The sequence below is a fragment of the Pirellulales bacterium genome (genome assembly GCA_019694455.1).
In the GTDB taxonomy this organism is placed as follows: Bacteria; Planctomycetota; Planctomycetia; order Pirellulales; family JAEUIK01; genus JAIBBY01.
In genome coordinates this window covers 1-57,671 of sequence record JAIBBY010000030.1, presented here as the reverse complement: position 1 = coordinate 57,671, position 57,671 = coordinate 1, and the positions used below count along the sequence as shown (strand labels likewise).

Here is a 57,671-nt window from a genome sequence, read left to right as displayed (position 1 = left end):
GTCGTCGTCTCCCGGCGGAATGGCGAACGACAGCGTGCCGCAAATGCCGCCGTGCATCTTGCGCTTCACCGCTTTCGCGTCGACGAACTTGACGCCAATGCAACTGCGGTCTTCGCGCGGCGTGCCGTTGGGCGTGTAGTGCATTTGAAAGCGCAACTTCGAGCCGGCGGGCACGAACATCGCCGTTCCCTCGGGGCAGATGTCGGCCTGGTTGCCGGGGGCGTAGCCACCTAGGCCGCTGCCGTTGCGAAAGTTGCTGTCCTGGCCATCCTTGACGACGAACACGATGATGTGATGCACCACGGCGCGGTCGCCGGGCCGGCACTCCGACGCGCTGACCCACTTGTCTTCGGTCCAGCCCGGATCGACGGTGAAGTACGTGTACTCGACCACCCCTTCGGCCGGCACCGGATAGGCCTCGTCGGCCATGTAGATCACCTGGTCGGGCTTGCCGATCTGCCAACCTTCGACAAACTGCCGCGGCTCGGGCAGATCGCTGGCGTCTCCTTGCGGACAGCCATTGGCCACCCAGGTGTTGATGGCCTGCTTCTCGTCGTCGGTCAGGCGCGCGTCGTTCGAGAAATTGCCGTGCGCCGGGTTGGCGAACCAGGGGGGCATGCGGCCGTCGCTGGTCACTTCTTGAATCATGTCGGCCCAGCCAACCACCTCGTCAAACGAGGTAAGCGCGAAGGGAGCCACTTCGCCCGGTCGGTGACACTCGACGCAACGCTTTTGCAGGATGCGGGCGATTTGATTGGAGTAGGTGACATCGCCATGCGGAGTCGCCTTTTTCACGCGGCCAATCAGGCAGCCATCGGCCTTGGTGATCGGCTGCGACACTTCTTTGCCCGCCAACAGCTCGCTGACCGCTTCGGCCAGGTCGCGCCGCGCCAGTCGCGGCCGGGCGTAGCCGGCGCCGGTTTGAAAGCCATATTGATCGTCGATCCGGCCCCAATAGCGCACCACGCGATCGCGGTCGAGCACAAACACCTCCGGCGTGCGCTGCGCGCCGAGGCGATCGGCCAATTCGTTGTTGAGATCTTTGATGACCGGAAACTGCAGTTTGTAACTGCGAGCGAACTGACCGATTTCGGAAACAGAATCTTGCGTGTTGGAGCAAACGGCGACGAAGGCGGCGCCCTGCGAGCCAAACTCGGCGCTCATCTCCTGCAACCGCGGGGCGTAGATTCTGGCCAGCGGACATTCGGTGCCCATAAACGCCAGCACCAGCACGGGGCTCTTTTCGAACTCGGCCAGCGTGCGCTGATTGCCGTGCCAATCGGGCAGGGAGAAGGAGTCGAGCTTTTTGCCAAGCGGCGATTCATCGGCGGCCTGGGCCACGGCCACGAACAGGCAAAACGCGAGCAAAGCTGACGAGCGGCAAACGATTTTCACAAAAGCACCTATCGCATCCTGGGAGCTTGTTGAGGGAGTCGCTGCGTGGCTGCTCCCGATTATAGTCGTTTTTGTTTGTGCGCTAATAGTATTCGGCATTTTGCCGCTCATTATTCGCACGCGAAGCGTCTCCCACAATTGCCGGTCTGGATCGGCATCGGGACAAGTCCGCCGGTAGTACTCATCGGCGTATTTTTGGGGAGTGAAGCGCTCTAGGTCGATTACGGCCGCTCGGTCTAGAATCTGGCCGAAATCGTGCTGGGCAAGCTCGCCAGTTTCGGCAATTTGACAGGAGGTCGAGGCGCCACTCATGGAAGAATATTCCACACGCAGCCGGTTCCGACGCAGAAGGCGCAACCACGCCCCCCCCTATCGGGCGATCGAAGACGATGGCTACGAAATGCCGCGCCGGCGCCGCGGACGCGGAATGATTCCATTGGCGATCCTGGGGCTGGGCATTTGGTTCGCGCCGTGGATCGCAGCCAAGACGCCGCTGGCCGACTGGGCTGTGCAAAACGCCTTGGCCGATGTGCGCGGCCGTGCCCGCATTCAAAGCGTTTCGCTCGGTTGGCTGTCGCCGATCGTGGCCGAAGGGGTGGAACTGCGCGACCGGCAGGACGAGACGCTCATCAAGATTCCGCGCGTCACCATCAACAAGCGCCTGTACGCGTGGCTCACCAATCGCAGCGATCTGGGGGCGATCCGACTGGAAGACCCGCAATTCCAGGTGGCGTTTGACAAAGACACGACCAATCTCGAACAGGCCTTTGCCGCCTGGCTCAAGTCCGATCCCAACGAGCCCGCCAAGCCGCTGCTCGAAGCGATCCGCGCGGCGGGCGTTCATTCGTTCGATGTGGAGATTGTCGACGGCACGGCGACGCTCGTCGACACCCTGACCAAGCGCACCTGCCGGCTCGATTCGCTCGCCGCGTCGGCGCGCATGACCTCGCCCGACGACGGACTGCGGGCCCGCATGAAAGGGGTGGCGCAGCAAGACAGCAGCGTCTCGGGCTTTGAGGGGGGGCTGGAGATATTGCCGAGCGAAGGGGAGCCTGGCGCGGGAGTCAACCGCGCATCGCTCAAGAGCGAGGCGTTTCCGCTCTGGGTGGCGGCGGCCGCGATGCGGCGCGTTGATCCCGGCTTGCAACTGGATGGACACCTGGTGTCGGACGTTCACGCCGAATGGCGCACGGGCAAGCAGGGTGTGACTACGGCCACCCTCAAGGCCGATGTTGCCGCTAAGGATCTGTTCGCCGCGTCGGATTGGATCCAAGGGGACCAGCTTCGCCTAGCCGAGGCGCGAATGCCGGTGGAGCTCACCTGGAAAGATCAACAGCTTCAGGTCAGTCAGGCGCGGTTCGACTCCGAACTGGGACAACTGGCGTTCAACGGCACGGTCGATCTATCGCAAGGCTGGGCTCATGCGCTGCGCGCCAAACCGTATCAGCTTACCGGGCGCGTCGATCTGACGCGGGTGGCCGCCATGTTGCCGCGCACGGTGCGCGTGCGCGAGAACACGCAGATCACCTCGGGGGAGGTGGACATCAATATTCAGGCGCGGCAGCAGCGCGCCGGACTCGGCTGGCAGGGACGCATCGAAACCACGCGCCTGGAGGCGCAGTCGGGCGACCAGCGTCTGAGTTGGAACAAGCCGGTGCTGATCAGCTTCGACGCGCGGGAAACGGCCGAAGGCATCGTGGTCGATCGGATTTATGGCGAGGCCGATTTTCTGGAACTGCAAGGCGAAGCGCGCGCGGCCGATGGACACCTGACGGCGTCGTTCGATCTCGATCGGCTGGCGCGTGAGCTGAGCCGCTTTGTCGATTTGGGCACGCTCGAACTGGGGGGCAGCGGCTCGGCCTACCTCGCCTGGCAGCGCAAAGAGGGGGGCCGCCTGGAGGCCACCGGCGAACTGGAGGCGCGCGACTTTCGCCTGTCGCGCCCCGGCGCGCGGCCGTGGGTTGATCCGGAACTTTCGGTGAGCGCCGACCTGGTGGCCTACACCGACGGCGTGAAACTCGAACGCATCGACAAGGCCGAGGCGGTGGTCACCGCCGGCGGCGACGTGCTCAAGGCCCGGCTGCAACAGCCAGTGGTCGAGTTCGAGAAAGGGGGCATTGTGCCGATCTCGCTGGCGCTGCGCGGAGAACTGGCGCGCTGGGCGCCGCGGGCAGAGCCGTTTGTCGGCTCGTACCCCGAGTATCAGCTTTCGGGCGACTGCGACCTGAACGCCGATATTGTCTATTCGAGCTCGTTCGCGCAGGTCGAGCCGATCCAGATGCGGGCGACGAATTTTCAATTGCTGGGTCCGACGGTCAACATCTCGGAACCGACGGTCGACATGACCGCCAGCGCCAAGTGGGACTCCGCCGAGAGTCGGCTGGAAGTGGCCAACGCGCATTGGTCGTCGCCGGCGCTGGTGGCCGACGCGCAGAATGTGCTCGTCATCGCCGATCCGCAGCGTCCTTGGGAAATGCGGGGAGCGCTGCGTTACTCTGGCGACGCCGCCAAGTTGTGGCGCTGGCTGGGCGACGCCAGCGCGCCCAGCGCCTGGCAACTCGCCGGACGCGTGCAGGGCCAAGCTGATGTGCGTCAAACGGGGGACATGACCCTGGCCACCATCGACAGCCGCATCGACCAGTTCACGGCCGTCTGGGGAGAACATCGCTGGCAGGAGCCGCAGTTGCGGCTGGTCAGTCATGTGGAGCACGACGGCGGCCGCCAGGCGATCAAGCTGACCGACTTCAATCTTGTTTCGCAAGCGCTCTCCTGCTCGGCGGCGGGCGACATCCGCGACCTGTCGGGCGAGCGCGAGTTGCGTTTGAACGGCCGCGTGCGCTACGACCTGTCGAAGCTACAACCAGTTTGGCAACAGTTCACCGGCGATGGCCTGCGCTTGACAGGATCCGACGAACGCGAGTTCTCGCTGCGCGGCCCGTTGGGAGCGCTCGCCAGCGCGGCGGCCACGCCCAACGCGCAAGGATTGGTGCCGGTGCGTCGACAACCGGCCACGCCCGAGGGCAACTGGCTCGCGCGTTTGGAAGGACGGGCGGAGCTGGGCTGGCGGCAGGGAGACTTGTATGGCTTTGCCTTGGGCGCCGGCGATCTGCGGGCCGCGCTGTCGCGCGGGTTTGTGTCGTTTGATCCCATCGAGGTTGTGGCCTCGCAGGGTCGGCTGCGCGTGGCGCCGTCGATCCGGCTGAGCCCCGACCCGATGGAGTTGACCGTGGCGCCGGGCCGGGTGGCCGAACAAGTGATGATTACCCCGGAGATGTGCGATCGCGCGCTCAAGTTCATCGCGCCGGTGCTAGCCGGCGTGACCGAGGCGCAAGGCAAATTTTCGGTCGACGTCGAGGGTTGTCACTTGCCGCTGGCCGATCCCAAGTCGGGCGACCTGGGGGGCAAGATGACGGTGCATTCGGTCGAGGTGGGGCCGGGCCCCTTGGTGCAAGAATTGGCGGTGCTGTTGAATCGCGCGTCGCCGGCGCGGCTGTCGCGCGAGTCGGTGGTCGAGTTCCGCATGGTGAAGGGACGTGTGTATCACCGCGGCTTGCAACTGGTCTTCCCCGACTTCACGCTGCGCACCTATGGCTCGGTGGGCCTGGACGAAACAGTGGCGATCATGGCCGAGTTGCCGGTGCCGCCAAAATGGATTGGCAAGAACCCGCTGGGCGACGCGCTCAAGAACCAGACCATCCAACTGCCGATCGGCGGCACGCTGCGCGCGCCCAAGATCGACCAGCAAGCGATGCAGCAGACGAGCGCGCAGTTTTTGCGCAACACGGCCACCAACGCCATTCAGCAGCAACTGTTCAAAGAAGTGGATCGCCTGCTCGGTCAGCCGCGCTAGCCTGGCTGGCGCTCGGTCGGTCTCACGCTTTGCCGGCCGATGCTGTGGTACACAAAGCCATCCTCGGCCATTTGCTCTGGCTCGTACAGGTTGCGGCCGTCGAAGATCACCGGCGCGCGCATGCGGGCGCGCATGGCGTCGAAGTCGGGATTTCGGAACTCCTCCCACTCGGTCATGATCACCAGCGCGTCGGCGCCGTCGAGCGCGTCGTACGGTTGATCGGCGTAGCGCAGTCGGTCGCCATGCTCGGCGCGCACGTTGTTCATGGCCTCGGGGTCGTGGACGCTCACCGTGGCGCCGGCGGCCAGCAGCCGCTCAATCAGTTCCAGCGCCGGCGCCTCGCGAATGTCGTCGGTGCGGGGTTTGAACGACAGGCCCCAGACGGCGATCGACTTGCCGCGCGCGCTGCCGCCAAAGTGGTTTTCGATCTTCGGCAAGAGCACGCTCTTTTGCCGAATGTTCACGGCGTCAACCGACTTCAAGATGTCTGGCTCGACGCCGCAGGCGCGGGCCGTGGCCATCAGCGCGCGGACATCCTTGGGAAAGCAACTGCCGCCGTAGCCCACGCCCGGAAACAAGAACGCGAAGCCGATGCGCTGATCGTGGCCGATGCCGCGGCGCACTTCGTTGATGTCGGCGTGCGTGCGCTCGCAGAGGTTGGCCACCTCGTTGATGAAACTGATCTTGGTCGCCAACAGCGCGTTGGCCACGTATTTGGTCATCTCGGCGCTCTCGGGCGACATGACCAGAAAGGGGCGCTCGGTGCGCAGAAAGGGGCGGTACAACTCGTGCAGCACCTCGGCGTCGGCCTCGCTGCGCACGCCAACCACCACGCGATCGGGCTTTTTGAAGTCCTCGAGCGCGGCGCCTTCTTTCAAGAACTCGGGGTTGCTCGCCACGCGGCAATCGCGGCCGGCGCGCTGGAGCAGTCGCTGGTGCACCTGCGTGTTGGTGCCGACCGGCACGGTGCTCTTGACGATCAAGATTGCGTCGTCGCGCAGATGGGGGGCCAAGGCGTCGACCACCGCCCACAGGCTGGAGAGGTCGGCCGAGCCGTCGTCGGCCTGCGGCGTGCCAACCGCCAGAAACACCAGATCGGCAGGGCGGACCGCGGCGGCCAGATCGGTGGTGAAGAGCAACCGTTTGGCCCGCGCGTTGCGCCCCACGAGCTCGGCCAGTCCCGGCTCGTAGATGGGTATCTCGCCGCGGCGCAGGCGCTCGACCTTGGCGCTATCGATATCGACGCAGACGACATCGTTGCCGCTGTCGGCCAGGCAAGTGCCCGTCACCAGTCCCACGTATCCGGTACCCACCACGGCGATTTTCAAATCTCTCTCCTTGTTGCGGTCATTGTGGCGGCGCGCTGGCGCCAGTCGTTCCAAGTGTCGGCCACCGTCTGACGCCAGTCGATGACGGGCGTCCAACCGGTCGCGACGCGAAGCCGCGCCACATCGGCCACCGGGTCTTGCCGGGCGTCGTCGTAGCGCTGCTCGAACGGCCGCGCGGGATCGGCTAGGCGTCGCAGTTCTGCGAACACCTCGCCGCTGGCGATGGTCCGGCCCGAGCCGACATTGTAAACCATGCCCGCCACGCCGTGTGCTGCCAGCAGTCGATACGCCCGGACCACGTCGCGCACGTCCGACAGGTCGAGCCCGGCGTGCAGCCGTTGCACGCGGACTGGGCCACTCTCCAGCGCGAACTGGGCCGCCCACTCGGCCAACATCAGCCGCGCGCTTTGGCGCGGCCCCGCATGCTGAAACGCGCGGGCGATGATGACCGGCAGACCTTGCTCGCCGGCCGCCAGCGCCAGACTTTCGGCGGCGAGCTTGGTGATGCCGTAACCGCGCGTGGGGCGCGGCGCGGAGTTTTCGGCCACTGTCGGCGACTCGGCCGATATCGGGCCATAGACCTGACTGCTGCTGACCAACACCAGCCGGGGGGGCCGCGCCAGGCCCAGACATAGCGCGATGACGTGCCGCGTCCCTTCGACGTTGACGCGCCAGGCTTCGGCGGTGGGCTCCGCGTCGCCGCAATCGGCCGGCACACTCATCGCCGCCAGATGGTAAACGCAATCGGGGGCGAACCGCTCCACCTCCGCACGGCAGTCGGCAGACGGCGGTTCGGAAATGTCCCAGCTGACGAGCGGCAAGCCGGCGAGCCGCGCGGGAGATGGCGATGGCCACGCTGCCTGACGCGCGACGCCTAGCACCAGATCGCCGCAGTCGAGCAAATGTTCGGCGAGATGCCCGCCGGCGAAACCCGTGATTCCGGTGACGAGCGCTTTCACGGCGCCTTTCTGCTGGCCAAGGGCGCTATTTATTTGGGGACCGAATCGAGAGGGGCTGCTTCCGTCTCGCGGCGCACCCGCTCCAGATCGGCGTCGACCATCATGCGGATCAGCGCGTCGAAGCCGACCTCGGGCTCCCAGCCGAGTTGCGCGCGCGCCTTGCTGGCGTCGCCGCACAAGGTATTCACCTCGGCGGGTCGCAACAGCGCGGGGTCGATCTCCACATGGTCGTCGGCGTTGAGTCCGGCGTGCGCGAAGGCCAGATCCAACAATTGCCGCACCGAGTGCTTGGCGCCGGTGGCGATCACAAAATCGTCGGGCTCGTCTTGTTGCAGCATGAGCCACATGGCTCGCACGTAGTCGCCGGCGTAGCCCCAATCGCGCTGCGCGTCGAGATTGCCCATGGGCAGCTTTTGTTGCAGCCCCAGCTTGATGCGCGCGACGCCATCGGTGACCTTGCGGCTGACGAACTCCTTGCCGCGGCGCGGCGACTCGTGGTTGAACAAGATGCCGGAGCAGGCGAACAGCCCGTAGCTTTCGCGGTAGTTGACGGTGATCCAATGACCGTACACCTTGGCGACGCCGTAGGGGCTGCGCGGCCAAAAGGTGGTTTCTTCGTTTTGCGGCTCGGTGCGCACGCGGCCGAACATTTCGCTGGAGCTGGCCTGATAAAAGCGAATGGCCGGGTCGACCAGGCGAATTGCCTCCAGCAACCGCGTGACGCCGAGCGCCGTGAACTCGCTGGTGAGCAAGGGCTGCGTCCAACTGGCGGGCACAAAGCTCTGCGCGCCGAGGTTGTAAATTTCGCGCGGGCGCGTGTTCTCGACCAGCCGAATGAGCGAAAGCTGGTCGAGCAGGTCCCCTTGATGCAAGGTGACGCGGTGGCGAATGTGCGCGATGCGATCAAAGTTTTCTGAGCTGGCGCGGCGCACCATGCCATGCACCTCGTAACCGCGCGCGAGCAGAAACTCGGCCAGGTACGAGCCATCTTGGCCAGTGATGCCGGTGATGAGCGCTTTTTGCATGCCGGGTCGCGGTGGTGCAAGATGACGGTTAGCAGCCTGGGGAAGAAAGCCGTCGTGGCTTTTTTCCCACTCGCCGCGAGCGCAGCTACGCTGCTGCGGCTCGCAAAATCACGCAGCCCGGCGAATCCCTCCCCGGTCTGTTAGGCGTCTTGATCGCCTTCGGGTTCAGTATCGACATCTGGTTCGGCATCAGGCACGAAATCGGCCGGCGGTTTGCTGGCGACGGGAGGGGGCGCCGAACCGGCCGCGGGCGCTTCTTCGTCGGCCGAGTCTTCGCGCGGCACGCGGACCACGGCGGTCAGGGCGTCTTCTTCGTCGAGACTCATGATCCGCACGCCTTGGGTGTTGCGGCCGATGACGCCGATGCCGGCCACCGGGATGCGCTGCAACTTGCCGCCAGTGGTGATCATCATCACTTCGTCTTCGTTGGTCACGGAGGTCACGCCCACAACCGGGCCGTTGCGCTTGGTGGTCTTGATGTCGCGCACTCCCTTGCCGCCGCGGCGCTGCGTGCGGTAGCGGCGACCGGAAGAATCGGCGCCGTCGCCGTTTTCTTCCGACTCTTCGACTTCGGCCTCGGTGTCGGCATCGGCCTCCGGCAGGTCGTCGGCCAGTTCTCCGGTGTCGGCGGTGGCGGTGTTGGGGCCAAAGCTGGTGCGCTTGCCATAGCCGTTGGCGCAGGCGGTGAGCATGGTCGCCTCGGGATCGGCAACCACCATGCCGACCACGGTGTCTCCCTTGCCGAGCTTGATGCCGCGGACGCCGGTGGTGTTGCGCCCCATCGGTCGGGCGTCGGCCTCGCTGAAGCGGATCGCCATGCCGTTGGCGGTGGCCAGCACCACCTCGTCGCCCGGCCGGGTGATGACCACGTCGACCAGTTCGTCTCCTTCGCGCAGCTTGATGGCGATGATGCCGCCGCGCTGCGGTCGGCTGTAGGCGTCGAGCGGGGTCTTTTTGACAATGCCGCTGCTGGTGGCCATGAGCAGACCGCAGCCGGGCTCGTTAAAGTCGCGCACGGCGCGGCAATCGGCCACTTGCTCCCCTTCGGCGAAGTTGAGCAGGTTGACGATGGCGCGGCCGCGGCTGTCGCGGTTCATTTGCGGCAAGTCGAAGACTTTTTGCCAGTACACCTTGCCGAAGTTGGTGAAGAACAACAGATAGTCGTGCGTGCTGGCCACGAACAGATGGCGAATCGGATCTTCCTCGTCGACCTTGGCGCCCTTGAGACCCTTGCCGCCGCGCCTTTGCGCCCGATAGACGCTGGCCGGGGTGCGCTTGATGAACCCCAGATTGCTGATGGTCACCACCATTGACTCTTCGGTGATCAGATCGGCGATGTCGATCGAGCCGATTTCCTCGCCGCTGATTTCGGTGCGGCGGGCGTCGCCGCTTTTGCGCTTCAGCTCCAGGCAGTCGGCCCGCACGATCGCCAGAATGTTGCTCTCATCCGACAAAATGTGGTTGTATTCGTTGATTTCGTTGAGCAACTCGCGATACTCGCCGCCCAGCTTTTCTTGCTCCAGGTTGACCAACTGGCCGAGGGTCATGCGCAAGATCGCGTCGGACTGCACCGCCGTCAGGGTGTACCCCTCGCGCACGCCGCGCTCGCTTTGGAACACGGCAAAACCGTCGTCGCCGAGCGCGCGGCGCATCAGCGCGGCGGGGCACTCGATGCCCATTAAGCGCGCCTTGGCCTCGGCCTGGGTTTGCGAGGTGCGGATGGTGCGGATCACCTCATCAATGTTGGCGTGGGCCAACAATAGGCCCTCGACCGTGTGCTTGCGCTGCCGCGCCTTGGCCAGCAAGAACTGGGTGCGGCGGCGAATGACGGTCACCCGGTGCCGGATGAACTCGGCCAGCACTTCTTTCAGGTTGAGGGTGCGCGGCTTGTTGTCGACCAGCGCCAACATGATGAGCGAAAACGACTCTTGCAGCGGCGAGAACTCGTAAAGCTGATTCAGCACCACGTCGGCGTCGGCGTCGCGCTTCAGTTCCAGGATCAACCGCACCGGCTCCTTCAGGTCGCTCTCGTTGCGGATGTTGGAGATGCCTTTGATCTTGTCTTCGTTCACCAGTTGCGCGATCCGCTCTTCCACGCGATCGCGCGCCTGCTGAAAGGGGATTTCGCGGACCACGATCCGCTTGCGCCCCTTGCCATGATCCTCAATGTCGCAGCGGGCGCGCACCACCACGTTGCCGCGCCCCGTGTGGTAGCCCCGGCGAATGCCGACGCGCCCGCAGATGATGCCGCCGGTGGGAAAGTCGGGGCCCGGGATGATCTCCATCAGTTCGTCGATCGACACATCGGGATCGTCGATCAGGCGCACCAGGCCTTCGCACACCTCGCCCAGATTGTGCGGCGGGATCGAGGTGGCCATGCCGACCGCGATGCCGTTGGCGCCGTTGACCAGCATGTTCGGAAATTTGGCGGGCAGCACCGTGGGTTCGGTGCGGCGCTCGTCGTAGGTGGGCACAAAATCGACGGTGTCGAGCTTGAGATCGTCGAGCATCAAGGTGGCGAAGTTCGACATCCGCGCTTCGGTGTACCGCATGGCCGCGGGGGGCAGGCCGGCGATCGAGCCAAAGTTGCCTTGCTTGTCGATCAGCACATAGCGCATGTTCCACTCTTGCGCCATGCGAACCAGCGTGGGATAGATCACGCTTTCGCCGTGCGGATGATAGTTGCCGCTGGTGTCGCCCGAGATCTTGGCGCACTTCACGCGGCTGGCGCCGGGGGTCAGGTTCAGGTCGTTCATGGCGACCAGAATGCGCCGCTGCGACGGCTTCAGCCCGTCGCGCACGTCGGGCAGGGCGCGGCTGACGATCACGCTCATGGCGTACGTCAGATAGCTGTCTTTCAGTTCGTCCTCGATCGGGAGGTTCAGCAGCCTACCTTCGGGGGGCAGCGGTTCTCCGCTGGCGTCGGGAGTGAGTTCATCCTCTGGTTCGTCGTTGTCGGTCGACAATCGCTCGCCCTTTCCATTGGCCTGTCCAACGCGCTAGCGCCGCGCTGCGGGTTGCGGCAGAAGTTCGCTTGAACAAAGAACTTAACTGCACGCGCCTAGAACCGATTCGCAAGCCTTGAGCATAGCGGATTTTGGCGAGATTCTCAACGCCTTGACGGCCGGCGCGCGGCGGCATAAACCCCGCCGCCAAGGGTATTTACGAGCGACCTTTTCGAGGGCGCGGCGCCGAGCAGAAAGCCGGTCAAATCGGGGCGACAATTCGCCAGCCGACTATTGATAGGTCGACCACAGAATGCCCATCAGCACCGTGGCCACCAACACCGCCGCCAGCGCAATGCTGAGCATCACGGTGTAGATGTCGGGGCGCGCTTTAGGCACGTAGATGCCGGGCGACTTTTCAGAATCGGGTTGCGACACGATCTTCCTTCTGAATGGCGCCCTTGCGGAACTCCGGCAGAATCTTGGCCACCGCCCGATCGGGTTCGGTGGTGATCACCTCGACGCGCCCCAGATACTTGCTGTTGGTGGGGCTGGCCCGGTAGACCTCCAGCTTATGACCGTTGCGCAGGCCGTCGTCGGAGCCGAGCGAGATTTCGATCAGGCCCTGGCCGCTGACGGCGGTCACCAGGCCATCGACCTTGGGCGGCTGGCCATCGACCGGATCGTGCGGATTGATGTCGTTGACATCGAGCAACTTGGTGAGGTGCTTGGCCTGATCGACCAACTGCAGGTTGCGGTTCTTCAAGGTCTCCAACTGGCCTTGCGCCTGATGAAGCTGATCGGTGATTTTGACCAACTCGCCGAAGTTCTGTTCTTTCTCTTGCTGAATGGTGGCCAGCGTGCCGCGGAGCTTGGTCAACTCGTCGGTGATGCCTTTCATGTTGTTCTGCACCGCCTCGGTCTGCGCGATGAGCTGGCGATTCTGCTCGACCAGTCCGGCGTGCGCCTGCTCGCGCTCCAGGTACTCGCGGCGCAGATTCTCGCGTTCGGTCTCTAGCGCGGCGACACGTTTGACCTTTTCCGCCTTTTCGTTGTCGATGTTCTTGTTCAGGTTGTCGATCTGCGCTTGCAGTTCTTGCCCTTGCGCCTGCGCCTGCGTCAACTGCGTTTGCAACTGATCGGCCTTCTCCTTCCAGTTCTTCTGGTTGGAGTAGACGGCCACCGACGACGCCAAAAAGAAGATGCTCATCACCAGGATGAGCACGACTAGCGCCTTGCCGAACACGTTCATCGGGCAACCTCAAAGTTGACGGCAGACAGTTGTGGACACGGCAGGCGCATCGCGCACTGCGAGCCAAGCGGGCAGGGCGGCAAACCGCAATGGCCACCATTACCCAAGACTAAACAGAGACGGGAGATACGTCCAGCAAATTGATGCTTCTAGTCTACGCTGGCCGCAGGACGCATTCAACGAACGAGCCGGCGCGAACCCGCCCGCAAAGCTCGCGCAAGTTCGGCCTCTAACGGCCGTTACGGACAAGGCGGGCGCGCCAGCCGCTATTGGCGGCGCCGCCGGCCGGACAGTCGCTACGACCGGCGCTGGACTGCCGGCAGCCGGGACCATCGTCGCGGCCACAGCGCAGCGGCGGCGATGCCCAGCGAGGCCGCCAGACAGAGCCCGGCGAACAGGTCGCCCCACTGGTCGTAGGGGCTTTGGCGACCGTCGCGTCCCACATCGGCCATCACCACAGCCGGTTGGTGGCGGGGCCCGCGTGCGCGAATCTGGCCAGTCGGAGCGACCCAGGCCGAAAAGCCGGTGTTGGCCGCGATCAAGAACGGCTTGCGCAGCTCCACCGCCCGAAACACCGCGCAGTTCAAATGCAAGTCGAGTTCGCTGGAGCCGCGAAACCAACCGTCGTTGGTCAAGTTCACCAGCACGTCTGGCTCGCTGCCCGCGGCGCGCAACTGGCGCACCTGCGAGCGAACCAGATGCGGCAAGAAGTTCTCAAAGCAGATGTTCGGCGCCAGCCGCAAGCCACCGACCGCGAACACCGCTGGCCCGGCGCCGGGCGTGAGCGCGGCGGCAACGGGCGTGATCTCGTAAAGCCACGGCAGCCATTGCCCCAGCGGAATGTATTCTCCAAACATCACCGGGTGCATCTTGGCATACATGCCGGCGACCTGTCCCTGGCGGTCGACATGCAGCGCGGTGTTGAAGTGCTCCACTTTGCGATGAACCAGATGCTGCCGGTCGATGCCGAGTATCTGAGCGACCCCCAGATCGCGCGTCATGCCGCCGATGAATTGCCGGTTGCGTCGCGCCGCCAGGCGCGCGTCGTCGGCGGTCCACTCGGCGTCGACGGGTGGAGCAAAGTCGTCGCCAAAGGTGATCAGCGGTTCGCGGAACATCGTCTCGGGCCAGATCATCAGATCGAGATCGGCGTGTTGGCGCTTCGCCTGGCGGCACAGCGCCAGGTAATGGTCGTACACGACAAACCGCTGATTCGGATCGACCTTGACCTGCGTATCGATCGAACCTTGGATCAGCGCCACCTTGAGCCGCGGCCCGGCCGGCGGTTGATACGACAAGCGCCAGGTTCCGTAGCCGCAAGCGAGCGCGACGACCAGGCTGGCCCCCACCAGTGGCAACCAGCGTGCGGCGGGCCACGATGCGGCAGTACGGCGCGCGGTTGTACGGCGCGCGGCGAACAGCGCGCCGTCAAGCGCCGCGGCGCCGAGCATGACCAAAAAGCTCACGCCGTAGGCGCCGGCGAAATCGGCCACCTGAATCAGCGCCAGCCAACGATATTGCGTATGCCCTAAGCTGGCGCCGGTGTAGCCGGTGAGCAGATGCCCCCGCAGCAGTTCCAGACCGGTCCAGACGACGGGCGCGGCGAGCCAGAGGGGCCAGCGGTGGCGCCAGACGGCAGCGCGGACCAGCGCGACGAACGCCGGGATATAAAAGGCAAAATAAAACGACGCCGCCAGCCAGCCAATGCTCGTGGCCGGATGCGGATAGCGCAGCCAGTGCAGCGTGAGCATCCAAAACACAAAGCCAGAAAACCAAATCGCTGTGTATGGTCGTCGGCCAGACAAGGTTGGCCGCTGGCAGAGCCACAACCAACCCAAGGGCGCGACCCAGGCCAGCGGCCACAGATCGAGCGGTGGAAACGCTGCCCATAGAGAAATGGCCGAACCGAGCGCGGCCAGGAGCGTGGCGCGACGAGCGCCGGCAGGCTCGGCGGTGGCTATGGCGCGGGCCGGGCTGGCTGCCGTGCCGCCGGTCGCGCGTCGCTCATTCACCAAACTGGCCATCGGCAATCCGCTGGAAAGCTAAGTCATTATTCGCAGCTTCCCTGTTTCTGGCCAAATTGTCGAGATCGGCTGGGCGCTGCGGGGGCGTTTTCGGCAGGGCGAGCCGGCGATGACGACGCGCAGCGCGTGGTCGCTCATTGTCAGTGGCTGGCGGCGCGTCATCTGGCTGAACCGCTGGCCGCCTGGCCGCCTGCGGATCACGGAGCGGAGACGCCCGCTCAAGCTGGAACTGGAGGGCTAACAACTGGCAGCCGCGCGGATTGGGCAGCGCAGGGAAATCCACGCCGGGGATGATCGATTTGAAACGCATGGCTTTGAGTGAACGAGCAGCGGCGCGAGCGTTCACTTTTGATCGAGGAATTCCACCGCTCGAACCAAGGCTTTGGCTGTTGAATCGGGATGGTCCCCCATGGCGGGAAACTGGAACGATCTGGCGACATCTGGATCGCTCAGCGTGAAGCAGGTGGTCTTGGTGAAGGCGTGGGTCTTGCCGGTTCGCAAGTCTTCGATCACAGCCACAATTCCACCTTGCCCATGTGGCGGAAACTTTCGCAGTCTTGCCCATTCGCGCTTGCCACGCAGGGTATAGAGCCGCCCCGATTCTGTCACGGCGGCTGGCCCGTTCGGCTGCATGAAGATCGTGAACGGCTCAAAGAACTCCGCAGGATACTCCGCAACCTTGGTCCATTTGCCTTTGATCTTCTGATCGGGTGGAACAGCGTTCGGATTCTTGACGACAAATGAATACTCCCACTCGCTCATCACTCGATTACTGGCAAGCGCAAACAGTCGTCCACGATCCTTAGCGACAGACACGTAGTCGAAGTAAACCGGTGGCAAGTTTTGCGAGTGCAGACTATTGCGCAGTGCCTCCAAAGGGCCACATCTCGCAAGCACCTCCTGAGCCCGTAGCACACCACTCGTCTGTGAACTCGCCAATGGCATTTTTGAGAGATAATAGGCTTCAAACGTCGGCTGCTGCAACCGACACGTCACGGCCCACACTTCCTTGTCGCGAATATGCCACGCGATCGGCTGATCGCTCGACCACAACAGGAAAAAGCAATGATTACCGATAACCATTGGGTCCATTGGCGACGTGGAATGGAGGCGAAATACACCGTCTGCGGGGCTATGGCCTTGCCAGTAGACTCGCTCCCCCACAACCACGGCAGTCACCGGCGGGACGACATTAGACGCGCACACTGCAAAGAGCGGTACGATTAGCGTTAGAGCGATTGAAAACATAATGTGTCCGCTCCGTGATCCGCAGCTATTTTCTTGGAGCGGCGGCGGTAAGGAGCAGTATTGGCGCGACGCGCTGGCGCGACAAGCGGCCAGCGGGTGAACGTCGCGAGGGTCTGACGGCGTGAAGGGCCGGACCTGCGCACGATGCGCGGTGTGGCTAGCGGCGCGGCCGGCAATACCGTAGGCGGCGAGCACGGGACTTGCTAGCCGCCGCGCCCCCTTTTACGATCGACGTTTTGTGGGCAATCGCTCGTCGCCAGCCAACCTACCTTCGTCGCGCTTTTTTGCAAGCAGCGGCGCTTTTCGGGAGCACGTGATGGAAACACGCCGTCAATTCTTGAAGCGGGCCGCCATCTTGTCTGGCGCCGCCGGACTGGGGGGCTTTCCGCTCGATTCCATCCAACGCGCGCTGGCGATCGCCCCCGATCCGGACAGCACGTTTTTGGACGCCGAACATGTGGTCATCCTGATGCAGGAGAACCGATCGTTCGATCACGCGTTTGGGGCGCTGAATGGTGTCCGCGGGTTCGACGATCCGCGCGCGATCAAGCTGGCCAACGGCAACCCGGTGTGGGTGCAATCGAACCGCGGCGGCGAGAGCTACGTTCCCTTTCATCTTGATATCAAGGACACCAACTCGACCTGGCTGGGCTGCCTGCCGCACGGCCGGCCCGATCAGGTCGACGCCCGCAACAACGGCCAGTACGACCGCTGGCTGGATGTGAAACATCTGGGGGAGGGATATGAGGGCATGCCGTTCGCGCTGGGGTACTACACGCGCGAGGACATTCCTTTCTATTACGCGCTGGCCGACGCGTTCACCATTTGCGATCAGCATTTCTGCTCGGCGCTCACCTGCACCACGCCCAACCGGCTCTACCTGTGGAGCGGCACGGTCCGCGAAAAGCAGTCGGCCGACAGCCCGGCCAAGATGTACAACGACGAAGCCGTTTATGGCGCCGAGGTGTCGTGGACGACCTTCCCCGAGCGGTTGGAAGACCTGGGCGTTTCCTGGAAGTGCTACCAGAACGACCTGACGATTCCCTCGGGATTGGTGGGAGAAAACGAGGCGTGGCTGGCGAACTTTGGCGACAACCCGCTGGAGTACTTCACGCAGTACCAGGTGCGGTTTGCGGCGGAGCGTCGCCGCTATGTCGAGCGGCTGGCGCAAACGCGGCAACAGCGGATCGCGGAACTGGAACAGCAGATCGCCGCGAAAGCGGGCCAAGAGGAAGACGCCAAACCCCTGCGAGAGCAACTGGCGGAACAGCGCGCCGCGCTAGACGAACTGCAGCAAGAACGCGAGCAATACTCCGCCGAAAAATGGGAACAGCTTTCCGCGCGCGCGAAGGCGCTGCACGAAAAGGCCTTTTCGACCAACGCCGCCGACCCCGCCTATCGCCAGCTTACGACGCACGCCTATGACGACGACGGCGAAAAGCGCCGCGTGCAGATGCCGCAGGGGGACGTCTTTCACACGTTCCGCCAGGATGTTCAGTCGGGCAAGTTGCCGACCGTGTCTTGGTTGACGGCGCCGGCGCGGTTTTCCGATCATCCGGGTTCGGCCTGGTACGGCGCCTGGTACATTGCCGAAGCGATTGACATTCTCACCAGCAATCCGGAGGTGTGGAAGAAAACGATCTTCATTCTCACCTACGACGAAAACGACGGCTTCTTCGATCATGTGCCGCCGTTTGTGGCGCCGCATCCGCGCCGCCCGGAGACGGGCAAGGCGTCGGCCGGTATCGACACCAGCGTGGATTACGTCGACGCCGAGGAAGAGCGCAAGCTAAAGCGCGGCCAATGGGCCCGCGAGGCGCCGATTGGGCTGGGCTATCGCGTGCCGATGATCATCGCGTCGCCGTGGACCCGCGGCGGCTGCGTCTGCTCGCAGGTGTTCGATCATACGTCGGTGCTGCAATTTTTGGAAAAGTTCCTCACGCACAAGACCGGCCATGCGGTCGAAGAACCCAACATCAGCGCATGGCGGCGCGCGGTGTGCGGCGATCTGACGTCGGCGTTTCAGGCGTTCGACGGAGCGCAAAGCGGGTTGCCGCCGGCGCCGGCGGCCAGCGCCGTGATCGAAGGGATCCACCGCGCGAAATTCAAGCAAGCGCCGACGGACTTTCGCGCGCTTACGGAGGACGAAATTGCGCAAATCCGCCGCGAGCCAGCGGCCTCGCCATTGTTGCCGCGCCAGGAACCGGGCCTGCGGCGCTCCAGCCCGCTGCCGTACGAATTGCACGCCGACGCCGCGCTGACCGCCGATCGCGACAGTGTCGTTCTTCGTTTTGAAGCCGGCAACCAGCAATTTGGCGAGCGCGCAGCCGGCGCGCCGCTGACCGTTTACGCGCGTACGGCGACGGGCGAAATGCAAGTGCGCGATTACGCCGTCGCGGCAGGCGCGGTGGTGGAAGACTCGTGGCCGCTCGCCGCTTTTGCCGACGGCGCCTATCACTTGGTCGTGTCGGGGCCGAACGGGTTCCAGCGCGAGTTCCGCGGCGCGGCAGATGGCCCGCGCGTGGGAATCCGTGTCCAGCCAGCGACGTCGCGAGGCGATGGGTCGCTGAGCGGCGATGTCGAAGTTCGCATCGCCAATCTTGAATCGCGGGCCGTCGAGGTCGAGATTCAATCGCGATCGTACGGCAACGCGACGCACCGCCAGACCATCGCGGCGCAGGCAACGCTGACGCACGTGGTCGAGGCCAAATCGAGCCACTCGTGGTACGACTTCGCCATCCGCGGCGCGGATAAATCTTGGGAACAGACCTTCGCCGGCCGGATCGAAACGGGGAAGTGGAGCTTCAGCGATCCCTTGATCGGGCGGGAAGTGAGCTGAGCGCGATTTCGCCGTAGCGCCGATCAAGGCGCGCGACGAGCGAGGCTAGCGGAGCGAGTTCAAACCGCTCCGCGGCGCAAGAATCGCCAGCCGGCGTAGAGGCTGGCCAGCAGGGCCAGCAAGAAAGCGCCTAGCGCCAAGGGCGTGTACTGCGGATACCACCACTGGCTCGGATCGAAGCTGCGCTTCGGGACGCCGAGGCCGCGGCGCAGGTCCTGATCGACCGGCGCGATGGCAATGGTGCCGATCATCATCTCTTCCCAGGTTTGATCTCCCCAGCGCACCGTGGCCGTGGGATCGGGATTGGCCAGGTTTTCGGCCGAGTTGTCGTAGTGCGCGGCGCAGAGCACTCGACTTCCCTTGGGCAGGCGCTTCGGCTCGGCCAGGATGTAGTTGGTCTGCCAGCCAAAATCGAACCGCGGAATATCCAGCAGCGTCTCGCGCGCGCCGCCGGGGTACACCACGTCGAACCGGAACGACTTTCCCCGCAGGTGCATGTGCGGGCTCATGAAGTACAACAGCGAGTCTTCGTCGATCTCGTAAGCCGCATCGACCCGATGGTTGTCCACGCCGGGCGGAATGCTGAACTGATCGTTGGCGTTCATTACGCAGTAGAGTTGCTTTTCCACCTCCTCGGGCTTGGCGAAGACCAGTCCGATGGAACTGCGGTCCTCTTGCGGCGAGCCGTTGGGGGTGTAGTGCATCTCGAACACGAGTTGCGTGCCGGCCGGCAGATAAAACGCCAAGCCCGGCAGCGGCGTGTAGTGAATCTTGCCGGGCGCGTAGCCCGCCAGCAGATTCACGCGGCGACCAATGCGCAGATCGAATGGCACGCCCGGCGGTTTGTAGTAGACCGTCACATGATGGACGACGGCGCGGTTGCCGGGGCGACACTCGGCCGCCTTGATCCAGCGATCCTCCTTGAAGCCAGGGTCGGCGACAAACCACTTGTACTCGACGATGCCTTCAGCCGGCACGGCGAACGGTTGTTCGCTCATGTAGACCACCTGGTCTGGCTGAGTGATGTGCCAACCCTCGGGAAAAGTGGCCGGCGGCGGCGCGTGGGCCGGGTCTCCCTCGGGGATGCCTTGGTCGATCCAATCGAGGATGGTTTGCTTGTCCGTCTGGGAGAGGCTGACATCGTTGACAAAGTGGCCCACCTCGGGATTGGCGTGCCAAGGGGGCATGCGCCCCTGCGACACCACCTCGCGAATCATCGGCTCCCAGCCTTGCACGTCTTGGTAGGTCAACAGCGGCATGGGGCCGATCTCGCCGGGCCGATGACAGTCTTGGCAATGCGACTGAAAGAGCCGCGCCACGTCGCGCGTCCAGGTGATGGTGGGGTTGTCGAGCGGTGGCCGCGACGGCCGGCGACCGATCAAGCAACCGGCCAGCGGCGTTTCTGGCACGGACACCGGCTTGCCGGCCAACAGTTCGTCGAGCGCCTGGCGCAGGTCGTCGCGCCGCGCGCGCGCGCCGGACAGGCCCGGCTGGTATTGGTCGTCGATGCGGCCGTGATAGCGCACCATCCGCTCGGCATCGAGGACAAAGACCTCGGGCGTGCGCTGGGCGGCAAAGGCGTCGGCAATGGCGTTGTCGTCGTCTTTGAGCAGCGGAAACGGCAGTTGAAACTCGCGGGCGTAGTGCCCCATTTCGGAGAGCGCGTCTTGCCGGTTGGAGTCGATCGCCACCCAGGCGACTCTCCGATCGCGATAGGCGCTGGCCAGTTCGACCAGGCGCGGCGCATAGAGCCGGGCCAAGGGGCACTCGACGCCAAGAAAGACCACCACGGTCAAGCGCTGGCCCGCGGCGTCGGTCAGGGCGACCTGGCGGCCGTGAATATCGCGCAGGGCAAAGTCGGCGATGGGGCCTTGCGGCGCGGCGGCGCCGGCCACGGCCGGCAGGGCAAGCACTAGCGCGATCAAGGCAGGGCGCAACATACGGGTCGCATCAAAAGTAGAGGCGGGCCATCATTTCGGCCACGCAGGCCGGCTTGTCTTCTCCCTCGACTTCGATCGTTTGCTTGTAGGTGACGGTCGCGCCTTCCTGACATTCTTTGAGATCGACTAATTGCGAGGTCAAGCGCACTCGCGAGCCGACGCGCACGGCGTTGGGGAACCGAACCCGGTTCAGTCCGTAGTTCACCCCCATCTTGATCCCTTCGATCTGGAAGGTGTCTTGAGCCAAGGCCGGGCAAAGGGAGAGGGTCAAAAAGCCATGCGCGATCGTTTGCCCATAAGGGCTTTCGCGCTGGGCCCGCTCGGGATCGACATGCAACCACTGATGGTCGCGGGTGGAGTCGGCGAACTGCTGCACCTGCTGTTGGGTGATCGGCAACCAATCGCTGGTGCCGAGCGACTGGCCAATCAGCGTCTTCAGTTCGTCCAATCCCTTGATGACTCGTAGGGCCATGCTTGCCAGCCTCGTTCCGTTAAGTTCCGTCGTGCGGGTGTATTGGCAACCCGCGCTGGGGGTTTTGCAACTCGGTTGCCAGGCAACCGGCGTTGACGCGCGGGGGGGAGTGTTCCTATTCTCCCGCCCCCTCGGGTTCTGTCCACGGCCGCGCGCGCAATGGATTGCGAGCGCACCGGCGGCGCCGAGTTTCCCCAGTCTACTCGCTTTACCGACGGAATGACATTGAGCGAGCCTGGACATTGCGTTGGGCCGCCGGCTCGCGCCTCGCGGCGCGGGTTGTGGGTCGTGATTCTCGCGCTGCCGCTGTTTGGCGCGTGCGCTTCGAGCGAGTACGTGTCGCTGCGCAAAACGCCGCAGAACCCCCTGGCTGACCAGCTTCAACTCTTTTCGCGCAGTGGCCCCAAGCCCAGTCCGCGTGCCACGCAGGTGCTGCGCCGTTATGGTCTGGCCGACGCGGCGAGCGACGACAGCCGCGTGGTGCTAGCAAAGCTGGAAAAATTCTACGAGCACGAACCGACCGCCGAGGCGAGCTACGCGCTGGCCGAGTTGGCCTACATCGGCGGCGTGAAGGCCAAACCAAAAGACAAAACCGCCGCGCTCGACTTTTATGGCGGCGCCGTCGCCCACGCCTACAAGTATCTGTTCGATCACAGCCTGGCGTATCAGCGCAACGTCTACGATCCGGAGTTTCGCGGCGCTTGCAACCTGTACAACAGCGCGCTGGAAGCGATGCTGCGCATCGTGGCGGACAAGGACGGCCTGCGCCCCGGCAGCAAACATCAGATCCACACCGGCGCTCACACCTGCGAAGTGTGCGTGGTGGGCAAGGGAACCACCTGGCGGCCCGAGGAGATCGAAAAGTTCGAGTTCGTCTCCGATTACGAAGTGCAGGGCCTGACCAATCAGTATCGCAATTACGGGCTGGGCGTGCCGCTGATCGCGATACGCCGCCAACCGCAAACGCCGATCCCGAGCGAAAAGTTTTACCCGCCGGGATTGAGCGTCCCCGCGACCGCCTTTTTGCGCGTGCTGCCGCGCAACGCCACCGATGGCTCGCTGCGCGCTGAACTGGAACTGTACGATCCGCTGGCCGTACGCGACATCGACATCGCGGGCGTGCGCGTGCCGCTAGAGAGCGACCTGAGCACGCCGCTGGCCTACTTTCTGAACGAGCCCAAGGTCGAGGATCTGAGCACGCTCGGTTTTCTGTCGCCCGAGAAGTATCAAAATCTACGCGGCATCTACATGGTGCAGCCGTATGAGCCGGGCAAGATTCCGGTGCTGATGGTGCATGGCCTGTGGTCGAGCCCCATCACCTGGATGGAGATGTTCAACGATCTGCGGAGCGACCCGCGGATTCGCGAGCGCTACCAGTTTTGGTTTTATCTCTATCCCACCGGGCAACCGTTCTGGATCAGCGCCGCGCAGTTGCGCAAAGATTTGGTCGAAGCCCGGCAGATACTCGACCCCGAAGTGCGACAACCGGCGCTGGACCAGTTGATTTTGGTCGGGCATAGCATGGGGGGGCTGGTGTCGGTGCTGCAAACCTTGGAAAGCGGCGACGACTATTGGAAGGCGGTCAGCGACAAGCCGCTGCAAGAGATCGACACCGACGCCGACACCAAGGCCCGGCTGGCCAACACCTTTTACTTTCACACCAACCCGGGGGTGCGCCGCGTGATCACCATTGGCACGCCGCACCGGGGAAGCACCTTCGCCAACGAGGCCACTCGCTATCTGGGGCGCAAGCTGGTGTCGATGCCGCAGATGCTGGTCCGCTCTGGGCAGCAGCTTTATCGCGACAACCCCGGGGCGTTCAAGAACGACTCGATCTTGCACACCCCCACGTCGATCGATTCGCTGTCGCCCGATTGCCCCATACTGCCGATCATGCTCGCCGCGCCGCGACCGCCGGCGCTGAAGCGCCACAACATTGTCGGCGTGATCGAGGGAGACGGGCTGCTGACGCGCGTCTCTGGCAAAGGGGACGGCGTGGTGGGTTACGACAGCGCGCACCTGGACAACGTCGATTCCGAGATTGTGGTCAACGCCGATCACTCGCACGTGCATCGGCACCCGATTGCGGTGCTGGAGGTGCGGCGCATCTTGCTGGAGAACCTGGCGGAGTTGAACGCCACGCCCGACCCGCGACTACCGAGGATTTATCCGGCTTCGGCGCCGAACCGGTTGCCGCCGGGACTTGCGGCGCCGGCCGCGATGCCGATTGGTCCTGCGCCGCCGGGCCTTGCGCCGCCATCGCCGACCGCGATGGGGCCGATGCTGATCGCGCCGCAGACCTCAGCGCAATGACGCGGGGATGGCGGGGGGCTCAATAGCCGAAGTCGAGCATTACGACATTCGGTCCCGTCTACTCTGTGATTCCCCAGGCCCTTTGTATCCCAATTTCTCGGACTGGCGCAAATCCGCTTCGGCGTTGTAGTAGTCGCCTTTTTCGGAGTACGCATAACCGCGAGCGTAGAAAAAGCACCCAGCTTGGGAATTGATCTGAATCGCCGAAGTAAAGTCGGTGATCGCAGCGTCGTAGTCACCCTTTTCGATATGGGTGCAGCCACGATTGTAGTGCGCCCCCGCATCCTTTGGGTCGATTCGGACGGCCTCGGTGTAATCCGCAATCGCCTTGTCGTACTCACCCTGCTTGCCATAGGCGCTGGCTCGATTGTAGTACGCGGTGACATACTCCGGGTTGAGTAGAATGGCCTCGGTGTAGTCAGCAATCGCCTTGTCGAACTCACCCCTCTTACCATAAGCATAGCCCCGTCCAAAATAAACTTGGGCATACCGTGGTTTGAGCCGAATGGACTCCGTGAAATCAGCGATCGCCTTGTCGAACTCACCCGTTTCCTTATAGGCATGGCCACGTCCCCAGTAGACTTCGGCATATCGTGGATCGAGCCGGATGGATTCCGTGAAGTCGGCAATCGCCTTGTAGAACTCACCCTTCGCATCATAGAGGCGGGCTCGCCACCAAACTGCTTTAAACAACTTCGGATCGCGGCGAATAGCCTCTGTGCAATCAGCAATACCTCGATCAAAATCACCTCGCAGCCCATAAACGACTCCGCGAACAAAGTGTCCCTCGGCGCCATGCGGATCGAGGCGAATTGCCTCGGTGCAGTCGGCGATGGCGTTGTCCCATTCGCCTTTTCGCTCGTAAGCTTGGCCTCGGCTGGAGTAGTGCTGAGCGTTTTGTGGATTCAGACGAATGGCCTTGGTGTAGGCAGCTATCGCGCCGTCGAAATCGCCGTTGTCCAGCAGCAACTTGCCTTGCGCTGTCGCATCTTCCGCTGAGATGCTCATGCTGTATTCTCCGTGCCCTGCAACGCCGCTCCCAATGCCCGACGCTTTCTGGCCACGGCGACCTGCGCCTGATAGTATTCCTCCGAGCCTCGCCCGAAAATATCTGCGCGCCAGCTTTTTTTAGGGAGTCCGAGACACATGTCGTATTTGACCATCGCAGCAAGGGTCGCCTATTGCGCAGCGAGCGTGACAATACTGGCTACGAGCGCGGCCGCAGCATCGCCAGCCACTACTGGTTGTTTTTATGCCCGATGGGATGGCAAACACTTGTCCGTTGTCGCGATGGGCACCAATCCGACCACTGGCTGGAAGAACGAACTAGTACCCGATCCAACAGCCACACCACCCAATTCATTTCGCCTTGTACACACCAAGCCCACCGGCAATTCGCTGCCGAAAGTTACGACCTACGTGGCTTGCATAGAAGTTCCGGCGGCGACTCAACCCGACAAAGTGGTAGTGGTAGACAGCGATGGATCGCATGAAGTAGCGCTTGTCGAGCCAAGTCAAAACCGTCAATCGATTCCGTGTGACCTCCGTACGATTCTCTACGCCTCAAAGACTCTTAAACTGATGTCTCTAGACCCAAACCCTCTCGACGAGAACTCAAAGGACGGTTTTCATGGCTGGAAGGTGCTAGGGACCAAGGTTATCACCGACGAAAAAGCAATGCAGAATGTGGCCGATGCGTTTGAGGCAGCCGTAACGGGGTATCGCGAAGGAGTCGCCTTCTGCTTCTTTCCGCGTCACGCAATTCGTGCTGAGCATGACGGCCTGATCGCCGACTTCGTAATTTGTTTTGAATGCTGCCGGGTGAAAGCATATGTTGCCGACTGCAAGCAGCGATCGTTTCTCATTTCTAGCGCCGCCGAAGAAATGTTCAATCGAATCTTGAAAGATTCGGCGATTCCGCTGCCGCATGATTGATGCGAAATGCCTCGCGTTCACTGACCAGGCAACTGACGCAAACGACTTCCGCGCACTCCTGCTATCCTGACTGCATGGACGAGCAGCCTATCAAGAAGAATCGCTGGCCGTGGTTCGAGCTAATTTTTTGGTTGTGATCGAGATCCTCGCGCTTTGGCTGCTGCCTCCTGTTAACCACGCCCGTTAGCGATTCGCTGCCACGACACCGGCTTCTCGATCACGTCCAACAACGACGGCAAGCGCCGTGGGTTGGTGATCGTGCCGTGGCACTCGATCACCTCGTCGCGATAGTCGCATGGCTGGCGCATCAGCGCCTCGTGCAGCGCGCGCAGCCGGTAGTGGGGCACGGCGGGGTACAAGTGATGCGTCAGATGCACGTCTTGGCCGTAGATGAACATGCCCCAGCGCAACAGCGGATTGCACTCGGCCACGCGGCTGTTGGTGAGTTTGCCGCCATCGGCGTTGGCGTGCTGAAAGAGATCGCGGAGCAGCATGTAATAGGGAAAGGTGGTGAACAGCGGCAGCATCCAAAACAGCCAGAAGTACACCCCCCACTCAAAGCCGGTGGCGAACATCGACCACGCCAGCACGCACTCCAGCGCGGTGATAAAACCCAACCGCAGGGCGCTGGTGATCTTGATGGGATACACCGGCCGCAGCCGGGAAGAAAAGAACCAGTCGGTCGGCAGCGCCGCCAGCACCGCCAGCGCGGCCGCGTACATCGCTAGCGGCGTGAGCGTCAGCGAGAGCCAACTGCCGTGGTGGCTCAGGTACCCCATCACACCGACCAGCGCCGCCAGATACAACACCCCAAGCGCGCTGGTGAGCCGCACCACACCCAAGAGTCGCGGGGCGCGGCGCGCTTCGTCTTGATACGGATGCAGCCCCAGGCCGAGCGCGGTCACATAGATGTTGTCCCACATGTAGCGCAGCAGCGTGGGGGGCCAGAACAGCCGCAGTCCAAAGTTGTAGATGAATTCCCAGCGCGTCATGGGAAAGCGGTCCATCATCCGCGTCTTGCCCAGGTTGAGCAGTTCGGGGTCGCGCTGCCAGTCGTTCACATACTCGTGATGCCCTAGATGGATCTGCCGGTACTGCTCGGTGGTCGAAAAGAGGGGAAACATGCAGCACAGATCCGAGACCACCTCGTTGAGCACGCGGTGCTTGAACAGGATGTAGTGCGCCCCTTCGTGCCCCAAGCCGGCCAGCCGGTGCTGCGCCGCGCCGACGATGGCCAGCGCGGCCAATCCCACGGGGATGGTCCAGGCCGGGTGCAGTCCCCAGGCGGCGCGCTGATGGCAAAAGGTGATCGCCGCCGCGAGCGTGACGATCAGGGTGACGTAATCGGCCGCCAGATAGAGCAGGTTGGTGTAGTTGTCCAGAAAGCGAAACGGATGCACGAGCGCGCTCAATTCGCGCGGGGTGAGGCGACTTTCTTGAGTGGCTTCCATGCAAGCGCTAACCCGAGCCGCGGCCTGGCGTAGCGCTTACCCAACCAGGGGAGGAGCGCGGCGGGCCGTATTGCGTTCATCGACCTCGCGGCGCGGTCAACTGCGTAGCCCCAACGGCGGGGGAGGGTCGAATGCAACCGAAGGGGCCGCGCGGCTGGCGAAAGTTGAACGATCGCACGGCCTGCGCGGCCCAGAGAATCGAGGGGCGCTATTACTGACCGACCACCGGCGCCTCGGCGCTGGCGATCAGGCTCGGCGGCGCCAGCCGGTCCCAGGCGGCCAGAAAGTCGGCCTTGGTGGCCGGGCCTGACTGCGACTTCATAATCGAAGCCAGGTCGGCCGCCGCCACCACCCGCCGCGTCAACTCGGCCGCGGGCGATCCATCGAGCGCGTGGTCCGCCTCGCGCATCACGGCGCCGACGCCGGTCGCTTCCATCGCGATCAGGCACAGGGCCACCTTATGCCATAGCTCCATCGCCTGCGCATGCCGATCGACGGGCAGGGCCAACAGCTTAAGCTGCGGTTCAATCGCCGCCGTCAATTGCTCAGGCGCCACAACGCCTTGCTCGCGCAGCAGGCGAGCGTAGTGATTGTGAAACTCCACGCGCAACCGGGGCAGCGCGTCGTCGGCGTTGATCGTGCCACGCATCTCGCGCATGAAATGGATGCGCCGCAGGTTCCAGCAGGCAAAATTCAACACGTCCATGCCTTGCGCGTTGTCGCCTCCCATCAGGCGGTCGTGCAGCTTGCCTTGCACGTCGCGGATGTACGCCACCACTTCCTTGCGCTGGGCCAGATCGGCCACACCGAATTCGGGGCTGGCCAGATGCTTGCGCACCGCCGGCCAAAAGGTCATCGACTCTTCGATGCCGTCGAACACGTCGTTGGCCGTGATGGTCACACCCAGTTCGGTGGAAGAAACAAACGGCTCGTCGCTAGCCGCATACGCGGGCCGGGCCGCCAACAGCGTTAGCGCAGTGGCCAAGAACCATTTCGTGCGAGTCATGCGCGCGAACATAGACGCCTCTTCTCTCTCGTGACCGGCCATGGCGTACAGGCGTCTGGCGGAGGTTCCTGTTCCGGTGGAACCAATTATGAATAACGCAGACGCCTGCTTGTATTCTGTACGATAACCAGCCTCCGTGAGATTTGTAGCCGCCGGAATCTTGCGAGTCACGCGCCAAACGCTTGTGAAGTTTTTCACCAGGCCGGTAAACATTGCGCCATAACCATTAGCGCCACTCGGCGGCTCAACCGGCCGGCGCAGGCCAGGGAAAAAATGACAATCCGTTGTAGATAGCGGCCAGGCGGCGCCTGGGCGGCGCGGTCCCCGACGGGGCTCAAGACGCCGGGCCAGCTAGAACCAGCTTCGTTTGCCGACGACGTACGTCTGGTAGAAATCGGCGTCGGACTTGGAGAGGTAGATCACTCCCTCGATGATGCCGACGACGTGCGTCACCATCGCCCCTATCCCGCAGGTGGCCACAGTGCCCAGCAGCATGATGATGCCGGCCATCGGCATGCCTAAATAGAACTTGTGTACGCCAAAGCTGCCCAGCAGGAGGGCAAAGATGCCCGCGACAATCCGCTTGCTGTCGGCCGAGCCGGGGGGGAGGGGCGGAACGGCGACGCCGGGGGGAAAAGCCCCCGCCAGATCAGGGCAGACCGCGGCCAACACCCAGTCGCCCATGCCGTCGCGCCATACCAGGTCGTTGGGGTACACTTCGCCGGCGGCGATCCGCTGGCGCAATTCCTGCTCGCTGATCGGGCCGTATTGCTGTCCGTTACGAGCGTAGTACCACATATTGCGGCCGTCTCCATGTCGAAACTCAAAGTGTGGTTACCGCGCGCTCCGCGGGGCGATCACCCCTTCGTCGGGGCTGGACGCGGTGGCGTAGAGCTTGCGCGGGATGCGCCCCGCCAGGTACGACAGTCGCCCCGCCTCAATCGCGGCGCGCATGGCGCGGGCCATGGCCAGCGGATCGCGGGCATGGGCAATGCCGGTATTGAGCAATACGCCGTCGACGCCAAGCTCCATGGCAAAGGTCACATCGCTGGCGGTGCCCACCCCGGCATCGACAATCACCGGGTAGTCGGGGTCGCCGTCTTTGAGGTATTCGAGACAGATGCGGATATTATTGGGATTCAAAATTCCTTGGCCCGAGCCAATGGGGCTGCCGGCGGGCATGACGCTGGCGGCGCCCGCCTCCTTAAGCCGCTTGGCGGTCACGGGGTCGTCGGTGGTGTAGCAAAGGACCGCAAAGCCCTCGGCCACCAGTTTTTCTGTGGCGGCGAGCGTGGCCACCGGGTCGGGGAGCAGCGTCTTTTTGTCGCCAAGCACCTCCAGCTTGACCCAATCGGCGCCGGGGTTCTCTAGCCCTAGCAAGATCTCGCGTCCCAACCGGGCCACGCGAATCGCGTCGTCCGCGGTAAAACAGCCAGCCGTGTTCGGCAAGAGCAGATAGCGATTGGTGTCGATGAAGTCGAGCAGGTTGCGACCGGCGGCGTCGATCAGCCGCTCGCGGCGGACGGCCACGGTGATGCAATCGGTTCCGGACAGCGTGAGCGACTCGGCCATCAGGTCGTAGCCCGCGTATTTGCCGGTGCCCACGATCAGTCGGCTCGCGAGTTCGTGCGCGCCAATCTTCAAGCGATCGGGTGCGATGATGTCTGTCGCCACGTGCTATCTAGCCTCCACCTACCAAAGTGACCACTTCCACGCGGTCGCCGCTGGCCAGCGCGCGAGCGGCGTGCAGCGATCGGGGAATCAGTTCCAGATTCAACTCCACCGCGCAGTGCCTCGGGCGCACTCCGAGTTCGGCCAACAGGTCGGCAATGGTGGTTCCGGCGCTCAGCTCGCGCGGCTCGCCGTTGACGGTGACTTGCACTGCGATTGGCCCCCCGGCCACGGGCCCACTAATTACTGGTCGCGCACCACGGCGGTGCGGAACTGCGTGATGTCGAGCGGAATGAGCGTGCCATGAAACGGCACCCCCGCGTTGTGCAACTGCGGCGTCCACGGCACGCCGTAGGCGGCGATCTTGCCGCTGGTCAACTCCGCGATATAGACCACCGACATGCCGGGGCGCGCCTGGTTGCCGAGCCCGCGGCGCAAGTTGGCCACGCCGGTCACCATCAGATAGCGCGGGTTGCGCGCGGGGTCGATGCCCATATCTTCGAGAATGTTCTTTTCATAAAACGCGTTGAAGCGGGCAAGCTGGGCGCTGAGCACCGCGGCCTTGAGGTCGCCGGTCAAAAAGTCGAGTACGAACACCGCCTCGACATCGGTGTCCAAGGGCCCGGTGGCGATGGCGAAGTTTTCGTAGCGATCGGTGGCCACGGCATGCGCCGGCGGCAGCGGCAGCACGATCTCGGCGTCGGTTTGCCAGGCATGGGCCGCATAACCCACCGCCAGGCCGGCGATGAGCCACGCCACCGGAGCGCCGCCGAGCAGGCGGAACACCTTGGCCAGGCCGCCGCGCCGCGCGGGCAGGGTCGTGCTATGCGGTTGAGCGAGTTGTGGCGTTGCGGCGGGCGCAGACTTCGTGGGGTCATCCATGGACATATTCGACCTGGGGCCGAAGCGCGACAAAGGTGCTATCAAGCGGCGCACAGAGGCCATCGCGCGGGCCAGTCGCAGTTAGCCGCAGCGCGACGCTCCGTAACGCATCGTAATGCTTGCCGCCGTGCGCGGCCAGCGCGCGCTAATTCTGGAAAATCGAGCAAGAATTGCCCGCTCGACCGGGGCGCTAAAACTCGGCCGCGCCCGATGGGTCGGCAAACGGCGTCGGCTGCGGCAAATAAGGAAACGCCGCCGCCGGCGGGACCGGCGCCATGCGCTGCGGCGCATAGCCCCAGCCGAAGCCGGGCATGTTCTGCCCCTGTCCCCAATTGCCGTGGTACATCGGCTGCTGAAAACCTCCCCACGGCACAACCACCTGCGGCTGTTGATACGGCGACGGAATAAAGGGGAAGTACGGCGATGGTTGAATGCTGGTCGAGTTCGAGTTGGGCGAATTCCAATAGCCGGGCGCAAAGTACCACGGGGAGTTCATCCCGGCGGCGAAGCCTTGCCCCACCGGACGCGCGGCGACATCGGCAAAGCCCGCCAAGGCAGCCGTGCCCAGCGCGAAGCCGTACGGCCCGCTCGACGTGCTGTAGGCGCTGTGCTCCATCTGGCTGGAATAGAGATCGCGATGCTCGGGCTGATAGTGACCGCTGTACTGGCGCGTGCCGTGCCAATGCTCGTAGTAGCCGTGTTGGCGCATGGCGACTGGCGCGCCGGCTGGCGGCGCGGCCACCGCCTCGGCGCGCGGCGCGGCGCGGCCGGGACCAGAGACGCCTGGTATTGGCCCCTGAGCGCGTGTGGCCTGTGGGATGGCGATGACCAGCAGGCACAGCGCGCCGCCAACTACCCGGCAAACTGAAGAGCAAGCCAACTGAGTCACGACCTGTTCCTATGAGGGGCGCAGCGGGGTAATTATTTACCTCTTAGGTATATTAGTCAGACCAGAAAGCGACCGTCAACGAACGGTGTTTTGGGGCGGTTTGGGTCCGCGAATACGGCCGGGACAAGGGCGTTCGCCGCGGAACGGCACAGTCGCGGAGAATGGAAGACAAGGGGCGCGTTATTTCAGTTTTTGGCCGATTATTGAAATAACGAGTCGAACTCGCCGTGGTACGCGGGGGGCACGGGAGACAGCGGCAAGAGCCGCGCGCTTAAGACTGCGGCAGGCAGCGCCAGCCATAGTTGCGGCGCAGGGCGAAGCCGACCGTGTTGAGGATCGCCCGGCCGCTGATCGGCTTGGGGAGCACGGTGAAGGCCTGCGCCTCCTGGGCCTCGCGGACCAGGGTATCGTCTGCCTCGGCCGACATGAGAATGCACGGCAAGAGCCCGCGCATCTGATGGACGCGGCGAATCATTTCCAGGCCGGTGAGCCGCGGCATGTGCATATCGGTGAGCACGATATGGATGGGGGCGACGCGGAGGATCGACAGCGCTTCTTCGCCGTCGCGCGCGAGCAAAGTGCGAAAGCCGTGCGGCTCCAGCACGTCGCGAATCGCCTCGCGAAAGTTGCGATCGTCGTCGGTGATGAGGATGGAAGGTTGCCGTCCGATCACGGCTGTGCCTCAACCAAGTCCGCGGTTGTAAGTGCTTGTGAGCAAATGGACATTGGCTGCAAGATGCAAACTAAGTACCAAATTGCCCAGGTCGCGCATATCTCAGTTGGTTCGTGAGCCAAAGTATTGGCCCTATAAGTACTTCTAGCATGCGCTGGCGGCGCATGCAGCAAAATTCGCGGTCAAAGACTTTGCGGCGGCGTTGCCGGCTGGCAGCGACCAGCAACCGGCGCCTGTCAATTCGGCAGCAAGGGGCGCGCAGCCGGCTGGTGGCGTTGGGCGAATTTTGCCGCCGCGCGCGGGAAGGATTAGGCTCGACCGGCGTCTACCTGTTGAGAGAGCAACACGCCCGCGAGACTGAACCAGGCGGAGCATGGACGAAGCGGCCCTAACGCTGGTGCGCGATCTGTTGGCCACGCAAGGGCGGGCGCTGGAACTGTACGCACGGGCGCTGTGCGACGCGCCGGAAGACGTGGTGCAAGAGGCGCTCTTGCGACTAGCGCGCGAGCGACCGCTGCCCGACCGGCCATTGGCCTGGCTCTATCGCGCGGTGCGGAACGGGGCGCTGACGGCGGCGCGAGGGGCGCGACGGCGCCGACGACACGAGGCCGCGGCGGCCACGCGGCGCGATTGGTTTGAGCCGGGCATAGTGGACTGGCTCGACGGTCGGATGGCGGCCGAAGGACTGCGGCAATTGGATACCGACGCGCGCGAAGTGGTCGTCGCGCGGCTGTGGGGCGGGTTGAGCTTTACGGAAATCGGCGAACTGGTGGGCTGCTCAACCAGCGCGGCGCAGCGGCGCTACGTGGCTGGGCTGGGCGAATTGCGAAAGCGATTGGGTGTGTCATGTCCGAATTCAACGAGTTGACCAGCGAACTGCAAGCGTTGGAGGCCGCGCTGGCGGGACTGACGCCGGCGGCCGGCGGCGTTGATCGCGACCGGCTAATGTATCGGCTGGGGCAACAATCGATCGCGCCGCGCGCCGTGGGCTGGCGCTGGCCCCTGGCAACCGCCGCCTTGGCGCTGGTAGCGGGCACGCTGGCGCTTGGCTTGTGGGTCAACCCGCGCGAGCGCGTGGTGTATGTGCGCACGAGCGACTTGATCGGCGACGACGCGGCGGCGCAAGCCAGCGCACAGCAAGCGAGCGAACCGGCGATCGCGCAGCAGCCGCCGACGACAACGAATCCCTTGCCAAGCCAGCCGTGGCCCGGCGCCAGTTGGCAGGTCGGGGCCTGGCGCTGGAGCCCGGCCGCCCTGTACCGCGCTGAATATGCAGAAGCAAGTTGGCGCCCCGCGCGGCCTGCCCGCGAACGGCCGGCGCTACGCTGGGGAGACCGCGAAGCCTGGAACCGATTGCTCGACGAGACGAATGAGCGACCGTCAGCCACAACCTTCGACAAAAAGGAATCGGCATGAACGCAATACGATGGTGGGGGTTGGCGGTGGTTCTGGCGCTAGCAAGCGCGGCGCGCGCGGAGGACGAAGCGCACGTGACACGGCTTACGGCGCAACCCGCCGGTCGGCCCGAGCCGGCGCTGGCGCTGCGACTTTATCCGGCGGCGCGCGAGTTGAAAGCGGGCAACGCCGCCGGGTTGTACTACCGGGCGATCGTACTGATGCAGATGGTCGATCCGCCCGGCCAGGCCGACGCGCTAGCCGAGCATCTCAGCGAGCCAGCCACCAAGCTGCCGCGCGACCAGGCGCAAAAGACGCTGGCCGCGTACAAGAACGCGCTGGCGGAGATCGAGATTGGCGCGCGCCGACAACAGGCGGTGTGGGACATACCGATTCGCGAGCAAGGCGTCGCCACGCAGTTGCCAGAGATGCAGGAATTGCGCCGGGCAGGCCGGCTGCTTGTGCTTAAGGCGCGCTTGGAGATTTTGCAGGGCAATCACGGGGCCGCCGCGCGCACACTGGCCACGACATTGAGGATGTCGCGGCAGGTGGCCGAGTCGGGCCCGCTCATCAGTTCACTGGTCGGCGTGGCCTGCGCGCAGCTTGCGCTGGCCGAGATCGAGAACTGGATCGCCTCCGACGACGCTCCGAACTTGTACTGGGCGTTGACCGAACTGCCCGATCCGCTCATCGACATGCGGGCAGGCATCGAGGCGGAGCAGCTTTGGCTGGAGGCGGAGATCCCAGCGCCGCTGTTGGCGGCGATGCAAACCAGCGTGCTCTCTCGCCAGCAGGCGGACGACCTAGCCAAGCAACTTGGCGAGCTGTTCGATATGGCGGGAGGGGATGCGCGGGGATCGCTGAGCGCCATGTTGACTCCGGCTGGGCAGCTTATGTTGCCGGCGCTGGCGAGCTATTCGCAATTCAAGCAGGAACTAATCGCCGGGGGGCGCCCGGCCGAACTGGTCGAGGCGATGCCGGTGGCGCAGGTGCTGGCGCTGCGCTGGATCGAGGCGTATCGCAACCTGCTCGACGAGTCGATCTTGTGGGCCGCGCGGCCTTACCCCGAGGCGAAGCTGGGTATCGCCGCGTTTGACAAGCGCCTGCGCGAGGTGTCAGCGTCGCCAGCAGGCCTTTATGCCAGGATGCTGCTGCCAGACGTGGGCGCCGCCAACAGGGCGCAGATGCGGCTGACGCAAAAGATCGCGGTGTTGCGCGCGATTGAGGCGCTGCGGCTGCACGCGGCGGAACACAACGGCAAGCTGCCCGCCAGCCTGGCCGAGGTGACGGCCGTGCCTGTGCCGGTCGACCCGGCGACGGGGGGCGCGTTTGAGTACCGACTGGAAGGGAAGACGGCGATTCTGCGGCCCGCGAAGGTTGCCGATCAGTTTCAGTACGAGCTGACCATCGAACCCCAGGCCGACTGAGGCCCTCAATTCACGGAGCCCCGACGATGCGAAGTTTATGGATGCCCGCGATCGTGTTGGTTGTCTCGATGGCGGCGCCGGCGCTGGCGGCCGAGCCCGATCTGGCGGCCTGGTCGTCGCAGGCGCGGGCCGGCACGATCGCCGTAGCGCGGATCGATCTGGCGCGATTGCAGGGTGAAGACGTGTCGTTGGCAATGGCGATGTTGCGCGGGCAGATCTCGACCCCCACTCCAATCACCAACGAGGAGTTGGCAGCGGCCGCCCGGCAATTGGCCGACCTGGGGGCCGGGCGCTGCGTGCTGTTGCTCGGCACATCGCGGGACGGCAAGGGGGCGCTTTCGGCCTTGTTGGTTGTGCCGGTGACCAGCGAGGCGCAAGGGCGCGAGGTGGCCAAGGCGCTGGAACAGTTTGCCGGCGCGTCTACGAGGCAAGAATTGCGCGTTGAGCCGCGCGATGGCGTGGTGCTGGCCGGTCCCGCGGCGCTGGTCGAAGAGCCGGCCGCGCCGAGAGCGGAACTGGCCACGGCGATGGCCGCGGCGGGCGACGCGCCGCTGGCGGTGGCGATTGCGCCATCGGCCGATCAACGCCGCGTGCTGACGGAGCTATTGCCAAGCGCCGCGCCGCAACTGGCGGGCGACGCGCTAGGAGAGATCGTCGCGGCGACCGAGTGGACGGCGGTGGCCTACGAGCCGCAGCGCCAATTGCGGATCGTGCTGCACACCGATTCGCCGGCCAGCGCCGCGCGGGCCGAGGCGGCCGTGACGGGCTGGCTCAAGCAGCTCAAAAAGACATTGCCGCGAGTCAACGAGCTGAGGCCCTTCGCGCCGCTGGCGACCGCGTTGACGCCAAAGGTCGAAGGGGACAACGTGACCTTGGAACTGGCGGGGGACAAGCTGGCGGCGCTCGACGCGGCGATTCGCCCGGCGATGGAGGCGGCCCGCAGCGCCAGTGACCGCGCGCGAGCGAAGAACTGCTTCAAGCAGCTTGGCCTGGCGATGCACAACTTTCACGACGCGCAAAAGCGTTTTCCGAATGCGGCGATCACCGGCGCCGATGGCAAGCCGCTATTGAGCTGGCGCGTGGCGCTGTTGCCGTATCTCGACCAAGGAGAGCTTTACAAACGGTTCAAACTCGACGAGCCGTGGGACAGCGAGCACAACCGGCCGCTACTCAAGGAGATGCCGGCGGTGTTTCAGATCGGCAGGGCCGAAGCGATTGCGGCGGGCAAGACGTGCGCGGTGCTGCCGATTGGCGAGGCGACGGCGTTTCCAGGCGGCAAGGGCCTGGAGTTCAAGAATTTCATCGACGGCACGTCGAACACGATCTTGATGCTGGAGGCCGACGACGCGCACGCCGTGGAGTGGACGCGGCCCGCCGATCTGGCGTACGACGCGGCGCGGCCGCTGGCCGGATTGGGTCAGCACTTTGGCGAGGGGTTTGTGGCGCTCTTGGGCGATGGAAGCGTACACTACATCAGCAGCCGCGCGGGGGAGGATGTGGTGCGCAAGTTGATTACGCCGGCAGGCAAGGAGCCGGTGGAATGGCCGCGGTGAGCCAATGGGCGGTTGTGTTCGGAGGATGCCGAGACGGCCGGCGCTTCAGCGGTCGCTATCCGGGACCGACCAACACGAAAGTCGCCCAGTAGTAGGGGTGTTGCCAGCGCGGTTGAGCGCGAATGAATCGCTTGGCCTCGGCAAGCGCGGCGGCGTAGTCGACGGGCGCGCCTTGCTTCTCGTCGCGGGCCAGGATGCCGCAGTAGTAGCTGATTAGACTGGCGGCGGACTCGTCGTCGACCAGCCAATTGCTGGCCACCACACGGCGCGAACCGGCCACCAGGAAGCCGCGCGTGAGCGCCCAGTTGCCCTCGCCGTCTTGCTGGGGACCGTAGTTGGTTTCGCAGGCGCTCAAGATGGCCAGTTCGCAGGCAGACAGATTCAACTGGCAAATCTCGTTGAGGGTGAGAAACCCATCGTCGCGCGGATCGGCCGCGGCGCGGGGTGATGGCGCCAAGGCAAGCGCGCCAAAGAAGTTGCCGAACACGGGATCGACCAGTCCGTGACAGGCCAGATGCACAATCCGCCGACCGGCGAGCTTGGCCCGCACCTGACCCTCGGTGGCCTGCGCGGCGAGCAGCATCTGCGCAGCAATGTTGTTGTTCTTAAAGACCTCGGCAACCCAGTTTGCCTCGCGGCCTGAGTAGGGCAGCCGGCCGAGCGCGCCGCCGGCGCCACCATAGCGGGCGGGGAGCGGATCGGCGGCTGGCCGCTGGGACGCCGGCGAGTAGTCGGGGTCGCCCACGGTGAGGATTGGTTCCGCGGCCGGCGCGGCGGTAGATGCGCCGCGATGGGCCAGTTGATAAAGGATGGTCGGCGAGGGTCCGTAGATAATCGGAATCTCCAGGTCGAGCAGATACTTGGGCTGGTCGCCGGGTTCGACCACAAGCAACTCCAACGGCAACATGGCCAGTGGACCATCGGGGATGACCACCAGTCGCTTGTATTTTCCGCTGGTGATGTCGGCGCGTTGTTGCTCCGGTATGAGCGTCTGCCACAACCAATGCAGTTTGTCCGCGCTGGTCAACGCTTTTTGTGGATTGGTGATTTGGCGGAGCAAGCCATTGGATTCGTCGAGAAATAACTTTTGCAACATGGCGCCCGAGAGCAAATCACCTTGCACGCCCAGCCCGGCCTGTTGCTCGGCGGTCAACTCAAAAGGCACGCGGCGGGGCGGCTGGGGGGAGCCATCGAGCGTGAAGAGAAAGCCGGTCGAATCGTCGACTGTGAAATAGAGCAGCAGGGCCTGTTGGTCCTGTAGCCATTGACGCATCGCGTCGAGCGAGACTTTTTCGCCCGCCCTGAGCGCTTGCCGATAGAGTGGGCTAGCGGTGCGAATATCGGCGTAGGCGGCCACAAGCCTTTGCCGCGCGGCGGCGAGTTGTTGGACCAGCGCGGCGCGCTGCTCGTTTGGATTGGCTGCCGGCGTGGGTTGATTGGGAAGCGCCGCCAGTTGCCGTTCTAGCTCGGTCACTTGCTGGGCGGCGGCCTGTTCGGCGGCGCGCAATTGGCGCGCTTGATCGGGCGGCACGTCGCTCAATAAATCGACCTGGGATAGCAACATTTGCTCGACGAGCGTGCGCGAGCGGTATTGCTCGGTGATTTCCCAGGCTCGATCCAACTGGTCCGCCGCTGCGAACATCATGGAGGCGAGGCGATAGTGGTCTTGAATACCCGCCACGGCTTGCGCCCGTTCCTGCTCGCCGCCGGCAAGGTTTTCGCGTTCCTGCTCGGCCAACTCCAGGGAGCGATTGAGATCGGCCTGCCAATCGCCAGCTTGCGATGATTGAACGGCCATCCCAGCCCGCAACATGTACAGATCGGCCAATTGACGGGGGGGCGCGCCGATCTGCTCGCAGATCTCGATGGCGCGGGTGAATTGTTGGCGCGCTTGCTCTGGCTGTTCCATGCGGCTGGCGAGTCGTCCGAGGTCGGTATGCGAGATGGCGCAGTTGGAGCTATTGGCGCCGTAGTAGCCCTCTTCAAACTGGAGCACCTGCTTGAGCACGGACAAGGCATCTTCAAAGCGGCCCTGTTGAATGTAGACGCGAGCCAGACTGCTGTCGCCCAGCACCCAAGGGTGCTCTGGCCCCAGGAGGCTGATGTTGATGGACTGGGCCTGACGAAAGTAGCGCTCGGCCTCGTCTGGCCGCTTGGAACGCAATTGCAGTGTGCCCAGGCGACTCGCGATGCGCGACACCATGAGATCTTTCTCGCCGCTTAGCTTGATGGTGATCCGCAGCGCCTCTTGATAGAGCGGCAGCGCGTCGGCGGCGCGCCCTTGATCGTCGTAATAGACGGCCAGATTGTAGAGGCTCTTGACGACATCCGGATGTTCGCCGCCAAACGCCTGCACGCGCAGTTTCAATACATGCTTGTAGAGCGGTTCCGCGTCGGCGTGTTTGCCGGCTTCGGAGATCGCGTGGGCGACGTTCTCGATGGTGTCGGCCACGCGTGGATCGTCGGGGCCGTAGGCTTGAGCGCGCAGGCGCCACACCTGGCGGTGCATCTTCTCGGCTTCGGCAAAGCGATGTTGATACCAGTAGACGTTCGCCAGGTTCGACAACGGAGTGGCGAGTCGAATATCGTTTTCGCCGTACGCGCGGCGCATGATCCGCACGGCCTCGACGCACAATGGCTCGGCCTCGGGGTAGCGCCCCATGTCCAACAGCACGCCCGCAAGGTCGGCCAGCGCCACGGCGGTCCACTGCGGCTGGTGGGCGAAATCGCGGCGGGCGAGCGCGAGCATCTGGCGGCCGACAGCTTCGGCGTCTGGCAGGCGATTGTCGGCTTTGAGGGCGTTGAGCCGCTCTTCCAGGCGAATGAAGATTTGGCTGTCTTGCGCTGGCGCCGTTTCGGCGGCCCAGGGCAGCAACAAGACGCAGCAGAGAGCGATGGCGCGCATAACAAACTTTCCACACCCGCGCAGGCGACGCGCGGGCGAATGCTCCTACTAGTGTCGCACAAGAGCACGCGCCTGTGGATACGGACGATCGAGCGGCGTCTGACAGGGAACGGCCAGACGCTAGGCCCCGAATTTGCCGAGGCGGCCGGCGTTGGCCAGGGCGAGCAGCATCAGGTACTTGGCCTCGAACTGGCCCAGGCCGCCGCGCAGGCAATCGCTTTCGCCGAATGTCTGGCAGCCGTCGCTGCGGCACTCTTTGGAGTAGAGGATCGTTGGCACTGGATGCCAGCTATGCGAACGGAGCAAGCTGGGGGTGCTGTGATCGCCGGTGACGATGAGCACCTCGGGATTGAGGGCCGTGACTTGCGGGATGATGGCGTCGAACTCCTCGATGCGCCGCACCTTGGCGTCGAAGTCGCCATCTTCGCCGCTGGAGTCGGTGTACTTGTAGTGCAGAAATACAAAGTCGTACGCGGCGTAATGATCGCGGAGCAGGGCGACCTCTTCGGCCAAGGTTTGCGGCTTGCCGACGATCGTCATGCCGGCCAGCCGCGCAAGACCTTTATACATGGGATACACGGCGATGGCGGCGGCCTTGAGCCCGTAGACCTCTTCGTAGCTCGGCAGCGCCGGATGACGCGAGAAGCCGCGGAGCGTCAGGCCGTTGGCCTTCTTCTCGCCGGCGAGCAATTTTTCCGCCTGACGGATGAACTCGGCCGCGACCTCGGCCATGCGCTCGCTGCCGGGCTGGGACGCCTTGGGCGCCAGCGGCGCGACGCCGGTGACCTGCGGATCGGTGTCGTGTACGTCGCCGCCCAGACCGGGCGCGCGAAACACCACCACAAAGCGATGCTCCTTGACCGGTTCGACGAAGATCTCGACGCCGGGGATTTTCACCTCGCGCAGGCGCACGGCGAGCGGCGCGCTTTCTTCGGTGGCGATGCGACCGGCGCGGCGATCGGAGATCAGCCGCTGGGCGCCAAGCGTGCAAAAGTTGCCGCGCGCGGCGACGTCGTGCGGTCCCAATTCAAAGCCGATGCCAGTCGCCTCCAACGCGCCGCGGCCAATGCGGTAGATCAACGGGTCGTAACCAAACAGTCCCAAATGGCCGGGGCCGCTGCCGGGGGTAATGCCCGGCTTGACCGGAATGGAGAGCCCACAGACTCCTTGTCCAACGAGCCGGTCGAGGTTGGGAGTGCGGGCGGTTTCTAGCTCGGTCTTGCCGCCGGGGGTTAATGGCAAGCCGCCCAGTCCATCGGCCACCAGCATCACGATCTTCGAGTCGCTTTTTTGCTTCAGGTCGCGCGTCAGTTCGTGCATGTCCATGGCGGGTGTTCCTCGAAGTGGGGCTAGCTGGGCAAGATCGCTATTTTGCTGTGGTGGTTGAAATTCGCCTAGTGGCAGAATCCATGGCGATATTCGGCGGCTGAGAGAGATTTTTTTCAGAACGTGCAAACCACGGGGCGGTTGGCTGCGTATACCCAAGCACCGCCTGTGCCGAGACCGCGCGCCGGTAGCGGCAATTGTTGACATCCCCCCTACGGCCGGGGAGACTTGATTTGATCTTTGCACAAGCGACTGACCTTGATCTTCGCGCGGCAAGCGCCTCGCGAACCGAGCTTGGAGTCGTGCAAGCCGATCGACTGCCCGCCGCCGCAACGATTGCGGTCCACCCTGCCCTATTGCCTACATGCGGGGCCCTTGCGGTTTCCGCCTTTCCCTCGTTCTGACATTTGTTCACCCCTCAGAGGAGAGACGTGATCATGCTCAGCAAGTCTCGGTTTGGCAGCGCCTTGGCGCTAGCTTTGGTATTGTCGGCCAGCGCTAGCTTCGCCGGCAAGTTCAACAAGGTGTTGGACGCGGGCGACAAGGCGCCCGACTTCAAGGGCATCATCGGCACCGACGACAAGAAGCACAGTCTGGACGAATACAAAGACGCCGCCGCGGTGGCGCTGGTGTTCACCTGCAATCACTGCCCGGTGGCCATCGCGTGTGAAGATCGGATCATCGAACTGCAGAAGGCGTACAAAGACAAGAACGTGCAGGTGATCGCGATCAACGTGAACAACACCGAGCAGGACAAGCTGGACATGATGAAGGAGCGGGTCGAGCAGAAGGGATACAACTTTCCCTACCTCTACGACCCCACGCAAAAGGTGGCCAAGGACTTTGGCGCCCGCGTGACGCCCGACGTGGTGCTATTGGACAAGGATCGCAACGTGGTTTACACGGGGTTGATCGACGACGCGCCGCTGGAACCGGCCAAGGCGCAGAAGCACTACCTGCGCGACGCGATCGACGCGGTGCTGGCGGGCAAGTCGCCTTCGACCAACGAGACGAAGGCGCAAGGCTGCGGCATCAAGTTCGAATAGCCGCTGGCCGCGTTGGCTCACGAGGCGCCGCTGCCAGTGGTTATGGGGCAGCGGCGCCTTTTTTTGTTTTTTAGAGCGGTGAATGCGAGAACGCGATCATGCGAACAGCGAAAGTCGGCGCGGCGCTACTGGGGGCGATGACGTTGGCGATGGGGTTGTCGGCGGAACCTGCCGCGGCGGCGGCGCCCCAGAGCCCGGAGCAGGTGACGCTCGAACCGGCCGGTCGTGAGGAGTTCGACAAACTGTTGGCGAGCGCGCGCGGCAAGGTGGTGCTGGTCGACTTTTGGGCCACCTGGTGCGCGCCGTGCAAAGAGATGTTCTCGCAGACGGTGGCGCTGCACAAGAAGCACCAGCAAGACGGACTGACGGTGATCTCGGTGAGCTTTGACGATGCGGAGCAGGCCGCGGACGCGCTGGCCTTTTTGAAGGAGAAGGGAGCGGCGTTCACCAACCTGCTGAGCAAGGACGGGTTCGATTCGACCGACACGTTTGAAATCGACAACGGCGCCTTGCCGCACTATCGGCTGTACGACCGCCAGGGCAAGCTGATCAAGAAGTTTGTGTCGGGCGACCCCCAGAGCGTGTTCAAGGAAGCGGAAGTGGCCGCGGCGGTCGGCGCCGCGCTGGCGGAGAAGTAGCCCGCGTGGAGCGCGGCGCCCCAGGCGGCTATGCTGAAGGGGTGGATCGTAGCCGCGCAGGATGGCCGCAAGGAAACCGAAGGTGACGCGCGCCCTGTTGATGATTGCCGCGCTGGCGGTATGTGCCTTGGCGCCTTTTGGCGCATTGGCTGGCCAGCCCGCCACGCAAGCGGAGAAAGACGCCCACATCGCGGCGCTGATCGCCAAACTGGGCGATCCGCAGTTCAACGTGCGCGAAGCGGCGCAGGCCGAGTTGGTTGAACTGGGCCCGGAGTCGTTTGACGCACTCACCGTGGCCGAGCGGCACGAGGATTTGGAAATCGCCTCGCGAGCCCGCTATCTGTTGGGGCTCATTCAATTCAGTTGGGTGCGCGAGGACGACCCGCCCGAGGTGCGCGAGGCGCTGTCCGACGACGAGATCCTCGACGCGGCGGGCAAGGCGGCGCGGATCGAGAAGCTGGCGCGGCGCCCCTCGCTGGCGGTGGTGCGCACGTTGTGCCGGCTGACGCGTTTTGAAAAGTCGCACACGCTTTCCAAGCTGGCGGCGGCGGCGCTGATGGAAGCGGCGCCTGCGGATCAGGTTGAGTTCGCCGCCACCATTGCGGCCGAGATTGGCAATAGCCCCCGCCCCGCCGCCGAGTGGCTGCGGGCCTTTGTGGCGCCGGCGAACCAGCGCGGCGAAACCTTGAAGCAATGGCAAGAGTTCATCGCGCGCGAAGAGGCGACCTTGCAGCAGACGCCCGAACAGTCGCGCCCCGAACTGGTGCTGGCGCTGGTCAAGACGCAGGTGGGCTGGCTCAAGGAACTGGGGCGCGACGACGAAGCGAGCGCGGCGATCGAACGGATCGTGGCGCAGGAGTCCGGAGAGTCGGCGTCGCTGGCGAAGCTGGTGCGTTGGCTCTCGGGCCAACAAGCGTGGGACGCGCTCGACAAACTGGCCGGCCGATTTGTCAGCCGCTTTTCGACCGACGCGGCGCTGGGCTACCTGTTGGCCGAGGCGCGGGCCGAGGAGGGAGATCAGAGCGCGGCCGACGAGTTGGCGCAAGACGCCTTTGCTCTCAACGCCGGCGACGCCGCGGCGCACCTGGCCGTGGCGCAAGAACTGCGCAATCGCGGGCAACTGGCGTGGGCCGAGCGCGAGTGGCGCTACGTCTTGCAGGTGGGGCGGGCAGAGAGCGTCGACGTCATCAACGCGCAGTTCAAGCTGGCCGAGTTGTTGCATGACCGCGCGGCGTCGGCAGGCGCCGCCGACGTGCTCGACGCGGGGTTGGCCGCGCTCGAAAAGTCGGCGCAACAAGGCAACAACAACGGCGTGGACGTGAAGCGCTTGCTCGAAGCGATTCGCGGCCATTACGTCGCGCGGTCGCACTACTATCACGCGCTGGGCCACAAGGCGGACAAGAACGAGGCCAAACTGATCGAGCACTTGGACGCCGCCGCGCTAGCCGACCCGCTCGACGCCGATGTGCTGATCGAACTGCATCGATTGCCCAACCCAACCGCCGAGCGGCGCAAGGCGACCGAGGAGTTGATCGAGACGGCGGCGCGCACGTTTCGGGCGCAGATCGCGCAAAGCCCACGCGAGGCGACCGGCTACAACCAACTGGCGTGGCTGTTGAGCAACACCGGCCGCGACCTGGACGAGGCGCTGCGCTGCTCGCTGGAGTCGCTCAAGCTGAAGCCAGGAGATGCCGGGCTGTTGGACACGCTGGGGCGCTGCTACTTCGCGCTGGGGGACGTGGAGAACGCCGTCAAGCAGCAGCGGTTGGCGGTCGATCTGGAGCCGCATTCGGGCGTGATGCGGCGACAGTTGGAGGAGTTCGAGGCGGCATTAAAAGCCAAGAACGGCAAGTAATTTGCACGCCGCTGCTCGCCGAGCCGATTGGCGCCGCCCTTTCCCGCGCGAAGGAACAACTATGCTGAACAAACAAAAGGTGGCGGGCGTTGAACTGGCGTATGTCGATCAAGGCGCTGGCCCGGTGGTGGTGCTGGTCCATGGTTTTCCGCTCGATCACTCGATGTGGGACGCGCAGATCGCGGCGCTGGCTGGCCGGCATCGCGTGATCGCCCCCGACCTGCGCGGGTTTGGACAAAGTCAGTCCATCGGCGGCGTGGCCACCATGCAGCAGATGGCCGACGACATCGCCGGCCTGCTCGACGCCTTGGCGGTTCGCGAGCCGGTTTCGTTTTGCGGGCTGTCGATGGGGGGCTATGTGGCGTGGCAGTTCTGGGCGCGGCACGGCGCGCGGCTGGCGCGGTTGGCGCTGTGCGACACGCGGGCCATCGCCGACACGCCCGAAGCGGGCGCGGGGCGGCGCAAGCTGGCGGACCAGGTGTTGTCCGAAGGGCCTGCGCCGGTGTGGCAGGCGATGCGCGAAAAGCTGTTCGCGCCGCGGACATTGGTAGAACAGCCGGCGATTGTGGCGGCGCAAGAGCGGGTGACGCTGGCGACCTCGGCGGCTGGCATCGCGGCGGCGCTACATGGCATGGCCGAGCGGCCCGACATGACCGCGCGATTAGCGGAGATCGACCTGCCGACGTTGGCACTGGTGGGCGAGCATGACGCGATCAGCGCGCCGGCGGAGATGCGCGGCATCGCCGAGTCGATCCGCGGCGCGCGGTTGGCGATCATCCCCGCGGCGGGCCACATGGCGCCGCTAGAAAACCCGGCGGCGGTGACGCAAGCGTTGGCGGAGTTTTTGGGGTAGGTGGGGGCGAAGAGCGCGCCGTTACGGCACTTCGAAGAGTGATTGGCTCTTTACGATGGCGTAGTCGTCAGGGAAGGTGTGGAAGGCCTGCACCAGCATGCAGCGGGCGCGGGTTTCGATGTTCACGTAGCTGACGGCGCCGAGCGCGATGCGGCCGCTCGACGAAAAATGGTGCAGCATCCCTTTGCGTTCGCCGTCGAACGACAATTCTTGCTGGAACGCCCAGAAGACCTCGGGATCGACCTGTTCCAGTTGAAAGCTGACCTGATAGACGGCGCCGCTGCGACAATCGATGCGGTCGTTGTGGGTGCCCTTGGGACGGGCCGACAGCAGGCGCCGCCGCTGCGGCAACGGGTGCTGCGCCGAGGCCGCCACCTCGGTGAGCGTCAGCCCGTGATAACGCCAGGTGACGACGTGGCCGGCGCTGGTGATGTCGATCTTGGCCTCGTAGTTGCCGCGACTGACGGTGCGCGTTTCGTGGATCTGGAACAACTCGGGATGGAGGGCGCGCCCGTAGAGTTGAAAGACGAGTTCGGCGACCTTTGGTCGAACGGATAACACGTTCGGTATCCCCTGTGGAAGTGATTTGTTGATTGCGTGTGCGGAGCGGATCAACGAGGCTGATTATAGTTGGCTACCAGCGCGCGACAAAGAGTGTTTCGCGCGAGAGAAATTACTTCGCCTTCGCACACTTGACAAACGCGAGTGCTAGCGAAAAAGAGCGCGCCGCGCCGCAGGATTTTTTTGATGACGTCTTGGATTCGCCCGGTCTACGAGCGGCTATTCGCGCACTATGGGCCGCAGCGCTGGTGGCCCGGCGACACGCCGCTGGAAGTCATCGTCGGCGCCGTGCTCACGCAAAACACCAACTGGCGCAATGTGGAGCGGGCCATCCAGAACCTGCGCGCCGAGTGCGCGCTGGAGCCGCACGCGCTGCTCGCCCTCGACGCCGAAGAACTGGCCGAGCTTATCCGGCCGGCCGGGTATTACCGCGTGAAGGCGGGCAGGCTGCGCAACGTCATGCGCATGATCGTCGAGGAGTACGACGGCTCGCTAGACGTGATGTTCGCCACGCCGCAGGACGAACTGCGCCGGCGGTTGTTACAGGTGAACGGCGTGGGGGCCGAAACGGCCGACTGCATTTTGCTGTACGCCGGGCAGATGCCGAGTTTTGTGATCGACGCCTACACCCAGCGCGTGGTCAAACGGCATGGTTGGATCGAGTTCGAAGCCGACTATCACGCGCTGCAAGAGACGTTCGAGAGCGGCCTGCCGCGCGAGGCGGCGCTGTACAACGAGTATCACGCGCTGTTGGTGCAGGTGGGCAAAGATTTTTGTGGTCCCAAGCCGCGCTGCGAAAAGTGCCCTTTGGCGCCGCTATTGCCGGCGGGGGGCCCGCTGTCGCCCGAGTTTTGAACGGCGCGGCTAGCGACTGCTAGCAGCGGGCGCCGGCGTCTTTTTCTTGGCTGGCGGCAAGTGGGCGACATCGTTAGTCTAGCGACCCTTTTTGTGGGAGAGTCCGCGCGCTCGCCGCGCGCGGATTGGCGCAGGACGTGCAATGTCTACGGGCCAAGGAGGGCTCGATGCGACGATTATTTCCGCTGTTGATCGCGGCGCTGGTGGGCGGGGGCGGCTACTTCTTGCAGAAGTACGAAATCAAGGGGCTCGACCAGGTCGTCATCCGTCCGCGCGGCGCCAGCGGCGTGGAAACGACGGGGGCGAGTTGGACGCCGTTTGGCGGCGCGGCAAGCGGCAGCGGAGGCGCCGACGCGACGCCACCCCCGCCGACCGACGCCGAGACGATTCGCGTGGCGTCGTTCAACATTCAGGTGTTTGGCACGTCGAAGCTGAAGAAGCAGGCGGTGATGCAAACGCTGGCCGACATTGTGCGCCGCTTTGACGTGGTGGCCATCCAAGAGGTGCGCTCCACCGACGACAACGTGCTGCCGATGTTCGTCGACCTGATCAACTCCACCGGACGGCGCTACGACTTTGCCATTGGCCCGCGGCTAGGCCGCACCAACAGCAAAGAGCAATACGCCTTTGTGTTCGACACCGCGCGCATCGAGATCGATCGAGGCTCGATCTACACCGTCGCCGATCCCGACGACCTGTTGCATCGCGAGCCACTGGTGGCGGCGTTTCGCGCACGGGGGCCTTCGCCCGAGCAGGCGTTCACGTTCACGTTGGTGAACATCCACACCGACCCCGACGAAGTGCGTCAGGAAATGAATGTGCTGGACGACGTGCTGCAGGCGGTGCGCAACGATGGCCGGGGCGAGGACGACGTGATCTTGCTGGGGGACCTGAACACCGACGACGCCCACCTGTACGAGGTGGGGCAGATTTCGAGCCTGATGTGCGCGCTGTCGCAGACGCCCACCAACACCCGCGGCAACCGGATGTACGATAACATCATCTTCGATCGCTGGCTGACGACCGAATTCGATGGCCGCTCGGGGGTGCTCACCATGCAATCGGAGTATCATCTGTCGATGGAGCAAGCGCTGGAGGTGTCGGATCATCAGCCGATTTGGGCACAGTTCAGCGTGTACGAAGGAGGGCGCCGCCTGCCGCTGGCCGCGCGTCCGGGTCAGCAGCAGCCTGCCCGATAGTCATGATGCCGCCCATCTTGAGCGATCGATTCGAGCAGGCGTTGAGCTACGCTTGCCAATTGCATCGGCAGCAGACGCGCAAGATCTCTGACACGCCGTACGTGGGGCACCTGTTGGCGGTGGCGGCCTTGGTGCTGGAACATGGCGGCGGCGAAGACGAGGCGATCGCCGCGCTACTGCACGACGCGGTGGAGGACCAAGGGGGCGCAGCGACGCGGCAAGCTATCGCCCTGCGGTTTGGCGAGCGGGTGGCGCGGATCGTCGACGCGGCCAGCGACGCTGACGGAGAGCCCAAGCCGCCGTGGAAAGAGCGCAAGCTGGCGCACTTGGCGCGGCTGCGCACGGCCGACGCGCCGGCGCGGCTGGTGCTGGCGGCGGACAAATTGCACAACGCGCGATCGCTGGCGCGCGATCTGCGCGCCAGCGGCGCGGCGGTGTGGCAGTCGTTCAATGGCGGGCGCGACGGGACGCTGTGGTACTACCGCGCGATGCGCGACGCGCTGGCCGACGGCTGGCGGCATCCGATCTTGGCTGAGCTAGACGACGCGCTGGCGCAACTCGAATCGCTCGCCGGGCAAGCAAGTCAGTAGCCCCCTGCTGTGCGCGAACCTCTTTGTTGACAGTGGCTTAGGGGCATCCCCTTCTGCCGCGGCCCAGCCAAGTTGAATGGTGCTCGATTTATTTTATTGGAAGGTGTCCGCCCAATCAGCCGGCTTACGTCTCTCGTTACTAGAGGGGCGAAAATCGATTCTGGATGGTGACCTTGCGCGCAGGCCAAAACCGGCGAACAAGTTGGTCGCCAGAGATGTTCGGAGCACGCTAATGCAGAGCCGCGGCAACTAGCCGCATTCAGTACATGAGTCGCAGACTCGTTCGCTCCGCTCGCTGGTCTTTCGCTTGAACTTCTGCCATTGGCTAACCGCGATGACGTGCGGCATACGTCTGTTGCTACGCACTAGCAGCTTGCCAGTGACCTAAAGTGTTGTTTCAAAGTTTTGGACAGGTGGATTATGCATTGCGCGCTTCTTGACGAGTTGCATCCTGATCTCAACCTATGGCTCCTGAGGTTCTCGGTTAAACGCAGGCCGCTGCTTGTTGTGCTCATTTGGGCCGCGTGCTTCGTCAATGCCATGGAGTCACAGGGCGCCCCAGTCGCGTATTACTACTACGGCGCTAATACAGCCTTCAGCGCGCCGGCTGGCGCAGTTGGCGGGGGCTATTTTCTCATCGACCCTACCATTGGCGCCGAGTACGAAGGCTACATTCTGGGAAACCACACGTATCGGTGGCCACTTTCCAACCGGAGCTCCCTCGACAATCGGCCACTTCCCGATCTCAATTCCGCGATTGATAATTCGCTGGGAGATTCGATTGCGCCAATGTTCGTTAAGGGAGAGTATGCCGAAGGCTATCAGCAAGGAGGTGGGGGATTTCTTCGGTATAGCCCGCTCCGGGTTGCACCGTTCATAAATGTCTACACCAACAACGGGCCACCTGTTTCGACGGGCACACCGCTCAGCAGCTTACTTGCGAGCGGCTTTCGCGACATCGCTGGTGGCGATACCGGGTCACGCTATACGTACATTGAGCACCCGACCATCTTGCCGTTTTCCGCTGAGGACGTTTTCAAGAACCCACGGTCATTTGGGTTTGGTGCGGATTCTCGAACTCCAAAGATCGTGGGAGCCGCGATCTATGCGGAATTTATGCCCCACGTTCATGTCGCTGGCCATAACGTCCCGATGCGATTAGCCGACGTGGCGGCGCTATTCGGTGTTGACCATTTCAATTGGCGACAAACTATCGTTGACCCTCCACTTCCGCTCGGTTGGAAGGTCGAGGTTGAACACTTCGATCTCAGTCGAGACCCAGCGTCGCAACCAAGGATCGACCCCATTGTGCGGCCCGAGTTCTCAGCCGATCGGTACGTTGTCACAAACAGCCAAGGGCGAACTGAACCCATCGACTTCCCCGAGGGCTTTGCGCCTGATGATCTCCCATTTTATTACAACGACGACGATGTGGTCAGGCAGGGCAATGTCCTGGGTTTCGTTGACGCACCGGGGTATGGAGCGGATTTCAATGTCGATCGCCTATATCGTGAATTTACGACCGAATTAGTGGGCGTCACAGCGGACGGTGAAATTCGCGAGACTGGAGTGAAATTCATGTGGAAGTCGAACGTCGTCTACGGGCCATTGGACGGGCAGGTTGTGCTTTACGATGGCGTCTTCGACCCGTCGAACCTCCCGCCAGTTGTAGGAGGAGAGATATTTGATGTTCAGGTCTTCGTTCCAGAACCTGCGTCACTCCTCTTATTCGCCGTCGGAAGCTGCGTAGTTCTGTACCGCGCGTCTCGCCGCGGCGCTGGACGAGTCGCGTAGAGCGAGCTCGCGCGCGGAATGTGCAAAAAGTTTGCTTGAATTTTGCGCACGCGCGGGGTTAAGATGCGCGGGACGATTGGTATCCAAAGAACCTGACCGAGATCAGGTTTCCCACGAGCCCAGCCGCTGGTTCGCCAGCGGCTGGGTTTTTTTGTGCGCGCTTCGCCGCGCGCGAGATGAGAACGAGCGGCGTTTTGACGGCGGCCGATGAGGGCGGAACGCGAATTCAACCCAAAGGGGGTGTGCATGCACGCGCGTGATCGAGTGGTGGAGTTTCGGAGGATTCCCGCTGGCCGGTTGCGGCCGCATCCACTCAATTGGCGGAGCCATCCGCCGGCGCAGCGCGCGGCGCTAGCGGGCGTGTTGGCCGAAGTGGGCTTTGCCGGCGCGCTGTTAGTGCGGCCGCTCGCCGGGGGCGACTTTGAACTGATCGACGGGCATTTGCGGGCAGAAACCTTGCCGCTGGCCGAACTGCCGGCGCTGGTGCTGGACCTCGACGCTGCGGAAGCGGCGAAACTGTTGGCGCTGTTCGATCCGTTGGCCGCGCTGGCCGTGCCGCGGCGCGAAGCGCTGGCGGAACTGGTCTCGCGCGTCGAAAGCGAGTGCGACGCCGTGAACGTGCTACTGGCGAACTTGTTGGAGACGCCGAACAAGGAGGGGGAGAGAGCCGCCGACGGTTACGGCCAAGGCGGTGAACGCCCCGCGGCGCGGCCGATGGAACCGGCGGGCGACGCGCTGGTAGAGGCGTATCAGGTGCTGGTCGAATGCGACGACGAGGCGCAGCAGCGGAGCATCTACGAACGATTGACCAGCGAGGGGTTGCGATGCCGATTGTTGATGCTGTAGTGGCCTGTCCGCTGTTCGATTCGTTTCGCGTGCGGCAACTGGCGGGCATGTTCGATGTGCCGCTGGTCCAGCGGATGAGCGAGCGGTTCGCGGTCGATGTGCCAGAACTTGCCGACGACTGGCGGATTGGGCTGATCGTGGGCCCCTCGGCCAGCGGCAAGACGACGATCGCCCGGCGGTTGTTCGGCGAGCGGTCGCTGGACCCATTCGCCTGGCCGCGCGATCGGGCGGTGATCGATTGCTTTGGCGAGCGTTCGATTCGCGAGATCACGGGGCTACTGACGGCGGTTGGTTTTGGCTCGCCGCCGTCGTGGGTCAAGCCCTACCACGTGCTCAGCGGCGGGGAGCGCTTTCGCTGCGACCTGGCGCGGGCACTGCTCACCGCCACGCCGTCGGCGCCGGGCGAGCGGCCGCTGGCAGTGTGCGACGAGTACACCAGCGTGGTCGATCGGCAGGTGGCGCGGATCGGTTCGCTGGCGTTGGCCAAATCGCTGCGCGCGGATCGAGCGACCGCGCGGTTGGTGGCGGTGACGTGTCACTACGACGTGGCCGAGTGGCTTGCGCCCGATTGGACGATCGACATGGCGGTTGGCGAGTTTCAGCGGAGGCGGCTTCGGCGGCGACCGCTGCGATTGGAAGTGCGCCGCGCGCGGCGCGATTTATGGCGACTGTTTGCGCGTCATCACTATTTGAGCGGCGCGTTGCCGCGCGGCGTCCGCTGCTACGCGGCCGTGTGCGACGGCGCCCCGGTCGCCTTTTGCGCCGTGCTGGCGCTGGTGGGCTATCGGGGGCGGTGGCGCATCAGCCGGCTGGTGACGCTGCCCGACTTTCAAGGGGTGGGCATCGGCACGCGACTGGCCGAAGCGGTGGGCGATTGGCACCTCGGCGAGGGGCTGCGCTTGAACATCACCGCCGCGCATCCGGCGCTGGTGCGGCACTGCGCGCGCTCGCCGGCGTGGCGAATGGTCGCTGTGAAGCGGGGTGGCGCGTCGGCATTGAGGGTTGCCCGCGACTATCGCAGTTCGGCGGGGCGCACGGTGGCTTCTTTCGAGTACGTGGGGCAGCGCGGATCGGCGCCGACAAGCCCATGAAGGTGTCGCCATGCCCCATGCCGTATCCGCGCGCGCCGCGATCATTGAATTTGCGCGGCGCCGACCTGTTGACCTGGAGCCGCGCGTATCTGCCGAATCACTTTGCGCGGGGGCCATCGTGGATGCACCGCTGGCTGGCGAGCGAGTTGAACGATCTTGGCGGCGTGCGCGGCTGCAAACTGAACGTGATCGGCCCACGCGGCGGCGCCAAGAGCACGGTGGCCACGTTGGCCTACGCGCTGCGGATGGCGCTCGAGGGGCGCGAGCGCTATATTTGGATCGCGTCTGACACGCGGCATCAGGCGTGCGCGCACTTGGAGAACATCAAGGCCGAGTTGATCGACAACCAGTGGCTGCGCGATGACTACCACGGCGCCACGGGGCAAGGACCGGTGTGGCAGGCCAGCAAGATTCGGCTGAACAACGGCGTGGCGATCGAGGCCTTTGGCACGGGGCAGCGGGTGCGCGGTTATCGCTATCGGGCGACGCGCCCCACGCTGATCATTTGCGACGACATCCAAAACGACTCGCATATCGAGTCGCGACGGCTGCGCGAGTTGAGCCGACGCTGGTTTCATGGCGCGCTGGCCCGCGCGGGGACCAAGCGCACCAACCTAGTGCATCTGGCCACGGCGCTGCATCCCGAGGCGCTGGCCTTGGAACTGGCGCGCACGCCGGGCTGGCAATCGCACGTCTTTGCGGCGGTGAGCGAGTTCCCCCAACAGATGGCGCTGTGGGGAGAGTGGGAGACGCTGTACGCCAACCTGGAATTGCACGAGGCACGCAGCGCCGCGCGGCGCTTTCATGCCGAGACGCAAGCGCGGATGGAAGCGGGCGCCGTGCTGCTCTGGCCCGACGAAGAAGACCTGTACACGCTCATGTGCCTGCGGGCCGAGAGCGGGCGCAGCGCTTTTGCCCGCGAGAAGTTGTCGAAGCCGATCTTGCCGGAGGTGTGCGAATGGCCCGAGTCGTATTTCGACGCGCACATCTGGTTCGACGAGTGGCCGGCGCGGCTGGTGGCGCGCACGCTGGCGCTCGATCCGAGCAAGGGACGCGATTCGCGGCGCGGCGACTTCTCTGCCCACGCGCTATTGGGCATTGATGAGGCGGGCTTGATCTATGTCGAGGCCGAACTGGCCCGCGAGCCGACGGCCGAGATTGTGGCCCGCGGGGTAGAGCTGTATCGGCGCTTTCGGCCCGACCTGTTTGGGGTGGAGTCGAACCAGTTTCAGGAATTGCTCGGCGGCCTATTCGAGGAGGAGTTTCGCCGACAGGGGGTGCTGGGGGCGGCGCCGGCGCTGGTCGACAACCGTGTGAACAAACTGGTGCGGATTCGCCGGCTGGGGCCGTACCTGGCCGCGCGGCGGCTGCGGTTTCGGCAGCGTAGCGCCGGCACCGCGCTGTTGGTGGAGCAGCTACGCGAGTTTCCGTGCGCCGATCACGACGACGGCCCCGACGCGCTGGAGATGGCGCTACGGCTTGCTGGCGAGCTATTGGCCGGAGACGAAGCGAGCGACGGGCTGGGAGATCGATTGCCGCTGTAAGTAACCGAAACAAGTTGTCCTTATCTATAGGGAGCGCAGCATGAACGAAACGAAGACCGACAGCGACACACAGGCGGGCGCCGCCGCCAACCCCCGCGGCGCCTTGGCGCGGCTCGAACGGCGGTTGGTCGAAGCGTATCTGGAACTTGGCGACCGCTATGTCGACCCGCGCGAGGCCTTGCTGGACGACGACGGCAGTCGCTGGCTGGAGCTGGGCGCCGGCGCGACGGCCAGCACGGTCGTCGCCAACGAGCAGGAACTGGCCCGCGTGCGGCGCGAATGTCGCGGCCTGGCGGCGACCAACGAGTTTGCCATCAACGGGCATGAGAATCGGGTGAGCTATATCGTGGGGGCGGGGCACGCGTACCGCGCCACGCTCAAGAAGGGCGCCGCCGCGCCTGTTGGCCTGGCGGCCGACACGCAGCGCGTGCTCGAAGATTTTTTGCGCGACGCCAAGTGGCAACAGCGGCAGCAAGAGATCGTGCGGCGGCGCGACCGCGATGGCGAGGCGTTCTTGCGGTTCTTCACCGCGCCCGAGGGACGGCTGCGATTGCGGTTTGTCGAGCCGAGCGAGGTCGCCACGCCAGCCGCCCGGGCCGTCGATGCGGCCGCCAGCTTTGGCGTGCTCACCGACCGGCAAGACGTGGAGACACCGCTGGCCTACTACGTGGGAAGCGAGATCGTGCCCGCCGACGAAATTCAACATCGCAAGGCGAATGTCGATCGCAACGTGAAGCGCGGGCTGCCGCTGTACTACCCGGTGCGGAAGAACCTGCGCCGCGCGGAAAAGCTGCTGCGCAACATGAGCGTGGTGTCGGAGATTCAATCGGCGATCGCGCTGATTCGGCGACACGCCAGCGCCACCCGCGCCAGCGTGCAGCGGTTTGTCAGCGATCAGGCCGACGCCGCCGTGACGCGCGGCGGACGCACCACGACGTTCAAGCAGTTTGGGCCGGGCACCATCCTCGACGCGTACGGCGGGCTGGAATACGACTTCCCAACCGCGGGACTCGACGCCAGCCGCTACGTCACGGTGCTGCAAGCGGAGTTGCGGGCGATCGCCAGCCGACTGGTGATGCCCGAGTTCATGTTGACTAGCGACGCGTCGAACGCGAACTACGCGAGCACGATGGTGGCGGAGGGTCCGGCGGTGCGGATGTTCGCGCGGTTGCAGGCGGAGCAGATCGAGGACGACCTGGAGGTGATGTGGCGCGCGGTGCGGTGCGCGGTTGACGCGGGCAAGTTGCCGAACGAGGCGCTGGTGGCGATCGAGATTCAGGCATCGCCGCCTTCCTTGGCGGTGCGGCATCCGTTGGAGGAGGCGCAGGTGGCGGAAATTCAGACGCGCGGCGGCATCCTCTCGCCGCAGACCTGGTCGCTACGGAGCGGGCTGGACTACGACCAGGAGCAGGAGAATTTGCGCGGGCACGCGGGGCGGGGGGATTAGAATAGCCAGGGTCTAACGATCGCTAATGGCGAATCAGCACGCCTTCTGTCGAGTCGCGCCCATCCCTTGCAGGAAGCTCCATGTTTCGGCCGACAGCAATTCTGTCACCCCGCGCAGTCGGATGTATTGCGTTCGCCTTAGCGGTTCTCGTAATCGCCGCAACGACGTTTATTGGCATCAATGGACGACGTCCGCGGGTACTCAATCCGAAAGCGCTCTCGGCCACTTGCCGTGTTGAACTGGATGGCGGAGGCCGGCATGTCGACGTCGTGATTAACAACTCCAGCGGCATGCTCGCTGCAATTGTGGATCAGATCGAGAGCGCAAGCCCGGAGTTAAATCCTGCGGCCTATGTCGCCACCGGGCAATTAGTCGTTGCCTACGCCGACGGCACGTCGCGCGAGTACGAGCTTTATGCTCCGTGGGGGCACTTCAGCCACAAAGGGTCGTACTACCAGACCGACTTATCTGGTTTGCAGGACGCCGTTGAACGCGGTGTTGCCGATGCCGCGGAGACTTTGAACCAATGGGACTCTATTCCAAGCCCTTAGGTTTTCTCGCGCACTGAATCGTCGCCCCGGTCTGGCACGAGGTCGAGCGACTTGCCGAGCAATTCAACCGCGGGCCGGTTCGCGTGGAGTCGGATCAGAATCGCGGTCCGGGAAGAGATTGAACCGCCGAGGCGCGGAGACGCCGAGGAGAAACGCTTCCTGGGGCGGCGCTAGCGCTGGTCCCAGGCTACGGTGTTGGGATGACGGTTGGCCAACGCGTTGTATGCACCGTAGCCTAGGGCATCGCCCTAGGTCGCGTTTCAATCCCATACAAATCGTTCGTCAAAGGGGATGCGGTAGCGCGTCAGGAACGCGCGGAATTCTTCTTGGAAGGATTTCGCGCGATGATGTTCTTCTTGATTGCGGACATACGCTTCGGCCTCGTCCCGCTGCGCGGGGCCAACCGAAAACATCCCGTAGCCGCGCTGCCAATAGAACCCCTGATAATTCGCGCCAAGCGATTTGACGAACTTGGAAGACTCTTGTTTCGAATGTTCAACCATTTCGGCAGGCGCATGCGTCTTGCCCATGTCGAAGAGGATATGGACGTGATCGGCGACGCCCCCCACGACGACCCACGGAGAATCGAGTTCGCGGAGGGTCGCGGCCAAGAATCCATGCACGCGAGATCGAATTGATTCGTCCAGCATGGGTTGGCGGTACTTGGTGCTAAAGACCAAATGGGCGTAAAGCTTGGTAAGTGACTGCGACATGATTGAAACTCATCAACCTGGGGCGGCGCTAGCGCTGGCCCCAGGCTACGGTGTCGGGATGACGTTTGGTCAACGGCCAAGCATGCACCGTAGCCTAGGCATCGCCCTAGGATGGGTGACACGGTATGCGATGAATGCGCACCTGGGGCGGCGCTAGCGCTGGCCCCAGGCTACGGTGTCGGGATGACGGTTGGCCAACGCGTTGTATTCACCGAAGCCTAAGGCATCGCCCTAGGATGGGTGACTCGGCGCTAAGGGGTCACAAAAATTGGTTTGTGCAAAAAATTGTGTTGCAAAGAATACTGAACAAATGTATCCTTAGGCCCATGAGAGAACTACTCGAAACACCGATCAATCGCGGCAAGGTCGATCAACTGCAACGGCTGCTCAGCGCCGCCTTCGCCGAGGTGCTGCGCCGCGGATATTACGGCACGGCCAGCGTGGAGATCAGCATTCAGGACGGCACCATCCAACACATTCGCTCCAAGTTGGAGCGGATCGAAAAGTAACCCAAACCAACTCGCGGTATCGTGCCCGAGCCTCTCACCGAGGCGTCGCGGTCGAGCCCACCCTCGCAAGCGCGAGCCTTCTGCCTGACCGCGGAAGGTTGGCCAGCGGCGGTGGGCTTTTTTCGTTGCATCACACCATCACAAGGAACTGATTCATGCGGCAACGACTGGTCGAATACGCCGACTCGCGCGGGCTGCGCGTGGGCGTGGATCGCGCGGCGGGCATCATCCGCGGCGTGAAAATTTTGGGGCTCGAATCGCGCAACGGCCGCAGTTATCTGCCCGACGCTTTGGCCGGCGCCATTGCGCTGTACGAAGGGGCGCGGGTGAACGTGAACCACGCTCGCGGCGGAGCGCGGGGCCCGCGCGACTATCAAGACCGGATTGGGCTGATTCGGCAGGCGCGATTCGAGAGCGGCGCGGGGTTGTTTGGCGACCTGTGCTTCAACCCCCGTCACGCGCTGGCCGAGCAATTGTTGTGGGACGCCGAGCACGCGCCGGAGAACGTGGGCCTGTCGCACAATGTCGACGCCTGCACCAGCCAACGCGACGGGCGGACGATCGTGGAGTCGATCGCGGCGGTGCATAGCGTCGACTTGGTGGCCGACCCGGCGACCACGCAAGGCTTGTTTGAAGAAGCGCCGGTGGGGCCGCAGCACGAGATAGCCGCTGGCGACTTGCAAGCCGAAATCGAAACCCTACGCGGCCAGCTTGACCAGGCGCGCACGGCGCTGGCGCTGGCCACGCGGCGCGAACTGGTGCGCGAGGCGCTGGAAGAGCATGGCCTGCCGGCGCAAGGGGGCGGCGGCTGCATGGTGAGCGCCGCGTTTTACGAATCGCTGATGGCCGCGGGGGACGAGCGCGGGGTGCGACGGC

At 64.1% G+C, this 57,671-nt stretch carries 46 protein-coding genes and 1 pseudogene (1 of these 47 running past the window's edge); 23 read left to right on the top strand and 24 right to left on the bottom strand.

Annotated elements, in window-relative coordinates; translation table 11 throughout:
- A protein-coding gene (locus tag K1X71_13450) for a redoxin domain-containing protein (protein ID MBX7074144.1) crosses the window boundary here: on the bottom strand, positions 1 to 1,494 show its 5' portion. 402 nt of this gene lie to the left of the window's left edge; 1,494 of the gene's 1,896 nt are visible here — the first part of the coding sequence; the start codon lies at positions 1,492 to 1,494; its stop codon lies beyond the left edge, outside the window.
- Positions 1,495 to 1,822: 328 nt separating this feature from the next.
- Between K1X71_13450 and K1X71_13445 the strand changes: the two genes are divergently transcribed.
- Positions 1,823 to 5,245: a hypothetical protein gene (locus tag K1X71_13445; protein ID MBX7074143.1), complete on the top strand. Its 3,423-nt coding sequence runs from the start codon at positions 1,823 to 1,825 to the stop codon at positions 5,243 to 5,245.
- On the opposite strand, the gene K1X71_13440 is transcribed toward K1X71_13445, so the two are convergent.
- The 8 genes and pseudogenes from K1X71_13440 to K1X71_13405 form a co-directional block, all read right to left on the bottom strand.
- Positions 5,242 to 6,573, bottom strand: coding sequence for a UDP-glucose/GDP-mannose dehydrogenase family protein (locus K1X71_13440; protein MBX7074142.1), 1,332 nt, complete (start codon positions 6,571 to 6,573; stop codon positions 5,242 to 5,244). The genes K1X71_13445 and K1X71_13440 overlap by 4 nt on opposite strands.
- On the bottom strand, positions 6,570 to 7,532 hold the full coding sequence (locus K1X71_13435) for an NAD(P)-dependent oxidoreductase (protein ID MBX7074141.1): 963 nt from the start codon (positions 7,530 to 7,532) through the stop codon (positions 6,570 to 6,572). The genes K1X71_13440 and K1X71_13435 overlap by 4 nt, the downstream gene beginning before the upstream one ends.
- Before the next feature lie 29 nt (positions 7,533 to 7,561).
- Complete coding sequence (gene gmd / locus K1X71_13430; protein MBX7074140.1) at positions 7,562 to 8,557, bottom strand: GDP-mannose 4,6-dehydratase; 996 nt, start codon at positions 8,555 to 8,557, stop codon at positions 7,562 to 7,564.
- Between the two features lie 140 nt (positions 8,558 to 8,697).
- Positions 8,698 to 11,448, bottom strand: a pseudogene (gene gyrA, locus K1X71_13425) (DNA gyrase subunit A).
- A gap of 345 nt (positions 11,449 to 11,793) precedes the next feature.
- A complete protein-coding gene (locus K1X71_13420; GenBank protein MBX7074139.1) occupies positions 11,794 to 11,940 on the bottom strand; it encodes a hypothetical protein in 147 nt (48 codons plus the stop codon).
- Entirely contained in the window at positions 11,921 to 12,754 is an 834-nt protein-coding gene (locus tag K1X71_13415; protein ID MBX7074138.1) for a hypothetical protein, read from the bottom strand. Before K1X71_13415 ends, K1X71_13420 begins: the two co-directional genes overlap by 20 nt.
- 296 nt (positions 12,755 to 13,050) lie before the next feature.
- Positions 13,051 to 14,778, bottom strand: coding sequence for an apolipoprotein N-acyltransferase (lnt, locus tag K1X71_13410; GenBank protein MBX7074137.1), 1,728 nt, complete (start codon positions 14,776 to 14,778; stop codon positions 13,051 to 13,053).
- Between the two features lie 342 nt (positions 14,779 to 15,120).
- Positions 15,121 to 16,221 carry a hypothetical protein gene (locus K1X71_13405; protein ID MBX7074136.1) on the bottom strand — a complete coding sequence of 367 codons (1,101 nt, stop codon included), beginning with the start codon at positions 16,219 to 16,221 and terminating at the stop codon, positions 15,121 to 15,123.
- 121 nt (positions 16,222 to 16,342) lie between these two features.
- On the opposite strand from K1X71_13405, the gene K1X71_13400 reads away from it, so the two are divergent.
- Entirely contained in the window at positions 16,343 to 18,865 is a 2,523-nt protein-coding gene (locus K1X71_13400; GenBank protein MBX7074135.1) for a phospholipase C, phosphocholine-specific, read from the top strand.
- Between the two features lie 59 nt (positions 18,866 to 18,924).
- On the opposite strand, the gene K1X71_13395 is transcribed toward K1X71_13400, so the two are convergent.
- Together K1X71_13395 and K1X71_13390 are read right to left on the bottom strand one after the other, a co-directional pair.
- Positions 18,925 to 20,805, bottom strand: a complete 1,881-nt coding sequence (locus K1X71_13395; GenBank protein ID MBX7074134.1) for a redoxin domain-containing protein — start codon at positions 20,803 to 20,805, stop codon at positions 18,925 to 18,927.
- Positions 20,806 to 20,815: 10 nt separating this feature from the next.
- Entirely contained in the window at positions 20,816 to 21,277 is a 462-nt protein-coding gene (locus tag K1X71_13390) for a MaoC family dehydratase (GenBank protein ID MBX7074133.1), read from the bottom strand.
- Between the two features lie 288 nt (positions 21,278 to 21,565).
- Here K1X71_13390 and K1X71_13385 point away from each other — a divergent pair, with 288 nt between their 5' ends.
- Positions 21,566 to 23,590 carry an alpha/beta fold hydrolase gene (locus tag K1X71_13385; protein ID MBX7074132.1) on the top strand — a complete coding sequence of 675 codons (2,025 nt, stop codon included), beginning with the start codon at positions 21,566 to 21,568 and terminating at the stop codon, positions 23,588 to 23,590.
- Positions 23,591 to 23,629: 39 nt separating this feature from the next.
- On the opposite strand, the gene K1X71_13380 is transcribed toward K1X71_13385, so the two are convergent.
- Positions 23,630 to 24,598, bottom strand: a complete 969-nt coding sequence (locus K1X71_13380; protein ID MBX7074131.1) for a tetratricopeptide repeat protein — start codon at positions 24,596 to 24,598, stop codon at positions 23,630 to 23,632.
- A 138-nt stretch (positions 24,599 to 24,736) separates the two neighbouring features.
- On the opposite strand from K1X71_13380, the gene K1X71_13375 reads away from it, so the two are divergent.
- Positions 24,737 to 25,525: a hypothetical protein gene (locus K1X71_13375; protein ID MBX7074130.1), complete on the top strand. Its 789-nt coding sequence runs from the start codon at positions 24,737 to 24,739 to the stop codon at positions 25,523 to 25,525.
- Between the two features lie 170 nt (positions 25,526 to 25,695).
- Here K1X71_13375 and K1X71_13370 read toward each other — a convergent pair whose 3' ends face one another.
- The 8 genes from K1X71_13370 to K1X71_13335 form a co-directional block, all read right to left on the bottom strand.
- Complete coding sequence (locus tag K1X71_13370; protein MBX7074129.1) at positions 25,696 to 26,976, bottom strand: fatty acid desaturase; 1,281 nt, start codon at positions 26,974 to 26,976, stop codon at positions 25,696 to 25,698.
- 211 nt (positions 26,977 to 27,187) lie between these two features.
- Positions 27,188 to 27,982, bottom strand: a complete 795-nt coding sequence (locus K1X71_13365; GenBank protein MBX7074128.1) for a hypothetical protein — start codon at positions 27,980 to 27,982, stop codon at positions 27,188 to 27,190.
- Between the two features lie 351 nt (positions 27,983 to 28,333).
- Positions 28,334 to 28,780: a GYF domain-containing protein gene (locus K1X71_13360; GenBank protein MBX7074127.1), complete on the bottom strand. Its 447-nt coding sequence runs from the start codon at positions 28,778 to 28,780 to the stop codon at positions 28,334 to 28,336.
- A gap of 36 nt (positions 28,781 to 28,816) precedes the next feature.
- On the bottom strand, positions 28,817 to 29,656 hold the full coding sequence (locus K1X71_13355) for a thiazole synthase (protein MBX7074126.1): 840 nt from the start codon (positions 29,654 to 29,656) through the stop codon (positions 28,817 to 28,819).
- A 7-nt stretch (positions 29,657 to 29,663) separates the two neighbouring features.
- Positions 29,664 to 29,864 carry a sulfur carrier protein ThiS gene (gene thiS / locus K1X71_13350; protein ID MBX7074125.1) on the bottom strand — a complete coding sequence of 67 codons (201 nt, stop codon included), beginning with the start codon at positions 29,862 to 29,864 and terminating at the stop codon, positions 29,664 to 29,666.
- Between the two features lie 32 nt (positions 29,865 to 29,896).
- Positions 29,897 to 30,535 carry a hypothetical protein gene (locus K1X71_13345; GenBank protein MBX7074124.1) on the bottom strand — a complete coding sequence of 213 codons (639 nt, stop codon included), beginning with the start codon at positions 30,533 to 30,535 and terminating at the stop codon, positions 29,897 to 29,899.
- A 190-nt stretch (positions 30,536 to 30,725) separates the two neighbouring features.
- Positions 30,726 to 31,424, bottom strand: a complete 699-nt coding sequence (locus K1X71_13340) for a hypothetical protein (GenBank protein ID MBX7074123.1) — start codon at positions 31,422 to 31,424, stop codon at positions 30,726 to 30,728.
- 271 nt (positions 31,425 to 31,695) lie between these two features.
- On the bottom strand, positions 31,696 to 32,097 hold the full coding sequence (locus K1X71_13335; GenBank protein ID MBX7074122.1) for a response regulator: 402 nt from the start codon (positions 32,095 to 32,097) through the stop codon (positions 31,696 to 31,698).
- Positions 32,098 to 32,470: 373 nt separating this feature from the next.
- On the opposite strand from K1X71_13335, the gene K1X71_13330 reads away from it, so the two are divergent.
- Genes K1X71_13330 through K1X71_13315 form a run of 4 tightly spaced genes read left to right on the top strand, consistent with a single transcriptional unit; the run spans position 32,471 to position 36,472 of the window.
- Positions 32,471 to 32,965, top strand: a complete 495-nt coding sequence (locus K1X71_13330) for a hypothetical protein (GenBank protein ID MBX7074121.1) — start codon at positions 32,471 to 32,473, stop codon at positions 32,963 to 32,965.
- Positions 32,944 to 33,513, top strand: coding sequence for a hypothetical protein (locus K1X71_13325; GenBank protein ID MBX7074120.1), 570 nt, complete (start codon positions 32,944 to 32,946; stop codon positions 33,511 to 33,513). Before K1X71_13330 ends, K1X71_13325 begins: the two co-directional genes overlap by 22 nt.
- Positions 33,510 to 34,919, top strand: a complete 1,410-nt coding sequence (locus tag K1X71_13320) for a hypothetical protein (protein ID MBX7074119.1) — start codon at positions 33,510 to 33,512, stop codon at positions 34,917 to 34,919. Before K1X71_13325 ends, K1X71_13320 begins: the two co-directional genes overlap by 4 nt.
- A gap of 26 nt (positions 34,920 to 34,945) precedes the next feature.
- Positions 34,946 to 36,472, top strand: a complete 1,527-nt coding sequence (locus tag K1X71_13315) for a DUF1559 domain-containing protein (GenBank protein MBX7074118.1) — start codon at positions 34,946 to 34,948, stop codon at positions 36,470 to 36,472.
- A gap of 55 nt (positions 36,473 to 36,527) precedes the next feature.
- Here the strand turns inward: K1X71_13315 and K1X71_13310 are convergent, their stop codons facing one another.
- Positions 36,528 to 39,377, bottom strand: a complete 2,850-nt coding sequence (locus K1X71_13310) for a CHAT domain-containing protein (protein MBX7074117.1) — start codon at positions 39,375 to 39,377, stop codon at positions 36,528 to 36,530.
- Between the two features lie 120 nt (positions 39,378 to 39,497).
- Positions 39,498 to 40,703, bottom strand: a complete 1,206-nt coding sequence (locus K1X71_13305; protein ID MBX7074116.1) for a 2,3-bisphosphoglycerate-independent phosphoglycerate mutase — start codon at positions 40,701 to 40,703, stop codon at positions 39,498 to 39,500.
- A 437-nt stretch (positions 40,704 to 41,140) separates the two neighbouring features.
- Between K1X71_13305 and K1X71_13300 the strand changes: the two genes are divergently transcribed.
- From K1X71_13300 to K1X71_13285, 4 genes are all read left to right on the top strand, one after another.
- Positions 41,141 to 41,749, top strand: coding sequence for a thioredoxin family protein (locus tag K1X71_13300; GenBank protein ID MBX7074115.1), 609 nt, complete (start codon positions 41,141 to 41,143; stop codon positions 41,747 to 41,749).
- Positions 41,750 to 41,847: 98 nt separating this feature from the next.
- Positions 41,848 to 42,387: a TlpA family protein disulfide reductase gene (locus K1X71_13295; protein ID MBX7074114.1), complete on the top strand. Its 540-nt coding sequence runs from the start codon at positions 41,848 to 41,850 to the stop codon at positions 42,385 to 42,387.
- Positions 42,388 to 42,469: 82 nt separating this feature from the next.
- Positions 42,470 to 44,242: a hypothetical protein gene (locus K1X71_13290; GenBank protein ID MBX7074113.1), complete on the top strand. Its 1,773-nt coding sequence runs from the start codon at positions 42,470 to 42,472 to the stop codon at positions 44,240 to 44,242.
- A gap of 61 nt (positions 44,243 to 44,303) precedes the next feature.
- Positions 44,304 to 45,095: an alpha/beta hydrolase gene (locus K1X71_13285; GenBank protein ID MBX7074112.1), complete on the top strand. Its 792-nt coding sequence runs from the start codon at positions 44,304 to 44,306 to the stop codon at positions 45,093 to 45,095.
- Between the two features lie 21 nt (positions 45,096 to 45,116).
- Here K1X71_13285 and K1X71_13280 read toward each other — a convergent pair whose 3' ends face one another.
- On the bottom strand, positions 45,117 to 45,656 hold the full coding sequence (locus K1X71_13280) for a DUF2617 family protein (GenBank protein ID MBX7074111.1): 540 nt from the start codon (positions 45,654 to 45,656) through the stop codon (positions 45,117 to 45,119).
- A 186-nt stretch (positions 45,657 to 45,842) separates the two neighbouring features.
- On the opposite strand from K1X71_13280, the gene K1X71_13275 reads away from it, so the two are divergent.
- The 9 genes from K1X71_13275 (at position 45,843) to K1X71_13235 (ending at position 55,573) form a co-directional block, all read left to right on the top strand.
- Positions 45,843 to 46,511 carry an endonuclease III domain-containing protein gene (locus tag K1X71_13275; GenBank protein ID MBX7074110.1) on the top strand — a complete coding sequence of 223 codons (669 nt, stop codon included), beginning with the start codon at positions 45,843 to 45,845 and terminating at the stop codon, positions 46,509 to 46,511.
- A gap of 167 nt (positions 46,512 to 46,678) precedes the next feature.
- Positions 46,679 to 47,710 (top strand): endonuclease/exonuclease/phosphatase family protein, encoded by a 1,032-nt coding sequence (locus tag K1X71_13270; protein ID MBX7074109.1) that lies wholly within the window; start codon positions 46,679 to 46,681, stop codon positions 47,708 to 47,710.
- Positions 47,711 to 47,727: 17 nt separating this feature from the next.
- Positions 47,728 to 48,300, top strand: a complete 573-nt coding sequence (locus tag K1X71_13265; GenBank protein ID MBX7074108.1) for an HD domain-containing protein — start codon at positions 47,728 to 47,730, stop codon at positions 48,298 to 48,300.
- A 420-nt stretch (positions 48,301 to 48,720) separates the two neighbouring features.
- Positions 48,721 to 50,094, top strand: a complete 1,374-nt coding sequence (locus K1X71_13260; GenBank protein MBX7074107.1) for a hypothetical protein — start codon at positions 48,721 to 48,723, stop codon at positions 50,092 to 50,094.
- 246 nt (positions 50,095 to 50,340) lie between these two features.
- A complete protein-coding gene (locus tag K1X71_13255) occupies positions 50,341 to 50,940 on the top strand; it encodes a ParB N-terminal domain-containing protein (GenBank protein ID MBX7074106.1) in 600 nt (199 codons plus the stop codon).
- Positions 50,919 to 52,031: a GNAT family N-acetyltransferase gene (locus K1X71_13250; GenBank protein MBX7074105.1), complete on the top strand. Its 1,113-nt coding sequence runs from the start codon at positions 50,919 to 50,921 to the stop codon at positions 52,029 to 52,031. The genes K1X71_13255 and K1X71_13250 overlap by 22 nt, the downstream gene beginning before the upstream one ends.
- Positions 52,028 to 53,575 (top strand): hypothetical protein, encoded by a 1,548-nt coding sequence (locus tag K1X71_13245; GenBank protein MBX7074104.1) that lies wholly within the window; start codon positions 52,028 to 52,030, stop codon positions 53,573 to 53,575. The genes K1X71_13250 and K1X71_13245 overlap by 4 nt, the downstream gene beginning before the upstream one ends.
- Before the next feature lie 40 nt (positions 53,576 to 53,615).
- Positions 53,616 to 55,022 (top strand): phage portal protein, encoded by a 1,407-nt coding sequence (locus K1X71_13240; protein ID MBX7074103.1) that lies wholly within the window; start codon positions 53,616 to 53,618, stop codon positions 55,020 to 55,022.
- An 80-nt stretch (positions 55,023 to 55,102) separates the two neighbouring features.
- Complete coding sequence (locus K1X71_13235; GenBank protein MBX7074102.1) at positions 55,103 to 55,573, top strand: hypothetical protein; 471 nt, start codon at positions 55,103 to 55,105, stop codon at positions 55,571 to 55,573.
- Between the two features lie 260 nt (positions 55,574 to 55,833).
- Here the strand turns inward: K1X71_13235 and tnpA are convergent, their stop codons facing one another.
- A complete protein-coding gene (gene tnpA / locus K1X71_13230) occupies positions 55,834 to 56,286 on the bottom strand; it encodes an IS200/IS605 family transposase (protein MBX7074101.1) in 453 nt (150 codons plus the stop codon).
- A gap of 326 nt (positions 56,287 to 56,612) precedes the next feature.
- Between tnpA and K1X71_13225 the strand changes: the two genes are divergently transcribed.
- Both K1X71_13225 and K1X71_13220 read left to right on the top strand, forming a co-directional pair.
- On the top strand, positions 56,613 to 56,795 hold the full coding sequence (locus K1X71_13225) for a hypothetical protein (GenBank protein ID MBX7074100.1): 183 nt from the start codon (positions 56,613 to 56,615) through the stop codon (positions 56,793 to 56,795).
- 155 nt (positions 56,796 to 56,950) lie between these two features.
- The coding region (locus K1X71_13220; protein ID MBX7074099.1) for a hypothetical protein at positions 56,951 to 57,671 on the top strand (721 nt) is incomplete at its 3' end.

What these genes read in the sequence shown, in the direction of transcription:
- K1X71_13445 (MBX7074143.1), top strand. Translation starts at nt 1,823, where the DNA reads ATGATTCCATTGGCGATCCTGGGGCTGGGCATTTGGTTCGCGCCGTGG.
- gmd (MBX7074140.1), bottom strand. Translation starts at nt 8,557, where the DNA reads ATGCAAAAAGCGCTCATCACCGGCATCACTGGCCAAGATGGCTCGTAC.
- K1X71_13415 (MBX7074138.1), bottom strand. Translation starts at nt 12,754, where the DNA reads ATGAACGTGTTCGGCAAGGCGCTAGTCGTGCTCATCCTGGTGATGAGC.
- lnt (MBX7074137.1), bottom strand. Translation starts at nt 14,778, where the DNA reads ATGGCCAGTTTGGTGAATGAGCGACGCGCGACCGGCGGCACGGCAGCC.
- K1X71_13400 (MBX7074135.1), top strand. Translation starts at nt 16,343, where the DNA reads ATGGAAACACGCCGTCAATTCTTGAAGCGGGCCGCCATCTTGTCTGGC.
- K1X71_13395 (MBX7074134.1), bottom strand. Translation starts at nt 20,805, where the DNA reads ATGTTGCGCCCTGCCTTGATCGCGCTAGTGCTTGCCCTGCCGGCCGTG.
- K1X71_13390 (MBX7074133.1), bottom strand. Translation starts at nt 21,277, where the DNA reads ATGGCCCTACGAGTCATCAAGGGATTGGACGAACTGAAGACGCTGATT.
- K1X71_13380 (MBX7074131.1), bottom strand. Translation starts at nt 24,598, where the DNA reads ATGAGCATCTCAGCGGAAGATGCGACAGCGCAAGGCAAGTTGCTGCTG.
- K1X71_13375 (MBX7074130.1), top strand. Translation starts at nt 24,737, where the DNA reads ATGTCGTATTTGACCATCGCAGCAAGGGTCGCCTATTGCGCAGCGAGC.
- K1X71_13370 (MBX7074129.1), bottom strand. Translation starts at nt 26,976, where the DNA reads ATGGAAGCCACTCAAGAAAGTCGCCTCACCCCGCGCGAATTGAGCGCG.
- K1X71_13365 (MBX7074128.1), bottom strand. Translation starts at nt 27,982, where the DNA reads ATGACTCGCACGAAATGGTTCTTGGCCACTGCGCTAACGCTGTTGGCG.
- K1X71_13360 (MBX7074127.1), bottom strand. Translation starts at nt 28,780, where the DNA reads ATGTGGTACTACGCTCGTAACGGACAGCAATACGGCCCGATCAGCGAG.
- K1X71_13345 (MBX7074124.1), bottom strand. Translation starts at nt 30,535, where the DNA reads ATGGATGACCCCACGAAGTCTGCGCCCGCCGCAACGCCACAACTCGCT.
- K1X71_13330 (MBX7074121.1), top strand. Translation starts at nt 32,471, where the DNA reads ATGGACGAAGCGGCCCTAACGCTGGTGCGCGATCTGTTGGCCACGCAA.
- K1X71_13325 (MBX7074120.1), top strand. Translation starts at nt 32,944, where the DNA reads ATGTCCGAATTCAACGAGTTGACCAGCGAACTGCAAGCGTTGGAGGCC.
- K1X71_13320 (MBX7074119.1), top strand. Translation starts at nt 33,510, where the DNA reads ATGAACGCAATACGATGGTGGGGGTTGGCGGTGGTTCTGGCGCTAGCA.
- K1X71_13315 (MBX7074118.1), top strand. Translation starts at nt 34,946, where the DNA reads ATGCGAAGTTTATGGATGCCCGCGATCGTGTTGGTTGTCTCGATGGCG.
- K1X71_13310 (MBX7074117.1), bottom strand. Translation starts at nt 39,377, where the DNA reads ATGCGCGCCATCGCTCTCTGCTGCGTCTTGTTGCTGCCCTGGGCCGCC.
- K1X71_13305 (MBX7074116.1), bottom strand. Translation starts at nt 40,703, where the DNA reads ATGGACATGCACGAACTGACGCGCGACCTGAAGCAAAAAAGCGACTCG.
- K1X71_13300 (MBX7074115.1), top strand. Translation starts at nt 41,141, where the DNA reads ATGCTCAGCAAGTCTCGGTTTGGCAGCGCCTTGGCGCTAGCTTTGGTA.
- K1X71_13295 (MBX7074114.1), top strand. Translation starts at nt 41,848, where the DNA reads ATGCGAACAGCGAAAGTCGGCGCGGCGCTACTGGGGGCGATGACGTTG.
- K1X71_13285 (MBX7074112.1), top strand. Translation starts at nt 44,304, where the DNA reads ATGCTGAACAAACAAAAGGTGGCGGGCGTTGAACTGGCGTATGTCGAT.
- K1X71_13275 (MBX7074110.1), top strand. Translation starts at nt 45,843, where the DNA reads ATGACGTCTTGGATTCGCCCGGTCTACGAGCGGCTATTCGCGCACTAT.
- K1X71_13270 (MBX7074109.1), top strand. Translation starts at nt 46,679, where the DNA reads ATGCGACGATTATTTCCGCTGTTGATCGCGGCGCTGGTGGGCGGGGGC.
- K1X71_13260 (MBX7074107.1), top strand. Translation starts at nt 48,721, where the DNA reads ATGCATTGCGCGCTTCTTGACGAGTTGCATCCTGATCTCAACCTATGG.
- K1X71_13255 (MBX7074106.1), top strand. Translation starts at nt 50,341, where the DNA reads ATGCACGCGCGTGATCGAGTGGTGGAGTTTCGGAGGATTCCCGCTGGC.
- K1X71_13250 (MBX7074105.1), top strand. Translation starts at nt 50,919, where the DNA reads ATGCCGATTGTTGATGCTGTAGTGGCCTGTCCGCTGTTCGATTCGTTT.
- K1X71_13245 (MBX7074104.1), top strand. Translation starts at nt 52,028, where the DNA reads ATGAAGGTGTCGCCATGCCCCATGCCGTATCCGCGCGCGCCGCGATCA.
- K1X71_13240 (MBX7074103.1), top strand. Translation starts at nt 53,616, where the DNA reads ATGAACGAAACGAAGACCGACAGCGACACACAGGCGGGCGCCGCCGCC.
- K1X71_13235 (MBX7074102.1), top strand. Translation starts at nt 55,103, where the DNA reads ATGTTTCGGCCGACAGCAATTCTGTCACCCCGCGCAGTCGGATGTATT.
- tnpA (MBX7074101.1), bottom strand. Translation starts at nt 56,286, where the DNA reads ATGTCGCAGTCACTTACCAAGCTTTACGCCCATTTGGTCTTTAGCACC.
- K1X71_13225 (MBX7074100.1), top strand. Translation starts at nt 56,613, where the DNA reads ATGAGAGAACTACTCGAAACACCGATCAATCGCGGCAAGGTCGATCAA.